The sequence below is a fragment of the Halomonas sp. CSM-2 genome (genome assembly GCF_002119345.1).
Lineage (GTDB): Bacteria > Pseudomonadota > Gammaproteobacteria > Pseudomonadales > Halomonadaceae > Vreelandella > Vreelandella janggokensis.
This window is the reverse complement of the sequence record NZ_NBYR01000001.1, coordinates 230041-286425: the sequence shown is the minus strand read 5'-3', so window position 1 is coordinate 286425 and position 56385 is coordinate 230041. Positions and strand designations below refer to the sequence as shown.

Sequence of the window (56385 nt, the reverse complement as noted above, 5' to 3'; positions counted from 1 at the left end):
ATCAATTACTTAACATTTAAAATGATATATTTTTCCAGTCTGATTAATCGCTGAGCGGTGGGTAAAAAATGACACATGAGACACTATGCAGCCGCTCAAGACGAGGCGTTGTGACACACCCAAAGCACTTATGTATAATAATTGGTAATCCTTTAGTACTTCATCCCCTATTTCTACTTATGGGTGAGGGTGTTCGCTGGCCTTATGGGTCATTTTTTGTGCCCAAACAGGCATCAACACCTAGCCCAGTTAACAAAAGGCATCGCCGATGGACGAGACACGAAACGTCAAAATTCAGGTGCGAGGCGTAAGCAAGGTCTTTGGTAAAAACCCAAAAAGCGCGCTTAAGCTTCGCGATCAGGGTTTAAAACGCCCTGAAATTCTTGAAAAGACAGGCCAAACACTGGGGCTTTCCGACATCTCTTTCGATGTTTATGAAGGCGAGCTACTGGTCATCATGGGGCTTTCAGGGTCGGGCAAATCCACCCTGATTCGCTGCCTTAACCGGCTCATCGACACCAGCGAAGGGGACATTGTCATCGACGATGAACACATCCCTACGCTGAGCGAGAAAGCGTTGCTTGAGTGCCGTCGTCGGCACTTTTCAATGGTGTTCCAGAATTTTGCCCTCTTTCCCCACAAAACGGTGTTGCAAAACGCTCAGTTTGGCTTGGAAATCCGCGGCATCGCGCCCGCTGAACGCGATCAAAAGGCGCGCGAGTCACTCACCCAGGTAGGCCTGGATGGTTGGGAAGATGCGTATCCCAACCAGCTATCCGGCGGTATGCAGCAGCGGGTTGGTCTTGCCCGGGCCCTGGCAAACGATGCCAGCGTCCTGTTGATGGACGAAGCCTTCTCGGCGTTGGACCCCTTGATTCGTAAGGATATGCAGCAGGAACTCCTGCAGTTGCAGTCCAGAATGCAAAAAACCACCGTCTTCATTACTCACGACCTGGACGAAGCGCTGAATATCGGCGACCGCATCGTGCTGCTGAAGGACGGTGAAGTTGTGCAGATCGGTACTCCTGAAGACATCCTGACCAAGCCGGCCGACGACTATGTGCGCCGCTTTATCGAAGGTGTAGACCGCTCGCGCATCCTGACGGCCGAGAGTGCCATGCGCCCGGTGCGCACGACCGCCCGGGAAAGCGATGGACCTCGCACCGCATTGCACCGCATGCGTGAAAACAGCGTCGACTCGATTTACGTGACCGACAGGGACCGTAAACTGCTCGGGCTTCTGGAAGCCGAGGAGGCAAGTCGCGCTATCGAGGCAGGTGCCGATACCATTACCGATTACTTGACCCAGGACTTTCGAAAAGTCACCACTGACGAACCGCTTCATAACCTGTTCGCCATGTTCAACGACAAGAGCTTCCCAATCGCCGTCATAGACGAACAGCAACGGCTGCTCGGCGTCGTGGTGAAAGGGGCAGTACTCGATGAACTCGCTCGGGCAGGAGAATAATCATGGATATTCCAAGCATTCCGTTAGGTTACTGGATTGAAAGCAGCCTGACCTGGCTGACCAGCGAATACTCGCTGATCACACGCGCCATTTCTCGCGTTACGCAAACCGGTATCGGCGGCCTCAATGATGGCCTTATGTGGCTCCCGCCATGGGCACTACTGGCCATTATCGCGCTGCTGTGCTGGAAAGCCGCATCACCTCGCCTCGCCATCGGCGCGGCCGCTGGGATGGCCTTGATATGGAACCTGGGTCTCTGGGATCCAATGATCGAAACCTTGACGCTGGTGGTGATTGCCACGCTGGTGGCCGTGGTCATGGCGATTCCGGTTGGCATTGCCGCTGCGCTATCCCAGCGCCTGTACCGCGTCATCATGCCAATTCTCGATTTCATGCAGACCATGCCGGCGTTTGTTTACTTGATTCCGGCCATCCCGTTTTTCGGGATCGGTTCGGTCTCGGCCATCTTTGCTACCGTGATTTTCTCGATGCCGCCAGCGATTCGCTTCACCACCCTCGGCATTCGCCAGGTGCCAGTGGAGCTGATTGAGGCCGCCGACGCCTACGGAGCGACTCGCAGCCAGAAGCTTTTCAAAGTACAGCTACCGTTGTCACTTCCAACCGTCATGGCCGGTATTAACCAAACGATCATGCTGGCGCTCTCCATGGTGGTCATTGCCGCCATGATCGGTGCGGACGGTTTGGGCAGCGAAGTATGGCGTGCCATCCAGCGCCTACGTCCGGGTGACGGCTTTGAAGCCGGTATTGCGGTTGTTATTCTCGCCATGGTGCTTGATCGCTTGACCCAATCGTTCAGTAAGTCGCGCCGTTAAAAGCCTCTACTGGCCTTTTACGGCACCGGCGTTCAAGCTGTTAGGACTTGCACAGCATGGGATACATGCCCATGCTGTGAGTGATACGAAGTAACCACGACTTTGTTTGAGGTGGCTAATGCTACCTCTCCATCTAAGGGAGCAAGTGAATGAAAACTCGTATGTTGAATCACCGTATCCGTCTCGCCTCTTTGGCACTCATCTCAGGCGCTAGCCTTGCCGCTGGTGGCATGGTTCAGGCTCAGGATAAAGGCACTATCAACCTGGCTTATGTCGAGTGGTCGTCTGAAGTCGCGTCAACCAACGTGGTACGCGCTGTACTTGAGCAAGAAGGCTACGACGTCGAGATGACATCTCTCTCGGCGGCTGCCATGTTCCAGGCACTGTCTACCGGGGATGCCGACGCTATTGTGGCTGCCTGGTTGCCTTCGACCCATGAGAACTATATGGAACGCGTTGGCGACAACGTTGAAGACCTCGGTCAAAACCTGGATGGCACCAAGCTGGGCCTGGTGGTTCCTGAGTATACCGATGTCGATTCCATCGCTGACCTGAACGACAACGCTGACGACTTTAACGGCGAGATTATCGGTATTGATCCTGGTGCGGGCCTGATGTCCCTCACCGAAGAGGTTGTGGATACCTATGATCTTGATCTTCAATTGCGCAGCGGCAGCGGCGCCACCATGACCGCCGCACTCTCAAGCGCTATTGAAAACGAGGAAGACATCGTCGTGACGGGCTGGACACCGCACTGGATGTTCGCCCGCTTTGACGTGAAATACCTGGAAGACCCGGAAAACGTCTACGGTGGCGCCGAGCAGATTCACACTGTCGTGCGCGATGGCCTGAAAGATGACATGCCGGAAGCCTATGCCATTCTCGATGCCTTCGAGTGGACACCTGAACAGATGGGCGAGGTCATGCTCATGAATCAGGAAGAAGACAGCAACCCATACGAAAATGCCAAACAGTGGGTTGAAGATAACCAGGACGTAGTAGAGGAATGGATTAACAACTAATTCCTTGCCTGGTAGATAGAAGAGATGAACTGGTGCGTACCTTGCGCACCAGTTCAGTTGTTTACATCTCGTCTAAACCATAGCGATGACCGGCATATATTTGACTAATGTTGATCATTACAAAAGTATAGTGAGGAGATTGCCGTGTTTAAGAACATTATGGTGCCCGTGGATCTTGCCCACCTGGAAACGCTGGAGCCCGCTTTAAGCGTTGTCGCGGACATGGCCAAACAGTACGACGCGAAAATTACCTACGTCGGCGTTACGGCCAACACCCCTACTAGCATCGCCCGCACCCCCCAGGAGTACGAACAAAAGCTGGACGCCTTCGCTCAGGACCGTCATAAGGTTCATGGGCAGCCCGTCAGCATCAAGGTCTATAGCTCGACCGACCCGGTTGCCAATGTTGACGACTTGTTGGTGAAAGCGATCGATGAAACGGGCGCGGATCTGGTCATGATGGCGACCCATTTGCCACGCCATCTGGATATTGTCATGCCCTCTCATGGCGGCAAGGTAGCCACACACACCGACGCCTCCGTCTTCCTGCTTCGCCCGAGCAAATAAAGCGACGTATTGTTGTAAATAAATAAGGGAGCAACTTTGTGGATAACAAATCGCAAGACCAATCGCCAGATGAGAACGCTCCTTCGGAAGGGATTCCTGCTCCGGAGGGGCCAGCCAACCTGATCGATACCGATTACGTTATCGGCCAGGACAACATCACGACCAAAACGATGGGGGTTAACCTTGACCTGCACGGCAAGGTTTTCACCATTTCTTCCATCGTCGTACTGCTTTTCGTCATACTCACGTTGGCCCTGCAAGACACCATCGCACCAATCTATGACTCAGTCTTCAGCTTCCTGACAGGCAATCTCGCCTGGTTCTTTATCCTGGCGGCCAACATATTCGTCATCCTGTGTATCGGCCTGATCATTTCCCCGTTAGGCAAAATCCGGATTGGCGGTGCCAATGCCAAACCTGATTTTACCTATATGGGCTGGTTCTCGATGCTGTTTGCCGCTGGCATGGGCATTGGTCTGATGTTCTACGGCGTCAATGAGCCATTGACCCACTTTGGCACGTCTTTTGACGGTGGCAGTTGGGCACCGCTGGGCGGTGCCGAAGGCGACGAAGCAGGCGCAGCCGCCTTGGGCATGGCAGCGACGATTTTCCACTGGGGCCTCCACCCATGGGCGATCTACGCCGTGGTAGCATTGTCCCTTGCGCTGTTTGCGTTCAATAAAGGGCTTCCGCTGTCCATGCGCTCGGTATTTTACCCCCTTCTGGGCGAACGCGTATGGGGCTGGCCGGGTCACCTTATCGATATTCTGGCCGTGTTTGCCACACTGTTTGGCCTGACTACCTCGCTAGGCCTGGGCGCCACGCAGGCCGCCGCCGGTTTGACCTACCTGTTTGGTGCACCTGAATCCGATATCACCATGATTCTGCTGATTATCGGCATCACGATCATCGCGATCGGCTCGATACTGGCCGGTGTAGATAAAGGTGTACAGCTGCTATCCAAGATCAACATCGCCATGGCCGCCGCCTTGCTGTTCTTCGTCATTGCGGTCGGACCGACGCTGCTGATTGCCACAGGCTTCTTTGAAAACCTGCTTAACTACGTGGTGCACCTGCCTGCGCTGTCTAATCCGTTTGGCCGCGAAGATGCCAACTTCAGCCAAGGCTGGACGGCCTTCTACTGGGCATGGTGGATTTCCTGGTCTCCGTACGTCGGCATGTTCATCGCCCGCGTATCGCGGGGCCGTACCGTGCGCGAATTCATGGTATCAGTTCTCCTCGTGCCTTCCATCGTGTCAGTCCTGTGGATGACCACCTTTGGCGGTACGGCGATCAACCAATACCTCAGCCAGGGCATTGACGCCGTTCGCGATGCAGGTATCGATCTGCAGCTGTTCGTCATGCTTGAGCAACTGCCGCTGTCGCAGATCACGTCGTTCGTGGCCATTGTGCTGGTCATCGTGTTCTTCGTGACCTCGTCGGATTCAGGCTCGCTGGTGATTGACTCAATTACCGCTGGCGGCAAGGTCGATGCTCCCAAACCGCAACGCGTGTTCTGGGCGATTATCGAAGGCGCCCTCGCCATTGCGCTGTTACTGGGTGGTGGCCTGACCGCGCTGCAGACCATGGCCGTCTCGACCGGCTTCCCGTTCACGATCATCCTGCTGGTGGCCTGCTATGCCATTATCAAAGGGTTGATGAGCGAGCCAAAAGCCGTCTAAAAGATCCTTGCATCAAACTTGAACGGGCAGCCTTGGGCTGCCCGTTTTTTTATGCTCAGAAAGATGTTGGTGACGCTTGGGGCATCAAGTCCAGAGCGCCCTTAAGGGTGTGCTGGGCTCATAGTGCGTTGCAATCTGTGCCTGCAACAGCTCCGCTGTCGCCATGGCATCAATCAGCGCATGATGACCTTGGTAACTCGGCAACCCGTAGCGACGGCGGCTGGCATCAAGGCGAATAGAAACCGGCGGGCGCCCTAACCAACGACGAAAACGCGCCCATAGCTTCTGGCGGTGAAGCCGCGCTTCAAGCGACATCGTATCAATCATCGGAAACATGACGCCCTCACCTCGCCGTGACTTGATCGCCGCATCCAAAAAGGGGCGTTCAATATGGCGAAAGTGCACCACCACGATCCGCCCTGCCAAGGCTTCCAGCAGGGGATCGATAATCGCATCCAGATCCGGGGCATTGGCTATCTCGGAGTGGGTGATGTGGTGGAAGGTAATCGAGGCTTCATTAAGCGGGCGAGGCGGTTTCACCACCCAGTAGCGACGCTCGGCAAGCTTGATGCGCCCTAACGTAAACGGCACCAGCCCGATACTCACAATGGCATGGCGACGCTCATCCAGTCCCGTCGTTTCCATGTCCAGCGCGACCATCGGCACCTCGGCAATGGGTGTATCGAGGCTCGGAGGTGGCGTCTCGAAAAAACGCCGAATGGCCGGATCCTGCGCCAGCGGTGCACGTTTTTGCGTATATAGCGCCCAGTCTGCCTGGGTGATTTTCCGGCGCGGGCGAATCAACGTCATGTTAGCGACCCGCCCGGTTTGATGGCACGGGATAGCGGAACTTCAGAAATTTTTGCGCATTGCTGAGCACCTGAAAGGCATCTTTCAAGTTGTGCCGTTCACTATCGGCCACGTTCTCCGGCTCGATATTATTGTCGGGTACGCGCTCTTCCTGCAGATCGATCACTTGATGGCGGATGCGCGACATGCACATGAACTCAAAGGCATAGCTCAACTTGTCGCTCATGCCGGTGGCCAGGAGTTGCGTATTGGCAATGTCGTCCAGCCGTTGGAAAGTGTTCTGGGCTTTTGAGCCGCAGGCCAATGCATGTACGCGAATCAGATCGACCATCGGTGCTGTTCCACGGCGCTTCAAGTTGATGGAGTTATTATGCTTGCCGTCTTTTTCCATCACAAAGGTCCGGAAAAAACCCAGCGGTGGCGTTCGATTCAGGGCGTTGCGCGCCATGGCGGCTAAGAAGAGCGGTGACTGGGGAGCTTTTTCAGCAATCAGATCCTGGAGCGCTTCTACAAAAACATCTTCGCCATAGAGGCTATCAAGATCGAAAAAGATTGAGCTGTGCAGCAGCCTTTCCGGGGTCGGGTTATTAATCCAGTCGGTAAAGTAGCTTTTCCAGACACTCAACGGCTGGCGCCACTGTGAATTGGTCGCCATCACGTCACCCTTGCAGTAGGTATAACCGCAGGCATCCAGGCCCTCACTCACAAAGTCCGCCAGCGCCTTGAAATAGTCGTCGTGCTCTTCGGGAACAAAGTCATCCGACAGAATCAGCGCATTATCCTGGTCGGTGACAATACTCTGCTCATTGCGTGCCATCGATCCGTTGACCATGAAACAGTAGGCCACCGGCGGCGGTCCCAGTTTTTCCTCGGCAAGCTCCAACAGACGGCGCGAAAAACTGCGTCCTATAGTCGAGAGTGCACTGCCCACCATGTGGGAATTGGCCCCCTCCTGCACCATCCGGACAAAGGAGGCACTCACGTCAGGTGCCAGACGCGCCAGTCCCTCAATGCTCGACTGGTGAAAAATATTACTCACCAGGTAAAGTCCGCTGTGGGTTTCATAGCGAATGATATCGGAGAGGTGCACCACCCCCATGGGTCGCTGACGATAAAGCACCGGCAGGTGATGAACGTTGTTACGCAGCATGGTAAGCATCGCTTCGTAGATCGAAACGTCCGACTGAACCGCGATAAGCCGTGAGGAGACCACCTCCCCTACTGCCGTTTGAGGCGAAAGCCCTTCAGCCACGACCCGGGTGCGAAAGTCGCTATCGGTCAAGATGCCGCATACCTGCCACGTTTGGCCTTCGCTGTCCTTGAAGCTGTAACGCGGATTGGTGCTGCCTTCTTTGAGCACCAGAACGGCTGAGGCTTGTGCATGGCTGACCTGTTGAGCCGCTTGCTGCACTGTGGTCGATGCTTCCACCATAACCGGGTAACGCGCCACCAGCTTGCGAATCCGCGTGACCATCATGTCGTTGGATTTCTTTTGCTGCTCTGCGGCGGTTTCCAGTCGCGGACGTTCCACTTCAACAAAGTCAGCGAAGTCCTCATCCTCTTCGCACAACTGCTGAAATACAGTTTTGGGGATAAAGTAAAGCAGCGTGTCTTCAATAGCTTTGGCAGGAAAGCGTACCTTTTGGTTACGCAATAAGCTGAAGTGGCCAAAGATATCGCCTTCCCCCAGCCGGTTATAGAGATCACCCTGCCTTCGATACACCTCGACCGCACCGCTACGGATATAGCACAGGTCAGACATCGTCTCGTTCAGCGCCAGAATATCGCTGCCAGTCTTGAAGTAACTGACCTCGACGCTGCTGGCGATTTCATCCAGCAAGCTGTCCGAAAGCCTATCGAAAGGGGGGTGCTGCCCCATGTGCTGACGTATTTCTAGTAGTTCGACGTCCATGCTCTCTCCCCAGACCGTATAGCCGGACTTCAACGTGACCTCGTATCCACGTTGATACGGGCATTTATACAAGTGTGGCGCGAAGCAAAAGACGCGTAAACCCTAACCATGAAAAAGCCCGGCGCTTTCGCGCCGGGCTTTGCAACCGCTACATAGCGATGTCATGGAATGACGTTACAAGCGGGTGCAACGCTCAAAGACTGCTTACGATTCCGCCATTTCCTGAACACGCTGCATCATTTCAGGATCTTGCTGGATTGTTTGACCAATGGCGTTGAACGTATCAACATCTAGGCCACTGTCTTCGACGACTTCGATCATGCGGTCATTGGCTTCGGTGCGGACTTCCTGCTGAGCGGCTTCGTCATCGGCTTCCTGCAGACGCTCAGTGTATTCCTGAGAAATGACCGCGATTTCTTGTGACGCATCGGCAAACTGTTGCAGCTGTTCATCAGAAAAATCTTGAGTCGGAGCTGCTTCTTGGGTGGCCATTGAGTCCTGTGTGGACTCTTGATCCTGCTGGGCATGAGCCGTTGCCGTCATCAGGCCAGTGGCGAGCAGTGCGGCAGAAAACAGGGCAGTCATACGTTGCATAAAAAACCTCGGTTAACACGTTATGAATGTGGTTTATGTGACGCGGACATAGCGTCGAGGTTCAACCTTTTAAGTAAAGTAATGTAACAAAAAGAATATCAAGTCACTCACCCCCAGCCAAATTAGACATTGAGAGCCTTATGAAAGGTGTTATATCGCTCGTACGCCAACGGGATGCCGCGTCACTCGGATTACTCGCCATGCCTGTACTGTTTGTGCTGCTTTGGAGCACTGGCTTTATAGGCGCCAAGTTTGGCCTTCCCTACGCAGAGCCCTTCACGTTCCTATTCATTCGCTTTGTGCTGACAGTGATGCTGCTGACGCCGCTGGTATGGATACTTAAAATTTCCTGGCCTTCATCACCCAGGTTATGGACGCACATCGCCATTTCAGGTCTCCTTGTTCACGGCACCTACTTAGGTGGCGTTTTCTATGGGATTTCGCTTGGCATGCCTGCCGGCCTGGCTTCGCTGTTGGTCGGCCTTCAACCCCTACTGACGGCGGCCTGTGCCGGCCCGCTGTTAGGCGAGCGCCTGGCAAAACAACAATGGCTGGGGCTGGGTTTGGGTTTGCTCGGCATCAGTGCCGTGTTGGGCAGCCAACTTGATCTGGGGCAATCGCTATTCAGCGGCTTTGGCCTGGGTGCCTTGTTGAGTGTGCTGGCCGCTTTAATGGGCATTTCGCTGGGTACGCTTTACCAGAAACGCTTTTGCACGCGTATGCCGCTGCTTTCTGGGGCCGTCATTCAATACCTGGCTGCGGGAGGGGTATTGGGCGTTGGGGCACTGTTATTCGAAACCCGGAACGTCACCTGGTCACTCACTTTTATCTTGACGCTGGGCTGGTTAGTACTGATTCTATCGATAGCCGCTATCCTGCTGTTGATGGCGTTAATCAAGCGCGGCGAGGCATCTCGGGTAGCAAGCCTGTTTTACCTGGTGCCACCCGTTACCGCACTACAAGCGTGGTGGCTATTCGATGAACGGCTTTCCTGGATAGGGCTTGGCGGGATGTTCATTGCCATTGTCGGCGTCGTACTGACGGTGCGCAAACCCGCTGCCAAAGTGTCACCAACATAACGATATAGAAATTCTCAGGGCTAGTATGAAGACGTCTGAATATCACCATTGCGCGCGAGTGGATGGCCGCTGTAACCGGTGCGATACCCCGGTGCCTTTTGCCTTCACCATGGCCTTTCAACCCATTGTCGATGTCGCTGCGCGGCAGGTGATTTATTACGAAGCGCTAGTTCGGGGACCCGATGGCGAGTCGGCGGGATCGATTCTGGGAAAGGTCACCGACGATTTGCTCTATCGGTTTGATCAAGCCTGTCGCATTAAAGCGATTGAATTAGCCAGCGCGCTAGGTATGCAGGCACGCTTATCGATCAACTTCTTGCCTAATGCTGTTTACGAGCCGGAGGCGTGTATCCAGGCGACCCTGGAAACCTCTCAGCGAGTGGGATGGCCTACCGAGCGACTGAACTTCGAGATCACCGAGACCGAGCGCGTTCAGGACCGGCAGCACATGCGTAACATTATCGAAAGCTACCGCGCGATGGGCTTTACCACCTCCCTTGATGACTTCGGCAACGGTTACGCAAACCTGGATCTGCTCACCGACCTGCGCCCGGACACTTTGAAAGTTGACCGTGAGATTGTCATGGACTGCAACAGCAACAAGCGCCGTCAGGCGATTCTGCGCAGTCTGGTGGCCCTGGCGGATACGCTGGGCACTCAATTAGTAGCGGAAGGCGTGGAAACCCGTGAGGAATCGCGCTGCTTAATGGCGTTGGGCATCCCGGTACAGCAAGGTTACTACTTTGCCCGCCCGCAACTGGAAGCGCTTGCGGTTATCGATGACACCCTTTACGACTGATTTAGCCGGGCGGTCCAGCCAGGCGGCGCTTTGCCGCCGCCTGTGCTGACCCCACAATGTCATCAATCGACGATGTGTCGTAAATAGTCGGCACCACCCAGGTTACGCATCTGTTGGCGCACCCATTGGCTTCGCTGCTCCACCTGAGGGCTTGGACGCGAGGCACTGCGTGTTCGCGGGCTAGGTAATATGGCTGCCAGCAGACTGGCCTGGCGATCTGTCAGCGCGTCGGCCGGGACACCAAAGTAGTGCTGCGCGGCTGCTTCCAACCCAAACACCCCGGCGTCCCACTCGGCGACATTAAGGTAGACTTCGAGAATTCGCTGTTTGCCCCAGATCAGCTCAATAAGCACGGTAAACCAGGCTTCGAGTCCTTTACGCGCCCAGCTTCTGCCCGTCCATAGAAAAACGTTCTTGGCGGTTTGCTGACTGATGGTACTGGCTCCCCTCAAGCGCCCACCCTCCATGCTGGCCCGCAAGGCGCGGCGTAGCTCAGTGATATCGAAACCGTAATGATGAGGAAACCGCTGGTCTTCTGCCGCCATGACCGCCACTTTTGCAGAATCGGCAAGTTGTGGCCAGCTCCGCCATTCCCGCTGCAGCTGTATCGGCTCGCTGTGAATCCAGCTCTGGATTTTACGCTCCACCATGACCATTGATCCCGGTGGGTGCACCACTCGAAACAACATCACCAGGCTCACTGACAGCACCACAAACAGAAATACGCCACGCCATACCCACCACCATAGCCAACTGAATGAGCGACATAGCGTACGTTTCAACATGAAAGCTTCCTCACCGTTTCAACAAGTGGTCGGCATGGTAGCGAAGATGGTCATCGATAAAGGTCGCAATAAAGAAGTAGCTATGGTCATAGCCAGGTTGCCGACGCAGAGTCAGAGGATGGTCGTGCGCTTCGCACACGGTCTCAAGGCGTTCGGGCTTGAGCTGCTCTTCAAGGAATTGATCGGCTTCTCCCTGGTCGATAAACAGCCGCTGCCGCGAAGCACCGTTAGCCACCAGTTCGCAGGCATCGTACTGGCGCCATTGTGCCAGATCGTCACCCAGGTAGTTGGAAAACGCCTTTTCTCCCCACGGACAATTCATCGGGTTAACGATCGGGGCAAATGCCGATACGGAACGAAAGCGCCCTGGATGGCGCAATGCCATGATGAGTGCGCCATGGCCGCCCATCGAATGCCCGCTGATGGATTCGCGACCGTTCACCGGAAAATGCTGACGAACGACCGATGGCAGCTCCTCAATCACATAATCGTACATACGGTATTGCGGCTTCCACGGTGCCTGGGTGGCATTGACGTAAAAGCCCGCGCCGGAACCCAGGTCATAGCTATCGTGTTCGCCGGGCAGGTCAGTACCACGCGGGCTGGTATCGGGACAGACGATCGCGATACCCAGTTCTGCCGCCAGGCGATGCGCACCCGCTTTTTGCATAAAGTTTTCGTCGGTGCAGGTTAGTCCCGAAAGCCACCATAACAGCGGCACCCGCTCTTCCTCCGCTTGAGGTGGCAAATAAACCGCGAACACCATGTCGCAGTCCAAGGCGCGAGAGTAATGCCGATAACGTTTATGCCAGCCACCGTGGCTGCGGTTGGCCGACACTAATTCCAGGGTTTCACTCATGCTCATGAGCAGGCTCCTTTAAAGCAGTAAGCGCGGCGGGTCTCCCCGCCGCGCCCCTTGTTGTAGGCACAATCATACTCAGTAATGCAGGACGGTACGAATACTCTGGCCTGCGTGCAGTAAATCGAAGGCCTCATTGATCTTCTCAAACGGCATATCATGAGTAATAAAGTCGTCGATATTGATCTCACCGTTCATATAACGCTCGACATAGCCCGGCAGTTCGGTACGGCCTTTCACACCACCAAAGGCGGAGCCTTTCCAGACCCGACCGGTCACCAGTTGGAAAGGCCGTGTGGAGATTTCCTCACCCGCACCGGCGACTCCAATGATAATCGATTCGCCCCACCCTTTGTGGCAGCACTCCAGCGCGGAACGCATGACATTGACGTTGCCGATGCACTCAAAGGAGTAATCCACCCCGCCATCGGTCATGTCCACCACGACCTGCTGAATCGGGTCGCTGTAATCTTTCGGGTTCACGAAGTCCGTAGCACCAAACTGCTTGGCCAATTCGAACTTGTCCGGATTGACATCGATAGCGATGATTTTCGACGCCTTGGCCATGGCTGCACCCTGAATGACCGCCAGGCCGATCGCGCCCAGGCCAAATACGGCAATCGTCGCGCCAGGTTCCACTTTGGCCGTGTTCATGACGGCCCCAATGCCGGTGGTCACGCCACAGCCCAACAGGCAGATTTTATCCATCGGCGCCTCTTTGGACACCGCTGCCAGGGATACTTCGGGCAGCACGGTATATTCGCTGAACGTGGACGTCCCCATGTAATGGTGAAGCATCTTGCCATCCAGGGAAAAGCGCGAGGTGCCATCGGGCATGACCCCCTTGCCCTGAGTGGCACGAACGCTACCGCACAGGTTCGTCTTGCCCGACAGACAGAATTTGCACTGTCCACACTCGGCCGTATAAAGCGGAATGACGTGATCACCGGGCTTGAGACTGGTGACACCCTCGCCAACCTCCTGCACCACACCGGCACCTTCGTGGCCCAGCACAGAAGGAAAATTCCCCTCTGGATCAGCGCCTGAAAGCGTATAGGCATCCGTGTGGCAAACGCTTGTCGCCGCCATCTTGACCAGCACTTCACCCGCTTTGGGCCCTTCTACATCAATCTCGACAAGCTCTAAAGGCTTGCCCGCTTCCAGTGCTACCGCCGCACGTGACTTCATTACTATTGCTCCTCTACAGCCTATCTGTTCACGCCACTCAGTCCGGGCGCATGGTTCACTCTTCGTCGGACGTGACCGGTTGATACTCAATGGGTAGCCACTGATAACCCTCTTCATCCTGAATAATATGGCCTATGCCAGGAAACGGCATATGCGCCCCGGCCACCCAGTGCTTGCCTTCGACCGCCTCTTCAAGCACGGCTTGGCGGGTTTTAATGGCCTGCTCGGGGTCAGAGTCAAATTCGATGGCGACCGTGGGATCATCAAACTGTACGCCGTAACTATGCACCACATCGCCCCACACCAGCATGGCATCATCGTCTCCACTCAGCATAAAGCTGGTGTGACCGGGGGTATGCCCATGGGTATCCTCGGCCACGATCCCCATCAGCATCTCATCACCCGGCTCAAACGGTGTGAACCGGTCATCCTCTATATAAGGCGCAACAGCGTCCTGAGCCATCTCGAAAAAGGCACGCTGGCCTTCATCGGCCGCTTCTGCACGCGACTCGCTCAACCAGAAATCGGCGTCCTGCTGGCTGGCCCGCAACTCGGCGTTGGGATAAACAGCTTCGCCGTCACGGGTCAACCCGCAAACATGGTCGGGGTGAAGATGGGTCATCAGGATAGTATCCACATCTTCTGGCTGGTAACCGGACGCACGCATGTTGTCTTCAACATGCCCAAGTGTCGGGCCAAAACACGCAGATGAACCCGCATCCACCAGAACAAGGTTCTCCCCAGTATTGATCAGAAAAGCATTAACAGCGGTTTGAACGCCATCTTCGGAGTCGATGAACAACGCATTCAGGTGCTCACGTATCTCCGCTTGCTCCATGCCTTTTAGCAGTTGTGTTTCAATCGCCGTATAGCCGTCGTACAGCGCCGTGACTTCATGGTCATCAACCATCATCCTGAACCAGCCTGATACCTGCTCCGGCCGTTGGTCAGGGGCCGCCACCGCGCTTAGCGAGGTTCCCATGGCCAGAAACAGCGATGCCTTGCCTACTCGTGGAATCCATACATGATGAGACACTCGTCATCTCCTTAGCCTACGAAAAAATCCGCCACGGCCGATAAACCTGCCCGCAGCGATTGCGCATTTACTTTACAACGCTGGTACGCAATGCCCTAACTAGTCACAGTGTAGGTCAGCTAGTCGGCAGGGATAAACCGGGATACACTCATAAGATTATTGCCACTGTGCAACAATCCATTTAACAGCAGGTAAGTTCCTTATGCAGCGCTGGGATCGAATTGAAGCTTTCATTGAGGTAGTCCGCCTGGAAAGCTTCTCGGCGGCAGCGCGCCACCTCAAGGTATCAACCTCTCACACCAGCCGCCTGGTCAGCCAGCTCGAAAATCAGTTGGGCGTTCAGTTGCTTTACCGCACTACCCGCCAGATCCGCTTGACCGATGCCGGCTCTATCTATGTGGAACACTGTCGGCACCTGTTCGACGGATTGCGTGATGCCGAACAGGTGTTGAGCGAACAACAGGGCAAACCTCACGGCGTGTTGAAACTCACCTCAGCGACGACGTTTGGAGAGCGCTATATCGCGCCGCTGGTCAACGACTTCCAGTGCCTGCACCCACAGTTGGACGTGCAGATGCACTTTACCAACCGTCCGGTCGAGCTGATTGACGAAGGCTTTGATATAGCGATTCGCATGGGGGTGCTCAAGGATTCGAGCATGATTGCGCGTCGCCTATGCAAACGCCGCGAATATATTGTCGGCTCGCAAGCCTACTTTCGCCAGGCGACCCGGCCGCATACGCTGGGCGAGCTGAGCCAGCACCGCTGCCTGGTGGGCTCGCGACCCAACTGGCTGTTTGAGGTCAATGGCCAGCGACGTGAAGTCAAGGTCAACGGTTGCTGGCAGGCCAACTCAGGACCAGCCCTGCTCGACGCTACACGGAAGGGCCTTGGCCTTGCGCAACTACCTGACTACTACGTCGCACCTTATCTTGCCAGTGGAGAGCTGGTCGCCGTGCTGGAACCCTTTCAGCACCATGATACCGGGGTATGGGCGGTTTACCCCCGCCATCGGCATCTTTCACCCAAGATACGCCAACTGGTGGATTATCTTGTCGAGCATATTGATCAGGTGCTACCTGACACTCAATGGCGTTAACCCCTCACCCAGGCAAGGTCGACATCCGAATCGCGACAACGGCATGCTAGTTCGACGTGCGGTCACAGAAAGATGACGATATAATGAACGTCCATCCAGGCATGTTTTTTCTTTCTGCTTAGCATAACTGCTTACCCACAAAGGACGTTGGTATGTCGCCTCCCTCTTCCTGGCCAATCGGCTTTCAAACCCTCTTTCTACGTGCCGTGCTGTACGTATTATTTATTGGCGCTATCGCTCAAGGTGCCTACTTAGAAGCGCTGTATCTTCCCGATATCCGCTTTTCAGAACTTGGTTTTACCGAATTTACGCAGACATTGGTGTTGGCTACATGCTGCGCGATGCTGATCTACATTCGGCAGGTACTGAAGGTGTGGCCCACCGTTACATTGCTGCTTCTTGGGTTCGTGGCCGCTTCTCTGGTGCGCGAACAAGATCACTTTTTGGATACTTATGTTGCTGACAATACCTGGAAAGTGCTTGTTGCACTGATCATCCTCCCGACCCTCGCTTGGGTGGTTAAACAGCGTCAATGTTTTCTAGAGGAATTCGCCCATTACAGCAATACCTTCGCCTTTGGCTTGTTCACGGCCGGTGTACTTACCACCTACATTTTCTCGCGGTTATATGGGCGACAGGAATTCTGGAAAGCGATTCTTGAAGATAGCTACTCAGGAACTTTCAAGAGCGTCGCTGAAGAAGTGGTTGAGCTGCTCGGTTACAGCTTGATTCTTATCGCTACTTTGGAGTTGTTATTGCTTGCTCGCCGCGTTTATCAAGCGCGCAAGTTGTCGTCGCTATAGAGCCACCGCACTCGCCATACGAAATCACCATGAAAAAAGCCCGCCGTTCGATGAACGGCGGGCTTTTTGATGCGGTATGAAACGCCTTGTTATTCGTCGAGGAACGAGCGCAGTGGCTCAGAACGACTCGGGTGACGCAGCTTGCGAAGCGCCTTGGCTTCAATCTGGCGAATTCGCTCACGGGTCACATCGAACTGCTTGCCCACCTCTTCAAGGGTATGGTCGGTGTTCATATCGATACCAAACCGCATGCGCAGCACTTTGGCTTCACGCGCCGTCAAGCCGCCCAACACATTACGCGTGGCTTCGACCAAACCTTCGCCGGTTGCCAAATCGATTGGCAGCAACATGGTGCCGTCTTCGATAAAGTCACCCAGATGCGAGTCGTCGTCATCGCCAATAGGCGTCTCCATGGAGATGGGCTCTTTGGCAATCTTGAGCACCTTGCGGACTTTATCCTCCGGCATTTCCAAGCGCTCACCCAGCTCTTCCGGGGTCGGCTCGCGGCCCATTTCCTGCAGCATCTGACGCGATACGCGGTTGAGCTTGTTGATCGTTTCGATCATGTGCACCGGAATACGGATAGTACGAGCCTGATCGGCAATCGACCGGGTAATCGCTTGGCGAATCCACCAGGTGGCATAGGTCGAAAACTTGTAGCCACGGCGATATTCGAATTTGTCGACCGCTTTCATCAGGCCAATATTGCCTTCCTGAATCAGATCCAGGAACTGCAAACCGCGATTGGTATACTTCTTGGCAATCGAGATCACCAGGCGCAAGTTGGCTTCCACCATCTCTTTCTTGGCACGGCGGGCTTTCGCTTCACCAATCGACAGCTTGCGGTTGACCTCTTTCAGGTCAGACACTTTCAGCTGCACCATGTCCTCTTCAAAGGCAATCTTGCGCTGAGAGCGGGCAATATCGGCGCGCAGTGGCTCCAGACGATCAGCGTACTTGGGCTGCTCGGACTGAAACGCATCCAGCCATTTCGGGTTTGACTCACTCCCCGGAAACGACTTGATAAAGGTTTTGCGCGGCACCTTGGCTTTCTTCACGCACATCTGCATGATAGCTTTTTCCTGAGCACGCACCTGCTCAATGCTAATGCGTACCTGCCCCACCAACCGCTCGAAATGCTTGGGCACCAGCTTGATCGGGGAGAACAGCACCGCCAGACGCGCCTGCTCCGTTTTCAGCTCGGCACTACCACGACCGTATTGGGCAAAAGCCGCTTCTACCGCTGCGTTCTGCTCACGAATCTGCTCGAAGCGCGCACGCGCCTCTTCGGGATCCGGGCCGCCTTCGCTCGCGGTGGAGTCATCATCTTCGTCGTCGCCTTCGACGTCTTCATCAACTTCTGTCACGGGCTCTGGCTCGGGCACTTCTGCTTCCGCCACGCCAGGGATACCTTCATCCGGGTCGATAAACCCAGAGAAGAGGTCGGATAACCGACCGGGAGCCTCTTCGTCCTGGGTCGCGTCGTAGGCGTCCAGAATAGAGGCCACGGCACCAGGCAAATAGGCCAGCGCCGACATGACTTCGCGTGTCCCCTCTTCAATCCGCTTGGCGATTTCGATCTCGCCTTCACGGGTCAAGAGTTCAACCGTGCCCATCTCACGCATGTACATGCGGACAGGGTCGGTGGTGCGACCGACGTCGCTTTCCACGGCGGCAAGGGCCGCAACGGCCTCTTCCGCAGCGGACTCGTCCGTGGAGTGATCCGACATCATCAAAGTGTCTTCATCTGGCGCTTCTTCAACGACACTAATACCCATGTCGTTGATCATGCCAATGATGTCTTCCACTTGATCCGGGTCGGCGATATCCTCGGGTAGATGGTCGTTGACCTCGGCATAGGTCAGGTAACCCTGTTCCTTGCCGCGCGCGATCAACTCCTTCAGACGCGACTGCTGCTGTGCATTTCCAGCCATAGAAACCCTATCTCGACGAAGAAGAATGAAGCACCTGAAGCGCTGACATAAAACCTAACAAGCCTAACATTATAGCGTGATTGGCTTGAGTTTTTCCAGTTTGTGTATTTGCGCTGTCATTCAGGTGTGTTAGGTTGATTAGTTAGCCACTTTTTAACCCGTGGCAATTGATTTGGAGGCGGTACAGTGATAATTCAACCCGCCTCTTTGCAAGTAGCGTCAATGTGGTCGCTGAGACAGCTCCATTACCAAGCTTGCCAGACGCTGGCGCTGTGTTTTATCGAGCTTTTGTCCATGACGCTCTTGCGCCAGCAATGCTTCATATTCCTCTCGCGGCGATTGTTGGCGCTGCAAATGTTTAAGATGTTCCACCAATCCCGTTAGCTCTGTTTCCCGCGTCGACCGGGGAATCAGCAGTTCACGCTTTGCGAATTCAGCCAGCCGCGAGCCCTCTACACTGCCTTGAAAATGCGCCAAAACCACCTGAGGACTGCGATAACGCCCAGCCCGCAAGAGCGCCAGCAACTCTCGGCATAGACGCACATCACTGCCTTCCGGCCCGTCACTATCCGGCAACCATGCATCATTCTCTGGCAGGCTCGTCACCAGGCCGGGCTCGTGAAGCAGGAGCTGCACAATACGCCCAACCGGCGACAGCGCTTGCTCCCGAACTGTCGGACGCGCTGGAGCGCTCTGCGGCCTGGAACTCTCAGCACTGGAGGATTCAACTGCCTCCCCGCGAGTCTGTTGCTGGCGCGCTGCCGCCTCGACACGCTTTTCCAGCAACTCTTTCAACTGCTCCTGAGTCAAACCACTACGCTTGGCAAGCGCCTCGAGCATCAATGATTTGAGCATGCCATCCGGCACTTTTTTCAATGCCTCAAGCACCCGACTGGCAAACCGCTCGCGCCCTTCCACGGTATTCAGGTCACGGTCCTGGGCTGCCTGCTCAAAGAGAAACTCAGACAGCGGCATCGCACAGGTGACACGGTCCTGGAAAGCCTCGGTTCCTTCGCGGCGCACCAGCGTATCCGGGTCATCGCCTTCCGGCAGAAACAAGAACCGCGCCTCTCGGCCGTCGATCATCATCGGCAGCGCGGTTTCGAGTGCCCGACTTGCCGCCTCGCGGCCAGCCCGGTCGCCGTCAAAGCAAAACACCACGCGCCCGACGAGACGGAAGAGGCGACTCAGGTGATCTTCCGTGGTGGCCGTACCAAGAGTGGCCACGGCATTATGAATGCCATATTGCGCCAGGGCGACAACGTCCATGTAGCCCTCGACCATCACCAGTTGCTCAAGCCTGCTGGAGGCTTGGCGGGCTTCATAAAGGCCATAGAGCTCCCGCCCTTTATGAAACACAGGCGTTTCCGGAGAGTTAAGGTACTTGGGCTGACCGTCACCCATTACCCGACCACCGAAAGCGATTGTACGACCGCGCAGATCACGGATCGGGAACATTACCCGGTCACGAAAGCGGTCGTAAGTACGCCCTGTGTCTTCACGGTGAATCAACAGACCATATTCAATCTGCACCGACTCACTGATACCCCGCTCGCTCAGGTGTTGCTTGAGCGCTTCCCAGCCCCCTGGTGCATAGCCAATGCCGTAGTCACTGATGACATCACTGGAAAGACCACGTTCGTGCAAATACTGCTTGGCGTCCTGCCCTTCCTGCATTTTCAGCCGCTCGCGGTAAAAGCTGGCGGCAAGCTCAAGCAGATTAACGCCTTCTTTACGCTTTTTTTCGCGTTGCTGGGCGCGCGGATCGTCAGCCCCCTCTCGAGGCACTTCAACCCCCAAGCGCCCGGCCAACTGCTCCACCGCCTCGGGAAACGGCAACTTGTCGTATTCCATCAAAAAACGCAGCGCATTGCCGTGCGCCCCACAGCCAAAGCAGTGATAGAACTGCTTGTCAGCGCTCACCGTAAACGAAGGGGTTTTTTCTTGATGGAAAGGACATAGGCCCGAGTAGTTGCGACCTGCTTTTTTTAGCTGTACACGCTCACCAACCACTTCCACCACATCAACGCGGCCGAGAAGATCGTCGATAAAACGCTGTGGAATTTGGCCAGCCATGGATGCAGGCATCCTCGCGCGGGGCGCTGATTCGCGAACCTAATGTCATCAGACACTATCGTCATGAGGGACGATGCCTGATCACCTTAGACACGCTTGGATAAACGCAAAACAAGCGGCCACCTAGATGGCGGCCGCTCGGCATCCCTCTAGAAACACACCATGCGTGACATAGCGTGTTTCGGTACGGATCAATAGAGCCGTTCGAAACGCTTTTGTTCACGCTGAACTTTCTTGGCGTGACGTTTTACGGCCGCAGCCGCTTTGCGCTTGCGCTCAGCAGTCGGCTTCTCATAGTGCTCGCGACGACGTACTTCAGAGAGAACGCCGGCTTTTTCGCAAGAACGCTTGAAGCGACGCAGGGCGACGTCAAACGGCTCGTTATCACGTACTTTTACAGAAGGCATTAAGCACTCACCTACCTTAAGGAGTCTTGAGTTCGGATAGTACGCACACCGTTACGCATGTATGCGAGCACAGTGCACGACTCAGTTTTACAGCGCACAATATTCTAATCCTGCTGGGCACGCTTTGCAAATGCTAACACCCACTCGCCATTAGGAATGCTAGAATAGGCCACCTACTTTTTCACAGAGTTGTTGTCCTATGCGCGTACTGGGCATTGAAACGTCCTGCGATGAAACAGGCGTCGCCATTTACGATACGTCGCTGACCGGCGGCCAAGGTCTGCTCGCCGATGCGCTTTACAGCCAAATTGCCATGCACACCGATTACGGTGGCGTTGTGCCAGAACTGGCCTCACGCGACCATACCCGCAAACTGCTACCACTTATTGAGCAAGTTCTTGCCGACGCCGGGCTCGAGCGCCACGACCTTGATGGTATCGCCTATACCGCTGGACCTGGACTGGTAGGCGCGTTAATGGTGGGCGCCAGCACCGCCCATGGCATGGCCCGCGGACTGGGCATTCCCGTGCTTGGTGTGCATCACATGGAAGGCCACTTACTGGCTCCCATGCTCGAGGACGACGCCCCCGACTTCCCGTTTGTGGCGCTGCTGGTGTCCGGCGGCCACACCCAACTGGTAAACGTGCAGGGGCTAGGCCACTACCAGCTTCTCGGCGAGTCGGTGGACGATGCCGCTGGCGAAGCCTTCGACAAAGCCGCCAAAATGCTCGGGCTGGCCTACCCGGGCGGCCCCCACGTGGCGGCGCTGGCCGAACAAGGGAACCCTGAGCGTTTTCGCTTTCCCCGCCCAATGACCGACCGCCCGGGACTGGACTTCAGCTTTTCCGGGCTGAAGACCCACACCCTCACCGCTATTCGCCAGCTGGAAACGGCAGACAAGCTGGACGACCAGGCCCGGGCTGACGTTGCCCGCGCCTTTGAAGAAGCAGTTGTCGACACCCTGGTCATCAAGTGCCGTCGGGCGCTGGATCAAACCGGCCTTAAGCGGCTGGTCGTGGCGGGCGGTGTAAGCGCCAATCATCGTCTCCGCGAACGGCTCGCCCAGGCCTGTGAAAAACGCCAGGCAAAGGCCTACTATCCGCGCGGACGTTTTTGTACTGATAACGGTGCCATGATCGCCTATGTGGGTGCCCAGCGACTCGTCGCCGGCGAGCAGGACGCAAGCGGCATCATGCAGGCCACACCGCGCTGGCCGCTCGCCGACCTGGCGGCACCGACCACGCCTTAGCCGCCGCCTCTCAGGAGCCTCCAAATGGCGGCTCCTCACCGCGCTTCAGCCGACGAATATTCAACGCATGACGGGTCAGCACCAGCAAGCTGAACCCGCCAACCACCAGCACATAAGATGGTGCCAGCCAGCTGCATACCAGCGGCGCCAGCATAGCGCTCCAAAGCGATGCCAGCGCGGCTGTTTTCAGCCGCCAGGCAAGCAGGGCCCAGACCAGGGCACTGATTAGCGCCACAGCGGGCACCAATACCAGTAGCACGCCGAACGCACTGGCGACTGCCTTGCCACCGCGAAACCCATGCCATAACGGGTAGCTGTGGCCCAGCAAGACGGCCAACCCCACCATCCCCTGAAGCCAGACGGGAAAGCCCAGCAGCTTGGCGGCGAGCACCGCCGGCATGCCTTTCAGCGCATCGAGCAGCAGCGTGGCTGCCGCCAGACGGGCGCCGTACAGGCGCAGCACGTTGGAAAAGCCTGGGTTGTGCGAGCCGTGCTGCCGGGGGTCAGGCACCCCTGCCCAGCGGCAGACGCTAAGTGCCGCCAGCCAGCTACCGCTCGCATATCCCACTAGTATCCATATCATGCCATTGTGCTCGCGTTGGCTACTGTTGCTGAGCGCTCTGCTCACGTACAATCGCTCGCTCGTTGTGTTGGGGAAGGCTCATGGACCGCATTTTCATCGAAGCGCTTGAGGTAGATACCATTATTGGCGTCTACGAATGGGAGCGCACCATTCATCAGTCACTGCGTCTGGATTTAACGCTGGCGACCGATATTCGCTCGGCGGCGGCCACCGATGACCTTCGGCTCACGCTGGATTACGCTGCCATTTGCCAGCGTATTCAACAGTTTGCTGATACTCATCAGTTTGCTCTGGTGGAAACCTTCGCCGAGCGCCTGGCCGCCTGCCTGCGCAATGATTTCCCGATCAGTTGGCTGCGACTTATCGTCCACAAACCCGGCGCCATCCCCAATGCACGCAGTGTCGGCCTGGAAATCACCCGCGGCACGCTCCCCGACGAAACCGGAGCAACCACCCAATGAGCTTAGTGACCGTGAGCCTGGGCAGCAATATCGAGCCCGCCAGACACATTCGCTTATGCCTTGATGCGCTGGCCGACACCTTCGGTTCGCTTGAGGTATCCCGGGTGTTCGAGAGCGAACCCGTTGGCTTCAGTGATCGGCGCAATTTTTTCAACCTGGTGGTGGCGTTTCATAGCGACTGGACACCCGGTGAGCTACAGGCCTGGGCCAAACAACTGGAGGCCAACCATGGCCGAACGCCCGACACGGCAAAATACAGCCCCCGCGCGCTTGATATCGACCTGCTGACGGTGGGTGACGCCTGCGGCATCGTTGACGGGATCACGCTTCCCCGCGCCGAAATCAACTACAATGCCTTTGTCTTGCAGCCCTTGGCCGAACTCCTGCCCACACACTGCCATCCCCACTGTCGCACCCCTTATGCAACGCTCTGGGCAGCCTTTGAACTGGGCGCTCAGCGCTTATGGGCAATTGATTTCGAATGGCAAGGCACATGGATTTCCCAGGCCGACACACCACTGCGTCAGGCGCTGGCCCGCTAAGCCCGGCCACACGTCAATTGAGCGTCTTGTCGATCGCCATGTGACGGCGCTCTTTTAGCGCAGCGCCCAGTTCGGCTCCCTGGAAACCTTCTGCCATCAACGACTGAGGACTTACCTGTTGCGCGGCCTGCCAAGCAGCGTTCAATGCGTCAACATGCTCCGGCGCCAACGCCGCCACCAGAGTCAACTGGGTATATACCTGAGAGGGCTTCCGCCAGGCATCGAGCCGCTCGAGCCAGTGAGACACCGCTGCGGCATCCAGCGTTCCTCCCACCAGGTGACGACTCAGGGCGGCATGCCGCGCTAGCTGCGCTACCGCATTCGGCAACCGTAAACGCCTGGCCAGCGACTCGCGCGCGGCATCGTCCAGCGGCGAAACCAACAACGCATAGCGCCATTCGGCACCGGCCAGCGCATCATCATTCACCCCCAGCGACATAGCGTTGAGACAATCACCCAAGCTGCCCCGCGTTAATTCAGGCCACCAGGTAGTCAGCGCACCACACTGGTCAAGTGTGGTGAAGTAGCTCGCCGGCCGCGCTTCGGCCAAGGCTTTTTCGGTTTCCAGCCATACCCGCTCAGCGGCCAAATAGGCCAGCTCACCGCTGCGGCTGACCTCCCCCATCAACGCCATCGTCTCCGGCGCAATCGCAAAGCCCAGCGTTCTATAGCGTGCTAGAAAGCGCGCCGTACGTAACACACGCAGCGGATCTTCGCGAAACGCTGGGGAGACATGCCGTAGCTGTCGCTGTTCAATGTCCTGCTGGCCGTCAAAAGGATCGATCAGCGTACCATCAGGTGCTTCCGCGATCGCATTGACGGTCAGATCGCGACGCAGCAAGTCGTCCTCAAGGCTGACGTCAGGGCTGGCGATCACTTTAAAACCTGCATAGCCGTGCCCCGCTTTTCGCTCAGTGCGTGCCAGAGCGTATTCTTCAGCGCTCTCAGGATGGAGAAACACCGGAAAGTCGCGCCCCACTGGCTTGAACCCTCGCTTGAGCATCTCATCGGGCGTAGTGCCCACGACCACCCAGTCGTTGTCATAGACCGGCCAGCCCAATAGCCTGTCGCGCACCGCCCCACCCACTCGGTAAACATCAAGTCCGGCGATACGCGGATCGCTGCCGCCCGTCATCGCGGCGAGCCCTGTAATTTATGGCTTGGCACACTGGTACGCGCGCCGGTCTCCAGGTCAAGAGCGGTCAGCTTCCCGCCCCAGGCGCAGCCGGTATCCAGGGCGTCAACTCGCACACGGGCACCAGGCGTTTCTCCACCGAGTGCCGCCCAGTGACCAAACAGCAATTGAGGATCGTCGTCGCGGGGGAATTGGAACCACGGCGCAAACCCTGCGGGTGCCGTTTCAAGCCCCTGATTGGCTTCGAAATCCAGGCATCCCTCTGCATTGATAAAGCGCATGCGGGTGAGCACATTGACAATGCAACGCAGACGATCCATGCCGTCAAGCGCGTTGTCCCAACGAGCCGGGTGGTTACCGTAGAGCTGGTTTAAAAAGCGCCCTGAGGTCTCGCTGACTAATGCAGCCTGCACCTCATCAGAAAGTGATGTCACCTGAGCAAGGTCCCATTGGGGCAACAGACCTGCATGGGTCATCAGCCGGCTCCCTTCACTCACCGCCAATGGCTGACCCTGAAGCCAATCGAGCAAACGCTCGCGGTCAGGCGCATTCAACACGGCCTCCAGACTGGCATTCTTCTTGACCTTGCCGCCGCCGCGCGCGGCTACCAGCAGGTGAAAGTCATGATTACCCAGTACACAGCGAACGCGACTGCCCAATCTTTCAGCTTCGCGCAGGCAGGCCAGAGAGTCAGGCCCCCGGTTGACCAGGTCGCCGACCAGCCAAAGGGTATCCTGCTCCGGGTTGAAACCGAGCGTGTCTAGCAAGGCCATCCATTCGCCATAACAGCCGTGCAGATCGCCAATCGCATAGGTGCTCATTGTTGAAGGCCTTTCAGGTCATGAGTCATTAGTGCAGTTGATAAGGTACCGCAAGTCGAAAGGTAGGAATCGACACTTCAAAGACCCGCTGGGTTGAGGTATCCAGCAAAGTGTAGACGCCTTCCATGACCCCTACGGGCGTCTGCAACATGGCACGGCTTGTATAACGAAACTGCTGGCCCGGGCCGATCAGCGGTTGCTGCCCCACCACGCCCTTGCCGCGCACTTCCTGGTGTTCGCCACTGCCATGCGTGATTTTCCAGTAGCGTGCCATCAGTTGAACACTGTGTGGACTGCCGTTGTGCACGCTGACGGTATAACTGAATACGAAGCGTGATTCTGCCTGGCTCGACTCTTCAGCGCGGTATTCGGGGGTCACCGTGACATCGATCGCCAAGCCGCTCATTGCGTGACACCCCCTTCATTCGCTGCCACACGGTTGGCAATCGTCACGAATTCAGCCACCGTCAGCGTTTGCGGGCGGCGCACCGGGTCGATGCCAAGCGATTCCAATAAATCGGCACCCACCCTTCCTTTCAGGTTATTGCGCAGGGTTTTGCGCCGCTGGCCGAAGGCAAGCTTGACCAGCTCAAACAGCAACTCGGGGTCATCAGCCGTATGGGGCAGCGTCGCGTGGGGGGTGAGGCGGACTATAGCTGAGTCGACACTTGGACGTGGCACAAAGGCCTCAGGCGGGACAATAAAAAGCTGCTCGACCTGACAGTAATACTGAGCCATGACCGATAAGCGCCCCCAGTCAGGGCCGCCAGGCTCAGCCGCCAGCCGCTCCACCACCTCTTTTTGCAGCATGAAATGCATATCGGCAATGGCACTGCCCATGGTCAGCAAATGCACAATCAACGGCGTCGAGATGTTGTAGGGCAGGTTGCCCACCACGCGTAGCCCGGGGCCATTGCCTTTGAGGGCGGCAAAATCGAATTTCAGCGCGTCGCCTTCATGGATGACAAAATCTGGATAGTTGAAAAACTGTACGCGCAGGCCTGGAATCAGGTCACGGTCGAGCTCGATAACCTCCAGCGCACCGGCGGCCTCTATCAGCGGCTCGGTGAGCGCGCCCTGACCCGGGCCAATTTCAATCAGTCGATCACCTTCGCGCGGGCCAATGGCACGCACGATGCGCGAAATGATCCCCAGGTCACGGAGAAAGTTCTGACCAAAACGTTTGCGGGCGCGGTGCTGCTGGGGCGCGTGAGACATCTAACACGATTCCTTGGGGGTCGGTCGTTAGCCAAAAAGCCTGGATAACTAGATTGTTGCGTCGCGCGGTACTAGCCCGACGAGACGGCGCGCTGGTCGGCGAGGCGGCGCGCCAACGATAGCGCCACTTGCAGGCTACCGGGATCGGCAATGCCCTTGCCTGCCAGCGTTAACGCCGTGCCATGATCAACAGAGGTACGCACCAGGGGCAAGCCCAGTGTGATATTGGCGGCCTGCCCAAAGCCTGCATATTTAAGCACCGCCAACCCCTGATCATGATACATGGCCAGGACAGCATCGACACCAGCCAGATGGCGCGGCGTAAACAGCGTATCGGCGGGGAAAGGGCCGGTAATCGCCATGCCTTCCTGACACAGCGCATCAAGGGCCGGAATGATAATATCCAATTCCTCGCGCCCCAGGTGACCACCTTCACCGGCATGGGGATTCAAGCCACATACCGCTATTCGCGGCGCGGCCAAGCCAAACTGCTGGCGCAGATCGGCTTCCAGCAAACGACTGATACGCACAATACGCTCAAAGGTAATGGCATCCGCCACCTCACGCAGCGGTAAGTGCGTGGTAGCGAGCGCCACGCGCATGTCACCGCTGCCCTGCCAACCAGGCGCTTGAGCGTGCAGGGCTCGATCGGTGGCTAACATCATGACCACCTCGTCAACGCCGCAGGCGTCGCGTAGCCACTCGGTGTGTCCGGTAAACCCCGAGAAACCTGCATCGATAATCACGCCCTTATGCAACGGCGCGGTGACCATCGCCGCCGCTTGCCCAGCCTGACAAGCCGTCACGGCAAGCGCCAATGTCTCAAGCACGTAGCGACTATTCGCGGTGTTGAGCTCGCCGGGCACCGCAGATTCGGCAAGTTCAACCGGCCAGACCGGCAGCGTTGTCGACCGCTGCGCTGGCAGCGTTTGCGACGGCGACACCTCAAAGATATCGACCTCAAGCGACAAGGCCGAGGCGCGTTGCCGTAGCATCTGCGGGTCACCTATCGCGACACTACCGGCGGGCAAAGCCCCCTGGGCTGCCAACATCAGCGTCAATTCAGGCCCGATACCGGCAGGTTCACCGGTGGTGATCGCCAATGGCGCTGGGCAACGAGCTTTCATCAAAGACGAATATCAACGAAGGCTTGCGAACGGATTTGCTGCTGCCAGGTTTCCAACTCCTGATTGGCGCGGCGCTGGAAGATGGCTTGGCGGACTTCTTCACGCTGGGCTTCCTGGGTCACATCTTGCTGGCGGCGATCCAGCACCTCAATAACGTGATAGCCGAACTGCGAGCGGACAGGCTCAGAGATCTGGTTAATCGACAGCCCGCTCATGGCTTCTTCAAACGCGGGTACTGTCTGCCCAGGGCGCAACCAGCCAAGGTTACCCCCATTAAGCGCACTGCCATCGTCATCGCTCATTTCACGGGCCACCGTGGCGAAATCTTCGCCCTGCGCAAGCCGCTCGCGCACTTCCTCGGCTTGTGCCCGCGCCTGATTCTCACCGCGGGTGGGGGTTAGCTCGATGAGCACATGACGAGCCCGGGTCTCCTGAATAACGGCTTCTTCGCCTACCTGTCCCATCTGCTGGCTCAAATAGCGGTCAACCTCGCTGTCGCTGACATTGACCCGGCTACCGACTTGCCTCTGCTGAACTCGACGTATCAACATCTCTCTACGCACGTCCTCACGGACACTGGCCAGCGTCATGCCATCGGCTTCCACCGCATCGGCAAACTCGTCAAGGCTCATGTTGTTGGATTCGGCGATGGCGCGAACTTGCCGGTTCAGCTCGGTATCATCGATGGTGATGTTGGCATCGCGGGCCATCTGCAACTGAATTTCCTCAACCACCATGCGTTCAAGCACCTGTGATTCCAGCTGTTGGCGAGAGGGAAGTGATTCCCCCCGGGACTGCGCCTGCCTCTCGACCTGCGCCAGTCGGTTATCCAGTTCGCTGCGCATGATAACGCCGTCGTTGACCACAGCGACCACGCTGTCCAACGGTTGACGCTCAGTGGGTGCCGACGTCTGGGCCTGAGCACTCAGTGAAACAGCGGCCGCCATGCAAAGAGCCAGCGCACCTCCCAGCGAAAGCAGGGTGGCGCGGGCGAATAAGGTCTTTCTCAATTTCATAACGTCAGTCTCTATCAGTCGCCATTTTGAAGGCTAATTTATAAAGGCGTCGGGCGATACCCCGGAATGGTTTGTTCAAAGAACCCATCGGCATTCTGGCCCACGCCGCCTAAGCCGCGGAACACGAAACGAAGGAAAATACCACGATCGTTAAAGTCATCATCGATACGCGCAGTATCGCTATCATCGACCCATTCACGCCACACCAGCTGCAGGCCATAGCAACAGTCGTTCCACTGAACGCCCGCCAGTTGCTCGAGCACACGATCATTGGTTTGATCGTGAAGGTAACGGCCGATCAGATCAATCTGTGGACTGGCCTTCCAGGCAAAGGACAGGTTCCATTCTTCGCGATCATAGTTGCGGAAGTTATCGTCGCTGGGTTCCACGCCCGGGTTAAAATCTTCGATTTCCCAGCGGTAGCCGAGGTTCACTACGTGGCCCTGAGGATGACGATAGCGTACATCGACGGTAGAGCTTTCTGTACGCTCACGCTTGTCGTCATAGAGCCACTCGTAGCCGGTGCTCCAGCGGTCGTTAATCTGCCAGTCAACCTGCGTCACCAGCGGCGAGCGATCACGGGTGGCTTTATAGCGGCTTTCCGTACCTATGGGCGGTAGCTCATCGGCGTCTCCCTCGATATCTATTCTTCGCTCATCGAAGTAAACACTTTGCCCCACACCAACGGATAGCTGTTCGCGGCCGGTTTCGTCTTCAAGCAGCCGTGATTCAACACCCAACGACAGCCTGTTCAGATCTCCCACCCGGTCGGCTCCCGAAAACCGCTGGGCCGACCATAGCTGATTCCAGGAAAAGGGCCGCTCGCGACTGTCAAAACTAGGTAGCTCGCTCTGGTCGGTACGCGGCACAAAGGCGTAGTTTAAACGGGGCTCCAGGGTTTGCCGGTAGTCGCGCCCCCCCAGTGCCAGTTCTCGCTCAAACACCAGGCCGCTGTCCACGGATGTCACCGCAATGCTACGGCTCGGCGATTCGCTGTTTTCGGTCACACGGTCACCATAGTCCAACTGATAATCGGTATGCCAAAGCTCTGTGCGGGGTTCGATATACCCCCACGGACGCTCGAACCGCCAACCCACGGCGGGGGTTAGATGCAAGCGACTACCCGTTGCCGCTTCGCGTTCAATGACGCGCTGTTCGTTCACATCACGCCAGAAATAGGTCGCATTGGAGCGCCACTGGCTATAAAAGCCGTTACCCAGTTGCCAACGGGCGTTGGCGGTTAAACTTGGCAGGCGATAAAAAGGCTTGTTGCGTTCGTTAAGCGGGTCATCCAGGCGCTGGAAGCCCTGCGCCCGAGCATCCAGCTGCCAGCGATCGCCTCGGTAATCGACCTGCGCCAAGCGCTCCATGCTGATGCGGTCACTACTGCCAAATTCGCCACCAAAATCATCGAAGTAACGCCCGTCGCTGGCAGCGCCATAATTTAAACGGTAGCGGCTACGCGGGTTGATACGCCCAGCATTTTGCGTCTCGAAGTACCAGCGATCCTCGCCCGCAAAGCGGTTTTCGGCACCGCCCGAACCACCGTTATCGCTGTTCAAGTAACCCGCTTCCACCGTTCCCCGAACATCGTCAAGCAAGTAGCGAAACTCACCGTTCAGCAGCAGGCCATGATCACTCATCCAGCGTGGCGTGATCGTCGCATCACGGTTGGGCGCGATGTTCCAGTAAAACGGCTGGGTATAGTCGATACCGTCGCCAGATACGCTAATCGCGGGGGTCAGCAGTCCGGTATGGCGACGGTCGTCGATCGGAAAGCGCACCCATGGAACGTACATAACAGGCACGTCCTTGATTTCCAGACGTGCATTACGCGCGGTACCAAACCCTTTGGCTTGGTCCAGACGGATATCACTGCTGACGAGGTGCCAGGTATTTTCACCGGGATCGCATGTCGTAAAGCGGGCATCCACCAGGCGGTACTGGTCTTCCTCCAGCTGTTCCAACTGAACGGCCTGACCGCGCAAGTGCTGGTCGTACAGCACGAACTGGCTATCGTCCAACTGAGTGCGATCTTCGTTAAGCATTATCTCAGCGGTATTGCCACGCACCAGGGAGGTGCCATCTCGCAGCGCAATATTGCCCTCGGCGTTCACCCGTTCACGGTCAGCGGGCATGCTGACACGCTCCGCTTCCACCTCCTGGTCGGCACGCCGCAATACCACGTCACCACGCAGAATTGTCTGACCGTCGATGTCGTAATCCGCTTCGGTGGCTTCGGCCGCCAGGGTTTCGGGGTTGTCCTGTTCCGCCAGGCGGTAGCCGGGCATCACGTAACGCCCACGGCATAGTTGGGTTGCGGCTTCTTCTCGTCCCCATGGCTGCCAGTCCAGCGCCTCCGCCGAGAGCGGCTCGCTCTGCGCGACAACGGAAAAAGAGGCGCTTGCCAACAAACTGCCCATCAATGTTTGCGCCACTGGCACCGCGCGCGAAAATCGCTTGCCCATGTTCGTTATCCTTGGCATCGAGAATCGGTATTATACAGTCCGCATCATGCCCGACCAGCCAGGAGCTTGCATGTCTTCATCGCGGATTAACGCCCTTATTTCATGGGCCGCGCAACAACACGGTCTTTCCATAGACACTATTTCCCTTGCCCCGGCCGGGGGTGACGCCAGTTTTCGGCGCTATTTCCGGCTCATGCTACCCGACGGTACGACCCGGGTGGTCATGGATGCCCCGCCCCGGCAGGAAGATAGTCAACCGTTCGTGACCATCGCCCGACGCTGGCGCAGCGCAGGATTACCTGTCCCTCGGATACACGCGGCCGACCTGGAGCAGGGTTTCTTACTGCTGGACGATCTGGGTAGCACACCCTTACAAGAGCTGTTTACTGATGATGCGCGTATTAGAGGCTATCATAATCAGGCCCTATCGCTGATTGCCGATTTGCAAAATCGTGTTTCCCCCGAGGCGTTGCCCGTTTATGACGCCGCGCTATTGGGCCGGGAACTCGACCTGTTTCCCGAGTGGTGTCTCAATGCATGGCTGGGCATCCCGACGCCCGAGAACTGGACGGCGTTGCGGGCCGAGCTAATTGAACAGTCCCTGGCCCAGCCCGTGGTCTGCGTGCACCGCGACTTCGACGCCATGAATTTGATGGTGTTGGATCAACGCCTCTACATGATCGACTTCCAGGACGCCGTCGCCGGTCCGATCAGCTACGATGCCATCTCGCTGCTGCGGGGACGCTACCAGCGTTTCAGCAAACAGCAATTTACGACGTTCATTCGCAACTTTCACTCACAGGCTCAACAGGATGGTCGCCTGTCGCAGCACCTTGATGCTGACACTTTTCTCGCCCAGAGCCAGGCAATCGCCGCCCAGCGCACCCTTAAAGTGCTTGGCATTTTCTGCCGTCTTACCCTGCGCGACCAAAAAGCAGGTTATCTAGCGCGCCTGCCACACTTCCTGGACCACCTGGACGACAGCCTGGCCGGGCTGCCTGCCCATGCCGAGTTCGCCCAATGGGCGTCCAACACCTTACGCCCCGCCATCACTGCACGTTTAAGCGAGGTAGGCCAATGAAGGCAATGATTCTGGCCGCCGGTCTCGGCAAGCGCATGCGTCCACTCACCGACCACTGCCCTAAACCCTTACTGACCGTCGCCGGTAAGCCGCTCATTGTGCACCACCTTGAACGGCTCAAACGCGTCGGCATTGACCAGGTCGTGATCAACGTCAGCTACCGCGGGGAGCAGATTATCGAGGCGTTGGGCGACGGCCACGCCCATGGGGTCCAGATTCAGTGGAGCCGAGAAGCCACGCCGCTTGAGACCGGCGGCGGTATTCGTCAGGCATTGCCTCTACTCGGCGAGAACCCGTTTTTACTCATCAATGGCGATGTCTGGTGCGATCACCTGCCCGATGCGAAGGCGCTAGCCAAGGAGGACCTGGCGCACCTGGTGCTGGTGGATAACCCCGGGCATCACCCCGACGGGGATTTTGCCTTGCGTGACGGTCGGGTGCATGAAGGCCCTCCCCCGTTCCTCACCTTCGCGGGTATCAGCCTGATCCGCCCGGCGCTGGTGGCGAATCACCCGGCAGGCGCCTTTGCTCTGGCGCCGCTGCTGAAAAACGCCATCGACAGCCAGCGCGTCAGCGGTGAACACACCTCTCAGCATTGGGTGGATGTGGGGACTCCCGAGCGATTAACCGCACTGGACACTCATCTGCAAGACCGACGAGGTGCGCAATGACCGCCAGATACCTGGAAGCCGCAGTGACCACTACATCCCTGGTAGCGGTATACGGTACGCTTAAGAAAGGCTTGAATAACGCTCACTGGCTGTCGACAGCGACTCGGCTGGGTGGGGATACCTGCACGGCGCTGACCCTCTACGATATAGGACCCTACCCCGGCGCAAAATGGCAGACATCGCGCGGCATTAGCCTTGAGATTTATCGCGTGACGGCCAGCCAGCTCGCCCGGCTCGACGAGCTGGAAGATCACCGCCACGGGGCGCCTGAACAGGGCGAGTATCAGCGCCAGCTGCTCACGACCCGTTTCGGCAAGGCCTGGGTATATATTTATAACCCTAGCGTGGATGGTTGCATAATGATTGCCGAAGGTGGCTGGCCGTCACAATGAGGCCACAATAAGACAGTGCAGTGCGAACCAGGTAAGAGATGTTATGCTGCGCGACTTACTTTTTGTCAGCCAGCCGCCTGAATAAGGAGAGCAACGTGAAAGCACGCGTAAAATGGACAAATGGCCGCCAGTTCGTCGCTGAATCGGGCAGCGGCCACAGCGTGGTGATTGACGGCCCGCCCGACCATGGCGGCCGCAATACCGGCCCGAGGCCCATGGAAATGCTGCTAATGGGCATGGGCAGTTGCACGGCGTTTGATATTCTGAATATTCTCGACAAGGCCCGCGCCGACGTCACCGACTGCGTGGCGGAGCTTGACGCTGAGCGGGCCGATAGCGTGCCTTCGGTGTTCACGCGCATTCATGTGCACTTCGTGGTCACCGGCCGCGCACTGAAAGAAAAACAGGTCCAGCGTGCCGTCGAGCTATCTGCGGAGAAATACTGCAGTGCATCGATCATGCTGACCAACGGCGGCGTCGAGATCACCCATTCCTACGAGATCGTCGACGCCTGAGCGCCTTTGCATTGAAAAGCGTTCAAGCTTCGGTAAGCAGGCCAAAAAACTTGCCCTGCTGGATGCATCCCGCGCCTGGGGCGGGCATAATACGCCCGCTTGTTGAGCGCCTGGGATTATCAGGTGTTGAATTGAGTGCTCATCATCATGCGTCGCTAACGCATGACCGGTTCCGGCGTTGGCTCGTCGGGGTGTTTTCATCTGCCAAAGGGAGGCTCGGACGTGTCAGACAATCTCCGACTCCACGGGTTTAACAACCTGACCAGCTCGCTAAGCTTCAACATTTACGACATCTGTTACGCCAAGACAGAAGAGCAGCGTGCGGCTTATATCGATTACATCGATGAGCTCTACAATGCCGAACGGCTGACACAGATTCTTAAAGACGTGACCAACATCATTGGCGCCCATGTGCTGAACATTTCACGCCAGGATTATGAGCCCCACGGCGCCAGCGTGACGATTCTGATTGCTGAACATGAGCTGGATGAGACGGATCCCGAGCAAACAGAACCCGGGCCGGGGCCGCTCCCCGAAACCGTGGTCGCTCACCTGGATAAAAGCCATGTCACGGTGCACAGCTACCCTGAGTCCCATCCGGATAACGGCATCAGCACTTTCCGCCTGGATATCGATGTCTCGACCTGTGGCCATATCAGTCCCCTCAAGGCGCTGAACTATCTGATCCACAGCTTTGACTCCGATATCGTGACGATGGATTACCGTGTTCGCGGCTTTACCCGTGACGTAGATGGCAAAAAGCTGTTTATCGACCACGACATCACCTCGATCCAGGATTACCTGGCCGAAGACACCAAGCACGCCTATCAAATGATCGACGTGAACGTGTATCAGGAAAACATGTTCCACACCAAGATGCTGCTCAAAGACTTCGAACTGGATAACTACCTGTTCGGCACCTCGAGCCGGGATATCACCTTTGAAGAAGCGCGCGATATAGAAGACCGTCTGCGCAAGGAAATGCTCGAGATCTTCTACTCGCGCAACCTCGACTGAGGGCGCTCTGCTAGTAAAGTCCCGGCTCACCCTCAGGCCGGGTCTTGAAGCGCCGATGCAACCACAGATACTGCTCGGGGTGCTGCCGAATCGCCTGCTCGATAAACGCATTGACCCGCGTGGCATCGACCACTTCATCGTTGCTGGGATATCCCTCGAGCGCGGGTAGCCACTCGTAGGTGTAGGTACGGTCATCCGGGTTGCGGTAGAAAATCAACGGCACGACTTGCGCCCCGGTCATCCGCGCAATTTTGGCGGTTAACCGCACCGTCGCAGCCTGCTGACCAAAAAACGGGGCAAATACGCTGGCATCACGACCAAAGTCCTGGTCGGGTGAATACCATACCGAATGCCCGGCTTTCAGCCGCCGTATGACGCTGCGCAGGTCATGACGATGAATCATCTGATCGAACACCCTCAGGCGAGCGCGGGTCATGAAGCGGTCGAAAAGCGGGTTATTATGCGGGCGGTAGACCGCGTCCGAATGAAAAAACAGCGAATGCAGCGCGCCCCCCAAGTCCAGCGGCGAAAAATGCACGCCAATAATCAGAACGCCCTTACCCTGCGCCTGGGCCCTGGCAAGATTTTCTTCGCCGATGCACGCGACTCGATGTCGAAAATCCTCGGGGCTGCGGCACCACGCAACGGCGGTTTCCATCAGCCCGATGCCATTGGCGATAAAGGTTTGCTTTACCAATCTACGCTGTTCGTCAGGGCTTTTTTCGGGAAAACATAGCGCTATGTTGACATCGGTAATATGACGACGGCGCTTGGCAAACCGCCAGGCCAAGCGCCCGATACCCGAACCGAGGGCAATGTTCAGCCGCCAGGGTAGCCATGCCGCAATGTGCATGCCAGCAATGGCCATCCAGGTGAACCAAAAGCGCGGGTGCGCGAAAGAACGGGGATAGGTTGATCGTGACATGCGCCTCGCCATTTAACCAAAAGCGCCATGATAACGGCGCGGTACACGGGGCAACACCCCAGTCAGCAGGGTATAGCTGATGGTATCGCAGTGACGGGCGACGTCATCGATCGACAGCACTGCGCCATTGCTTGCGCGCCCCCACAGTACCACTTCACTGCCAATGACGGCATCCGCCACCCCGCTGACATCCACCGTGAACATATCCATCGAGACCTTGCCGACCAGCGGACAATGCTGGCCATTGACCAGCACCGGTGTGCCATCCTGGGCATGGCGGTCATAGCCATCGCCATAGCCTCCGGCGACTACCGCGATGCGGGAGCGTCGCGGTGCCCGCCAGCGCCCGCCGTAGCCCACCGGCTCACCCGCCTCAACGTCACGCAGGGCAATGATTTCAGAGCGCAGCGTCATTACCGGACGCAACGAGTCCGTGGCAGGCGTAGCGGTTTCCAGCGGATTGCTGCCATACAGCATAATACCGGGGCGATTCCAGGCCCCGTGGGACACCGGCCAGGCAAGGGTCGCGGGGGAGTTCGCCAGACACAGCGGCGCATCGAGTGTCGTGGCAAGCGCTTGCAACCGCGTCATCTGCTGTTGAAAATAGCGACTGTCAGCGGCATCCGCCGTGGCAAAGTGGCTCATCAAGTGCAGCGACGATGCCTGCGGCGCCTCGCTCAACTGCGCCCAGACATTGCTGACGTCCTCCGGGGCAAACCCCAGCCGGTGCATGCCGGAGTCTACCTTGATCCAGACAGGAATCGGCTCACGCGGCGAAAAGGCTAGCAGCGCCTCAACCTGCCATGCACTGTGCACCGCCATCCATAGCCGGTGTTCATCCACCCACGCCAACTCGTCGGTGCTGAAGATACCTTCCAGCAGGATAATGGGTGTGGTGATCCCGCCTTCCCGCAGTGTCACTGCTTCTTCCAGGCACGCCACGGCGAACGCGGAAGCATCCGCGGCCAGGGCACGCGCGCACTCAAGCGCGCCGTGGCCATAGGCGTTTGCCTTGATGACGGCGACCGATCGGCTATGTGGCGCGCACTGACACGCCAGCTGATAGTTATGACGCAACGCGTCTAGATCAATATGGGCCACCAGCGGGCGCATTGGGCTTTCTCGCTTGTTGCTTCTAATCAGGGTTCATCATTATGACTAAATAAAGTCACCGGGCACATGGCCCGGTGTTGGGAAAATTAACGGGAGTTGAAGGAAGGCCGTTAACTTTCAAAAATCGACGACAGCGACAGCCCCTGTTTCTCCAGCGACCGACGTAATTTCTTCAGCGCCTCTACCTGAATCTGACGTACCCTTTCTCGGGTCAAGCCGATCTCGGCACCCACTTCCTCGAGAGTGGCCGCTTCATGGCCGCGCAAACCAAAACGCCGCACCACCACCTCGCGCTGTTTCTCATTGAGCTCGTCGAGCCAGTGGTCAACATGCTCCTTGACATCACCATCTACCAGGGAAGCCTCGGGGCCATGGTCTTCCTCATCAGAGAGCGTGTCGATGAGGGGTTTGTCGCTTTCGCCGCCCATGGGGTAATCAACCGACGAGACCCTTTCGTTAAGCCCCAGCATCTTTTTCACCGTGCCTACCGGCTTGTCGAGATGCTCGGCGATTTCTTCCGCCGTGGCTTCGTGGTCGAGCTTTTGCGTCAACTCACGGGCTGCCCGCAAGTAGATGTTAAGCTCCTTGACCACATGGATCGGCAAGCGAATGGTACGTGTCTGGTTCATCAGCGCCCGTTCGATGGTTTGCCGGATCCACCAGGTAGCGTAGGTCGAAAAGCGGAAGCCACGTTCGGGGTCGAATTTTTCGACGGCTCGAATCAGCCCCAGATTACCTTCCTCAATCAGGTCCAGCAGGGTCAAGCCACGATTAAGATAGCGACGGGCAATCTTCACCACTAGGCGAAGGTTCGACTCAATCATCCGCGAACGCCCCAGCGGATCGCCCTTGCGGGCCAGTCGCCCGTAATAGACTTCCTCTTCAGGCGTCAGCAGTGGCGAAAAGCCAATTTCATTGAGGTAAATTTGTGTGGCATCAAGACTTTGATGCTGACGGTCCTCGCGCCCTAACGCTTTTTCGAAGGCCTCCTCGGCGGCAACGACATCCTCACCGTCGTCAAGTGCTTCTTCCACAGCGTTCAGGTCTACTTCCTGTAGATCTTTTTCCAGCATACTCATGCGTCTTACCCCCGTTATATCGCCTATCCGCCCTTAAAAAACCAAATGGGTCGCTTGGGCTTCCCATCGTTATTGTTATACAAAGCGTTCACGCCGTTACCTGTCGAATGAGTCGTGGCAACGCACGTTGCAAATGGCTGATACCGGTTAGCGTGACGGTAGAAACTCCAGGGGATCTTGTGGTTGCCCTTCGCGGCGTACCTCGAAATGCAGTCTCACGTCTTCCGCGTCACTATCGCCCATAGTGGCAATGACCTCACCGGCTTCCACAACGTCGTTCTCGCTGACATTAAGGCTGTCGTTATGCGCATAAGCGCTGAGAAATTCATCGTTGTGTTTGAGCAGGATGAGATTACCGTAACCGCGCACACCGCTGCCTGCATATACCACAATGCCAGAACCGGCGGCTCTTACAGGTTGCCCCTTTTCACCAGCGATATCAATACCGGCGGTGATGCTATCGCCCTGGCCAAACTCGCCCACCACATTGCCATCGCTCGGCCACTGCCAATCAATGGTTTCGGCTGGTGTATAAGTGCGGTCGTCGCGGTCAGGTGTCGAATCCTCACGAGCGGCCGTCGCCTGCTCTGGGGCCGTTTCGGCTTCAGGTTCCGGCGCTGTTTGCGCTTCAGCCTGCTCGGGCTGAGTTTGCTCAGCCCGAGGTTGATCGGGGGCTGAATCAGAAGCCGCCTGAGTCTCAGATGCCTCAGCCGTAGTGACATTTTCCTCGGCGTCATCAGCATCACGCTCAGCCGTCAACCGCTGATTGCGCTCAATGGCTGACTCATCGGGTAGCAACCAGTCCATTTGCTGATCATCACTCGAAGCGGGGGTAGACGCCTCGGGCGAAAGACCTCTTGCCACCGCACCACTGGCGCTTTCATTCGCTCCCGCTGAGGCGTTCGCCGACGTTGAAGACGTGCCCTCACGCAGGGCAATGACCTGCCCGGGCTGGATACGGTAAGGGGGCTCGATGTTATTGAGTTCAGCCACTTCGCGATAATCGAGATTATGCTGCCAGGCGATGCCGTAAAGGGTATCGCCTTCTTTGACCCGATACTCGGGGGAGCGCTCGACCGCGTCGCGGGCATCGCTTATATCACGCACCTGCGGGCCGCCGCTCTGCTGGTTGGCACAGCCGGCAACGGCTAACGCCAGTGCGGACATCATTACTATCTTACGCATGCAAGGCCTACTCCTTTTCAGCAGCGGAGGCGGTTTGGGGAGACGTTGGCGGCGTGCGACCAAGGGCACGCCGATGCAACAGTACAACGACCAGTGCGCCAAACGTCATCAACGCTATTACACCAATGAGTTGCGCGGATTCGCCCGTTAGCTGTGCATAATCGCCGGGCATTAAATATCGATAATCCAACGGAATCATTTCACCATCACTACCCAGTTGGTATCGCACCAGTTCTCGCCACGGCCAGAGCACGGGCAGTGAACCCATAATGAAACCTAACAATAATTGAAGCGTTGAGCCACGATGGCGGCGCAGCAACCAGGAGAGCACCCGTGAGAAAAGCGCCAGACCAATGAGGCAGCCGCCCCCAAACAGCAGGATGGTCACCCAATCAAAGCCGCGCACAGCTTCCATCACCGTACCGTAAAGCCCCATGGTGAGCAGTAAAAAACTTCCTGATACGCCGGGCAACAACATGGCACTGATGGCAATACTCCCCGCCACTATCAATATCAGTGACTCATTACCCAATGTTGACACCAGGGGCATTAATCCGGGTAGCCATTGAGCCAGCAGCAGGCCAACCCCTAGCGGGAACAGGTAGCGCAACTTGAAACGCGTTCCTGAATCACTCACAACAAAGGCCGAAGCAGCCACCAAACCAAAGAAAAAACCATCCAGCAACAGTGGATGTGCTTCCATCAACCACAGCGCCAAGTGCGCCACACTGAAAACGCTGATGACAATACCGACGAGCAGCGGCACCAGGAACGTCAGGTTAAGGTGCTGACTCAGCCCTCCCAGCCCGCCACGACGCCATGCACCAATGGCGCTTGGGCCGAACTGTTTGATGGTTAAGATCAGTTCTTCATAAATGCCGCTGATAAACGCAATGGTCCCACCCGAAACCCCCGGCACTGCATCGGCAGCGCCCATCCCGGCTCCGGTTAATAACAATCGTACGGGTTGACGCTTCAATCGACCACTCCTTGCAATAATGGAACAAAACGAACCGGTTCCAGGCGGCGTTTTTCAAACGCATTACCGACGCGTTTGATCTGGGTAAGCCACTGGCTGCCGTCTGATGCCTCTAGAGGGGCAATCAAGACGCCATCAGGGCTTAACTGCTCAAGCAGTGGTTCTGGTAGCGTTTGGGCGCAAGCGGTCAACAGAATGACGTCAAATGGCGCGGCGGCGGGCCAGCCTTCACCGCCGTCAGCAACGGCCAGCGACGCCCGGGCACCCAGGCGGCTAAGCCGGAAGGCGGCGCGCCGGTGCAGAGCCTCGATACGCTCAAGGGAAAACAGCTTATCGACCAATCGGGCCAGAATAAGTGTTTGATAGCCAGAACCAGTGCCCAGTTCCAGAACGCGCTTGGGTTCAGCACGCAGCACCAGCTCGGTCATGCGCGCAACGATAAGCGGTTGAGACAACGTCTGGCCAAACCCGATGGGTAACGAGGTATCTTCGTAGGCGCGGTGGGCCAGCGCTTCATCCACAAAAAGATGGCGCGGCTCGCTGGCCATGACTTCAAGCACCCGTGCGTCACCAATTCCTTGGCGAATCAGGCGTTGGACCATGCGGTCACGGGTACGCTGCGAGGTCATTCCGGTACCGCGCAGCTCTTCCTGTGACAGTTTAGGCGAATGCATCCAGCCAGTCTCGAACGTCGTTGAGCGCCTGATGGCGCGTTAAATCCGTTTGCAAGGGGGTAATCGATACAAAGCCCGCCTCGACGGCGGCAAAATCAGTGTCGTCACCATCGTCGGCATTGGCAGCCACCGGGGCAATCCAGTAACGGGTGCGCCCACGCGGGTCTTTAACGGCCAGCGGCTGCTCCGCGGGGCCGCGATAGCCAAGTCGCGTCACTTTAACCCCCTTGACGTCCCCCCAGGGCACATCGGGCACGTTAACGTTCAGCAGTGTGCGCGGCGGCAGCGACAGCTGGTCCACGGCCCCCACCAGGCTCGCCGCCAGGTGGCCGGCCGTAGCAAAGTGGCGATGGCCGCAGAGCGACATGGCAATCGCCGACATGCCCAGATTACGTCCTTCCATGGCAGCGGCAACCGTACCCGAATACAGCACGTCGTCCCCCAGGTTGGCACCATGGTTAATGCCGGAAATCACCAGGTCGGGTTTTTCATCCCACACGCCGTTGACCCCCAGGTAGACACAGTCCGCCGGCGTGCCGTCGACACTGTAGAACCCGCTGTCCAGTGCGGTCATCGCCAGCGGTCGCGAGAGCGTCAGCGAGTTGCTCGCCCCGCTGCGGTCACGGTCCGGGGCAACGACACGCAGATTGGCGTGCTTGGTCAATGCATCGTAAAGCGCCTTGAGCCCCGGCGCATGAACTCCATCGTCGTTGGATAGCAGCAAACGCCGCATGGAAAACTCCTTAATTGGTTGCCCGAGTCCCGGCACACGCCCCTTCAGTCCGGTGACGCGATCAATTCGCTGACCACCGCGGTGGCGAAACTGCCGCGAGGCAGAGCGAATGAGAGTACCACGCTCTGGGCTTCGCGGTTTAGCTGTGGCTCGCTCAAACGAACGCGTAATGCCCGCTGGCCGCGCCTGACTCCGCTGCGCAGCAGGCCCTCGCACAGCGACGGATGACGATCCAACAGCGCAGCCTCGTAGTCACCCGCTGCCTGCTGACTGATATTGCCGACGCCCCACAAGGGACCTGTCGGATGCACATCCAATGCATCGGCACGCGCGCAAAGCGTGGTGTCTACCTGGTCAACATTGAACACGCTCTGGGTACCGTCAAGCATTAGCGTATCGCCGTTAACTGGTTGCTGCCACTGGTTTTTCTCAATTCTTTCGCTAAGCAACTCGTTGAACAGAAAGCTGCGGGCGGTGGACAGCAAAATACCGTGACGATCGTCACGCTTGCGCCATCCGCGCGCCAACAATGCTTCTGCGCGCTGTAGATTGCGCCCCGCTGGCCCGAAGCGTTGCGACCCAAAGTAGTTGGGCACGCCCTGCTCGCATAGCAACTGCCAACGCTGGCTAACGTCATCTGTCTCTATCGCTTCCCCGCTCAACCGCAGTTGAAATCGGTTATAACGATGCACGCCACGCTTCAGCTTGCGCGGGTGTCGGGCATGCTGCAAAACGCTGATGCCGCCATCGGCGAGGGCCTGCATCAACCCCTCAGGGGCTTCCTTGCCGGGTAAATGCACGCTCAACCATTGGCGAGTCACCGCGACACGGTCCTTCATCCCCGAATAGCCAACGTCACGGGGTGCAACGTCACAGCGCTGACTGAGTATTTTAACGACCTCCAGGGTCGTCAGGTTGCGCTTTTCAATGTTCAGCCAAAGATGTTCGCCGTGCCCCTCCGGGGCAAAATCCAGCACCTCGTCGACCAAAAAGTCATCCGGCGCCAGACCAAACCTGCCAGGTTTTGGCGGACCGAGTGCCGCTTCCAGGCTGCGCTGCCAGCGGGGTAATTCAGGCATGGGGCCTCTCATTCAGGCCGAGCAGCACCACCGCTTCGGCTGCGATGCCTTCACCGCGCCCGGTAAAGCCCAACCGCTCGGTAGTGGTGGCTTTAACATTCACCTGGCCCTGGCTCACACCCAGATCGGCCGCGATCACCTCGCGCATGGCGCCCACGAAGGGGGCCAGTTTTGGCGCCTGGGCCATCACCGTGGCATCGATATTGACGACGTTATACCCTTCAGCACGCACCAACGCGATAACCTGACGCAAGAGATCGCGGCTGTCCGCCCCTTTCCATGCCGGGTCGGTGTCCGGGAAATGATGACCAATGTCGCCCAGCGCACAGGCCCCCAGCAGGGCATCGCTCACCGCATGCAGCAGTACATCGCCGTCGGAGTGAGCAATAAACCCTTTATCAAACGCTACCTTTACCCCGCCCAACATCAGATGATCGCCGGGACCAAACCGGTGGACATCAAATCCATGACCAATGCGCATTAGTGGCTCCTCTCGGTGGTATCACGCTGTGACGTAAGAATCGCGGCCGCCAGTGCCAGATCATCGGGGTGTGTCACTTTAAGGTTATCCCGTCGCCCGGACACCAGTTGGGGAGCATCGCCCAGCGCTTCCACGGCGGAGGCTTCATCGGTCACCAGCGTATGCCGGTTTCGTGCATCGTTTATCGCTCGGTAAAGCTGGCCGTAACGGAAGCCCTGGGGCGTCAGCGCATGCCAGAGTGCGTCACGGGGCTCACTATGCAGGCTGGCACCGGCAGGACTGGCACGTTTCATGGTGTCAGCCACCGGCATCGCCAGGAGCGCACCCGCGGCATGGTGCTGCACGGCCTGGTAAAGCGCCAGCAGATCTTCACGGGTCACGCAGGGGCGGGCGACATCATGGACAAGCACCAGATCGTTATCCCCGGCGTCGATGGCCGTGAGCGCGTTGAACACACTGTCCATGCGCTCTTCGCCACCAGTGACACGCTGCCAATCGGCAAACGGCACCCACTTTTCGGCGAACCAGTGGTCGTCGTCGTCAAGGCAGAGTACCAGACGCGCATTTGGGAAAGCGCTGTACAAGCGTTCCAGGGTATGGGCAAGCAGCGGGCGGCCCAGCAATGTCAGGTACTGTTTGGGCCTGTCCGCCTCCATGCGGCGTCCTTGACCGGCAGCGGGCACCACCAACCACAAAGGATCACTCATCGGGCAACTCCGGCCTGATCACCGAGCGGGCGTTGATGCCGACCAACTCCTCCTCGATGGCAACGCCTGGCACCCAGAAAAACTGCTCGTCGGTACGCACCATGCCCATATCGCTGCGCGCTCGCTCTTCAATCGCGTCCAGGCCGTCCTTGAGATCGGTCACTTCGGCCGCCATTCTGGCATTGCGCTCGCGCAGGGGCACATTTTCTGCCTCCTGAGCGGCAACGCGCTGCTCGAGTTGCTGCAAGTCGCGCCAGCCGCCATCGCCAAGCCAAAGTTGGTATTGCAGCATGCCCAACACCAGCAGCAGCGCGATTAATAGCCATCTGCGCATGACCGCTCTCCTATAAATGCCGCTCAAATACGTTTTGCCTAAATTGGCGCGCCATTATGCCATCAAGCCGCCCGACCAGCGAGTTGCTTTCATTTATACGGTAGCGCGGCAAAGGCCGCATCACGGTAGGCAGCCACTTGTTGCCCTTCTTCACGGCAAAAGGTCGCGACAGCGTTCGCGAGGCCGGGATGGGCCAGGTAATGCAATGAGCGCACACGCTGCGGTGCAAAGCCGCGCAGTAGCTTGTGCTCGCCCTGCGTACCCGGATCAAACAGCGTCAGGCCCTGCTCGAGACAGAACTCGATGCCCTGGTAATAGCAGGCTTCAAAATGCAGGCAGTCGGCCACCACTTCACTGCCCCAGTAGCGCCCATAAAGCGTCTGAGCGCCTCTAAAGTAAAGCGCTGCCGCAACAGGTCTCCCGTCAAGGCGTGCCTGTACCAAGAGCAGCGACTCGGGCATGGCATTGTAAATACGGGTAAAAAAATCCTGGGCCAGATAAGGCGGCCGCCCGCGCTCCTGGTAAGTAATGGCGTAACACCGGTAAAAATGCGTCAGGTCAGCAGGCGTGATCTGTTCGCCGACCAAGCGCATCACCTCCAGCCCCTGATCGGCCACCAGACGGCGTTCACGCTTGATCATTTTACGCCGCTTGGACGTCAGCGCAGCGAGAAACCCGTCGAAGTCGCCGAAGTCTCGATCACGCCACTGAAACTGCACGCCCTCGCGGCTGATGAGCTCGGGGCACTGGGCCTGCCACACTTCCACTTCTGACGTGTCCGCAAACAGCAAATGCCAGCTTGAAAGGTCATGGCGCTGGCACTGCTCCCGCCAGCCCTGGGCAAGGGCCGCGTAGACGACGTCTGTATCAGCGTCTTGGGCTACCAAGGCACGCGCGCCGGGTACCGGAGTAAACGGTACGGCACTCAGCGCTTTAGGATAATAATGCCCCCCGGCGCGCTCAAAAGCATCAGCCCACCCCCAATCAAACACATATTCGCCGTAGGAATGGTGCTTCTCGTAAAGCGGCATTGCGCCCACCAGTTGCGCGCCTTTCCAAACGGTTAAATGGCAGGGCTGCCAGCCGGTCGCTGGGCCTACCGAACCGCTCGCCTCCAGCGCATGCAGGAAGGCGTGACGTAAAAACGGCTGATCGGCATCTACCAGAGCATCCCACTGACTGGCCGACACAGCCTCCATGGCAGATAACACCGCAACCGATAGCGACACTGGCATAGCCTCTCCCAGACCTAGGGTTGGTTTCAATTAAGCTACTCTACACTATGCGGGTTCATTACCCTTACGGTACAAGCTCGTGATTTAACGCAACGAATTGCCTCGCGCCTGACATCAGGATCCATCAAGGAGACGCCATGACCTGCCACCTCAACGCCTGCCTGGAGACTCAGCGTCTCGCCTGCCGCCAGTCGCCTTACCCCACCCGGGCGGAACGACGTGAGCTTTTGGCCCGGCTGGCGCTGATGACCAGGCGCCACCGACACGCCATCATCGAGGCCATCCAGACCGATTTCGGCCAGCGCAGCGAGGTCGAGATTCAGCTTGCCGACATTCAACCGGTACTTGATGCTGTGAGCCATGCGCGTCGTCATCTATGGCACTGGATGCGCCCCTGGCGAGTCAGCGTCCCCTGGCGGCTACTGCCTGCACGTGCGCGTATTGCGCCCCAACCTCTTGGCGTTGTAGGTATTATCGCCCCCTGGAACTACCCCTGGAGCCTTGCGTTGATGCCGGTCGTTGATGCACTCGCGGCGGGAAACCGCGTCATGCTCAAGCCCGGCGAGCTCACGCCACACACCAGCGCCCTGCTTGGCCGACTGGTAACGCAGTATTTCAGCCCCCGAACACTGTGCGTGATTGAGGGCGACGCCACCACCGGCCAGGCGTTCAGCGCTCTGCCATTCGACCATTTGCTGTTTACAGGCTCGCCCCAGGTCGGCCGGAAAGTTGCATTGGCCGCTGCCAACAACCTGACCCCAACGACGCTGGAATTGGGCGGCAAAAGCCCGGCGTTTGTAGCAGGGGATGCCGACTTTACGCGTGCTGCCGACGCGATTATTTTCGGCAAGGGCATGAATACCGGGCAAACCTGCATTGCCCCCGATTACGTGCTGGTTGAAAGCCGCCATATCGATGCTCTGACCAACGCTCTGAGCCGCGCGATTTTAAAACAGCGCCCCTCGGCACGGGAGGCCACCCAGCCAATAAACGAGGCTCAGCGTGCACGCAGTGAAGCGATGCTCGCCGAGGCGCGTAACCACGGATGCCGAATCATTGACCACGGCGCCCACGCGCCCGCGCTGGTGATAGATCCCCACCAGAGGCTTGCCGTGATGCGCGAGGAAATTTTCGGCCGCTGCCTGCCAGTTATCAGCGTCAAGGACAGCAATAAGGCGCTTGACTTTGTCGCTGCGCGACCACACCCGCTGGCGATTTATGTATTCACCCAGCAACGCGATCAACAACGCCATTGGCAACACGCCAGCCAGTCTGGCGCCCTGGTATTCAATACCACACTGTTGCATCACGCCGTGCCGGGGCTGCCGTTTGGCGGCGTCGGGGCCAGCGGCCACGGGGCCTATCACGGCCGTCACGGCTTTCACCGTTTCAGCCACCTGCGCGGGATGTTTTATCTGGCCAGCCGCTCTCCTGCCACGCAGCTATACCCACCTTACCGTCGCTGGCTACTAAAGTTACTTCGTCTCATTTAAGCCGGGGAGCAAACGGCCGATAATGTTAATATAAGGTTTTATTGACACCTTCCCACGGAGCAAGGATGCCAGCACCACCAACCCTCGATAACGAGCCTCAGCGCCTGGACGCGGTGCATGCGCTTCGTGTCCTCGACACCCCCAGTGACAGGGCGTTTGAACGCTTGACACAACTGACCCGCGACCTATTCGATGTGCCTGTTGCCTTGGTATCGCTCATCGATCAAGAACGGCAGTGGTTTAAATCGCACCAAGGAATTGAGATGTCTGAAACGGACCGGAGCATTTCTTTCTGCGACCACGCCATCGCCCAAGATGGACCGCTCATCATTGAAGACACCCTTGAAGACGAGCGCTTTGCCGGCAATCCATTGGTCACAAGCCCGCCGCATTTCCGCTTTTACGCAGGCTTCCCGATACGGCCCCTCAATGGCATGGCCGTTGGCACTTTATGCATTATCGACTACCAACCGCGCCCATTCAGCGAACGTGACTTGAAGCTACTGGGTCGTTTAGCGGGTCAGGTTGAAGAACTGTTTCGCCACCACAAGCTGCAGGTTGAACTCACCCAGACAGCCAACCGGATGCATAAAGAGCAGCAACTGCTCAAAGTTCTCCACCACGGCATCACCGACTATCAGGCGCTCATGTCCGGCGAGCAGCTGTGGACCTTTTTAACGGAAGCCCTGAGCGAGCTCACCGACAGCGAATACACCTTGATTGGCGAGGTACTACCCGGCGATATCAGCAATGCGCTGAAGCTTAATGCCATTAAAGGCCCTTTGTGGAGTTCCGAATCACGTCATCACATAGAGCAACTGCTCAGCGGCGACATGGTGCTCAAGAACCCCAACTCGCTGTTGGGTAGGGTCTTTGCCCGTGGTGAGGTGGTCATCGACAACGATGTTAATGAGCATACCCAGCGCAGCGAGTTCCCGCTGGGCCAGGTGCAGTTTGGAAACTACCTGGGCGTGCCTATTTTCAATAGCGGCCAACTCATCGGCATGTTTGCCATCGCCAACAGCCGTCAGCAGCTGGACCAGCATCTGCTGGACTGGCTTCAGCCCTTCACCGACACCTGCGTGCTACTGATCAACCTTTACCGCCAGATGGCTGAGCGCGAGCAGGTCATGCAGGATTTAGCCAATACCCGCGATCAAGCCGAGCGTGCCAACCAGGCCAAGAGCGAATTTTTATCATCGATGAGCCATGAACTGCGCACGCCGCTCAACGCGATTATCGGCTTTGCCCAAGTACTCGGCCACAACCCCCGCGCACCTCTGAATGACAAACAAAAACGCCAAGTCAACCAGATCGAAAAGAGCGGCCACCATCTGCTTAGTTTGATAAACGACGTACTGGACTTGGCCAAAGTCGAAGCGGGCCAACTGTCGCTTTCCATTGAAGCCATTTCGTTGAACAGCATCCTCGAGGATGCCTGTAGCACCCTCGAGGCTAACGCCGAGGCCGCTGGTATCACCTTGACCTGTTCATTACCTGATACCGACTTGAAGATCAGTGCCGACTACACACGTACCAAGCAAATACTTCTCAACCTGCTGTCCAACGCGATCAAGTACAACGTGGCCAACGGGCGTATCGATATCCTTGCGCAGCATCAGAAAGATGTCGCCAAGCTCAGCATCAGCGACACGGGCCCCGGCATCCAGACCGACCGGTTGAACGAGCTGTTCGAACCGTTTAACCGCCTTGATGCTGAAGAAAGCCATGTGGAAGGAACCGGTATAGGATTGTCCATTACCCGGAAGCTAGTGGAACGCATGCATGGAGAGATTGGCGTCGACAGCCAGCCAGGCCATGGGACGACGTTCTGGTTCACGTTGCCAGTGTCGGCCTCCCCCGCCACTGAGCGCCCCGAAGGCGCTGACCGACAACACCTGCCAGAGACTGCAAACCAGCAAACACTGCTGTACATCGAAGACAATCCTGCCAACCAACACCTGATGGAAGATATTGTCGACGCCATGGAGGGCGTGACGCTTCGCACCGCATCAAGTGCTGAGATCGGCCTGGAAATGATGCGTTACGACATTCCCGCTGTGGTGATAATGGACTTGCACCTACCCGGCATGAGTGGCTATGACGCGTTGACCAAGCTGCGTACGACTCCCCTCTATCGCGATGTGCGCGTCATTGCCCTTTCGGCCAATGCGCTGCCCAGCGACATAAAAAAGGGCCTCAGAGCAGGGTTTGATGCCTATCTAACCAAACCAATCGACATTAAACAGTTTACTGACACGCTTAACCCGTTGCTGGGAGCGCCCATCAGGCAGGAGCCATGACATTCTATTCCAAACACGTATTGGTCGTTGACGATAACACTGTCAACATTGAGCTAATGCTCGACTTGCTCGAAAACCAGGGTTTTCACAACACTCATGGCATCAGCGATTCCCGCCATGTGCTCGCCTATTGCCAGCGGTCACTACCTGATCTGTTATTGCTGGACATTCGCATGCCTTACCTGGATGGCTACGCGGTTATCGAGCAGCTCAACGCGCACCTTGGCGAGCAGACGCCGCCGATTGTCATCCTCACGGCCCAGATTGACGACGAAACCAGACAGCGCGCGCTGGCGCTTGGCGTGCGCGACTTTGTTACCAAGCCTTTCAAGCATGACGAGGTGCTGCAACGCATTCTCAACGTGCTGAACGTCGAGCATCGCTACCACGTCCGCGACCGACAGGCCGACACTCTGGAACGCATAGTCAATGAACGCACTCAGGCGCTTTACCTTCAATCATGCACCGACCCCATTACGCGTTTACCCAATCGGCGCGGCCTTACTCAAGCCCTCAGCGAAGCGGCAACGCACAACGATGCCACTGGGCTATTGTTTATTGCCTTAGACCGCTTTGATGATGTCATTCGATTGCATGGGTACCGGATTGCCGAAAGGCTAATGAGCCATATTGTACAGCGCCTGGGTGAGCGCCTGAGCAACTCCCACACACTCGGCTTATGGGGTGGCAGCGAGCTGTTGGTGATTAGCGCCACCGATGACAAGCGTAAGCTTCTGTCGCTGGCCCATCACCTGATGGAAACGTTCGAAACCGACCAGCAGGTTGACGATTTGCTGCTGCCACTAGGAGCAAGAGTCGGCATTAGCCAAGCCCGCGGTGCATTTGATATTGAGCGGTTAGTCCATATGGCGACCTTGGCGCTACCACAGAAGAACGGCAGAGCCGTTCAGTGCTATAGCGAAACGCTCGAGGCCCAGCAGCGCCATCGGCTACACGTTCTGCAAGCCTTGCGTGGCGCCACCGAACGCGGTGAAATGTCGCTTGTCTTCCAGCCCAAGCTGCGCCTGAGTGATCAGCGTATTGTCGGTGCCGAAGCGTTATTGCGTTGGCACCATCCCGACCTGGGACACATATCACCAGGCATGTTCATTCCTCTGGCTGAAGCCAGCGGAGATATCTTTTCGATTGGCGAGTGGGTTCTGGAAGAGGCCATGAGGACGATCGCCGACTGGCGACAGAAAAACGTGTTCAGCAATGACTTTCACATTGCGGTGAACGTAGCCGCCCGGCAGCTGGCGCGCAAGGATTTCGCCGAAAGCGTCTTGCGTCAGTTGGAAGACCACCAAATCCCCGCGCACTTCTTCGCCATTGAGGTCACTGAATCCGGTTTAATGAGCGATATGCAGAACGCACGGCAACAGCTTGAGCAGTTTACCCAGGCCAATATCGCCGTGGCCATCGATGATTTTGGCACCGGCCACTCTTCGTTGGCGTATATCAAGACGCTGCCTTTTTCAACGCTGAAGATTGACCGCGCCTTTGTTATGGACTTGGAGGAAAGCGACGTAGAACGCCAACTGGCGCGCACCATTGCCCAACTGGCGCATAGCGTGGGCAGTGATGTTGTCGCGGAAGGCATTGAAACCGCGTATCAGGCCATGTACTTACGGGGCATTGGCTGTGAAACTGCTCAAGGCTATTATTTCTCGCGGCCATTACCGGCCGGCGAGTTCCTCGCCTGGTGCGATAATTGGCAGCCGCACTTGCCACCAACCTCCACGGAGACCGTTTAATGGCTCACGACTTGCTCGACCGGATACGCCAACGCCTGGAAGATCTCAACCGCTCGGAGCGTAAGGTCGCCAACGTGATTATCGATGATCCTGCGGCCGCCACCAGCCTGAGCATTGCCAGCCTGGCACAGGCGGCAAGCGTCAGCGAGCCGACGGTGAACCGCTTCTGCCGCAACTTTGGCGCCAAGGGCTATCCCGATTTCAAGATCAAACTTGCCCAGAGCCTCGCGGGCGGCACCCCCTACGTGACCCGGGCAGTCGAGCCTGGCGATTCCGCCACCCAGTACACCCAGAAAATCTTTGGCGCCACCATTGCCGCACTGGATGAAGCCCAACGTGAAGTCGACATGGGCGCCGTGGAACGCATGGTGGATTACCTGACCCAGGCCAAGCAGATCCACTTTTTCGGCCTTGGGGCCTCCGGTGCGGTGGCGCAGGATGCCCAGCACAAGTTCTTCCGCTTCAACCTGCCGGTCATGGTGCACATCGATGTACTGATGCAACGCATGGTTGCCGCTGCCTGCCATACAGGCGATGTGGTAGTGATCATTTCCTATACCGGGCGCACCCGTGAACTGGTCGACATTGCTCGCGTCGCCCGCGAAGCGGGCGCTGTGGTGCTGGGCATCACAGCGCCGGATTCACCGCTTTCCCAGGAATGCACCGCCACCCTTGAAGTCGCGACGCCGGAAGACACTGACCATTACATGCCCATGACGTCACGCGTGATTCAACTGACGCTGATCGATGCGCTGGCCACCGGTGTGACGCTCAGGCGCGGCGAGGATTTCCTGCCGCACCTCAAAAAGATCAAGGACAGCCTACGGGAAACACGCTTCCCTGTTCCCAAAAACACCTAGGGCGTTTAATCGGTCACAGCAGCGCAAACGGTAATCTCGACCCTCAGCTCGTCGGCAGGCATCGGTGCACATACACAGGTGCGTGCCGGCGCATGGCCTTCCGGCACCCAGGCATCCCAAACGGCATTCATCGCCGCGAAATCGCTACCGTCCTTGAGGTAGATCGTGGCGGTCAGCAGCTGCTCTCGAGACGAGCCAATCTCGCTCAACAGGTCATCCACCCGCGCCAGCATGCTTTCGGTTTGTGCCGTGATATCGTCGTAACGCGCCTCTGGCCCGGCAACCTGGCCACACAGGTGGGCCACACCCTGATGGATGACCGCACGGCTCATACGGGCTTTGGTGTCGTGGCGTTCAATTGTCATGGGGTTCCTCGTTATCGTTGAATCCGTTGTCATTCGGCCTATTCGGCACAGCCGATGCACTTGAGCACCAGCGGGTCGCTTTCCAGACGCTTAATGTTAATCCACTCGCCGCATTTGATACATTCACCGAAGACACCCTGTTCGAGGCGCTGTAGTGCGCCCGCGATACGCGTCACGTTTTGCTGGCGACGCTGCTCTTCGGCCTTGGCCATGGCCTGCCCCTGAAGGGCGTCCATACGCGACAGCCGACCTACCGAGGTTTGATCCAGCGTCACCGTATCCCGAGCCCCGGCACTGCCAGCACTTTCGTCGATCAGCGTTTCGCGCAGGGTGATTAAACGGGCCTTCATGGCCTCCACGTCTACATCGGGATGGTTCATCGCCGCCTCCTTAGGATCTGCTGTTATACTTGGAGAATTAACCTTTTACGAGCGCCCCTTCGCCCGCTTGTTTCGCAAAGGATACTGCATCATGGGCTATCGTACCCTGCTGCGCGACCACCGTAGTGTGTTAAGCATCGCCTTTTTGGCAATGTTCAGTTCAAGCCTTGGGCAAAGTTTTTTTGTCGGGCTTTTTCAGGCACCGCTGGCTGACCATTGGCAGTTCAGCGCGGGCCAGTTCGGTACCGCCTACACCGTCGTGACGCTCGTTTCAGGGTTTGTAATGCTGTATTACGGTCCTTCCATCGACTGGATATCCCCACGCCGATTCGCGATTACCGTGCTGTTCGCCCTGGTGACGGGCGTTGCCCTGCTCACCCTTTCCCCCTGGTGGTGGCTTGGCGTTCTCGGCCTGGGCCTGGTGCGATTATGCGGGCAGGGCATGTTGACCCACCTGGGCAACACCCTCGCTGCCCGGGAGTTCACCACCCAGCGGGGCCGCGCAATGGGGCTTGCAAGCTTGGGCATTCCACTTGGCGAAGCGCTGCTTCCACCGCTCGTCGCGGCGACACTGCTATGGCTAAGCTGGCAGTCCTTCTGGTGGTTGCTTTGTGCCCTGCTGGCCCTGCCTTGGCTATGGCTGCTGCAGCGTGCCCCCTGGTCCAACGCCCCGGGCCAAAAACCCCAGAAACGTGACACCACCGGGCCGCGACCCTTTTACGAGCCTCGCTTCTGGGCGTTATTGCCGCTGCTCATGTCGCTGCCGATCACCATGACAGGGCTATTCATTTACCAGGCGCAGCTGACTGATGCCCTGGACAGCTCGCTGAGCGTCTATGCGCTGGCCCTTACCGGCATGGGGGTCGCCAAGCTTCCTGGCGCACTGTTGGGCGGCCGCTGGATCGACAAAATTGGCCCGGTGCGTCTAGCCCGCGTGTACTTGATTCCTTATGCGGCGGCGATGCTATTCGCCACACTGGCCGGAGGGAACGCAAGCGTTTGGGCGTTGATGGTGGGAGGCGGTTTGGCCATGGGCGCTCAAGAGCTGATTGCCTCGGGCCTGCTGATCAAGCTGTGGGGCATCGAGCACCTGGGACGCGTACGCTCCGCGCTCAGCGCCGCCATGGTATTTTCCACGGGTATCGCTCCCGCCGCCATCGGACTCGCGCTCAGCGCTGGCATGGCGTTTCCGGCCATCCTTGCCACGATGCTGGCGTTTATCGTCGCCGCCTGGTGTCTTGCCCAACGCGTTTTGCAAATAGCCAACCAAACGGCCAGCCCCTAGCGCAGAATCAGCACCGGCAATTGGGCCTTCCTCAGCATCGCGGTGGTAGTGCTGCCAACCAGCAAATGGCGAATGCGCGAATGGCCGTAGGCGCCCATGACCAGCATATCGATGCCATGTTCCTCTTTGTAGGCGCGCAGCGTCTCTTCGACATCACCCGCTCGAATCGCGCCTTCGGCCGTATGGCCCGCACTCGTCAGGCTCGTCAGCGCCCACTCCAGCTGTGAACGGTGCTCGGCGGTTTCCGCGCCGACGATGACAACGTGGCAGGTCGCACCGTTAAACAACGGGCTCTTGGCCAGCATTTCAACGCCTTTGCGCGCTGTGTTGCTGCCATCGAAGGCCATCATGACGTTTTCGGGATGGGTAAATGTTCTGGGCACCATCAGGATAGGGCGGTGCACTTCGCGCACCACGCGCTCCAGGTTTGAACCTATATGGCCGCTGGCCTGGTGAGCGGTTTCACCACGCTTACCCACCACCAGTAGGCGTACACTCTTTTCCTGCTCGACCAGGGTTTCCACCAAGGTACCGTTGCGCTGCATGGCATCTAGCGCTTCGACACCCGCTTTCAAGGCTCGCTGCCTGGCATCCTCCAGCACCAGCCTGCCTTGCTCACGCGCCAGCTTGGCACGCTGTTCTTCGACGTCGGATAGCTTTTCCAGTAGATGCTCGCGGGTGCCCAGCCCCAGATTGCCGGTCAGGTCAGGCTCGGAGATTTGTGGGTGGTTATCCACTACATGAATAAACGCGAGAGGCGCATCAAGCGCCTTGGCAGCCCAGGCAGCGTAGTCGCATACCCCTTCGGAAAACTGGGAACTGTCGATAGCCGCCAATACTCGATCAGACATTGATCAACCTCACTCAAGCAGGTGCAATAAACATTATTGTTGTGGCCTACCTTTTTACACGAACTTATTGACCGGCAACAGCGCCTGCCCCGACATCTCAACATGATAAGCTTGATGACCGCTGGGGCGAATTGGCAAGGGGACGTATCTTGGGTATTAGCTGGGGTAGCATTATGCTGGTGGCAGTTGGCGGGGCTTTCGGTGGCATGGCCCGCGTGGCCACCTCGAACCTGTTTGCCAAATGGCTGGGCATCGCATTTCCTTGGGGCACCCTGGCCGTTAACCTGCTGGGCGCTTTTGCCCTTGGCTGGGTGGCGAGCACCCTCAATCAGGGCAGCCCACCATTCGGTGATGCGTGGCTGTTTGTCGCCGTTGGGCTACTGGGCGGCTTCACGACGGTCTCATCCTTCAGCTTGCAGACCCTGGGCCTGTGGGAAAGCGGCATGGGAGGCAAGGCACTCGCCAATATCACCAGCACGCTGACACTCGGCGTTGCGGCGCTGGGGTTAGGTGCATGGTTAGCGGGAGGGGGCCTATGAAGACGCTTGCCACCTATGCCGCGGTTGGCATCGGCAGCGGGCTGGGCAGCGCGCTGCGTTACGTCATCTCGTTGTCGATGACAGGCACCCTGGGTAGCTCCTTTCCCTGGGGGACGCTTCTGGTCAATGTTGTCGGCTCAGGGCTGATCGGCTGGCTTGCCGGGCGCATTGCCCGGGCACCCGATGCACAACGCAAACGCTGGCAGCCCTTTTGGGTGGCGGGCTTTTGCGGCGGATTCACCACCTTTTCTCTATTCAGCTTGGAAGTCGTTTCACTTGCCCAGATCCAACCCATCCTGGCGTTGGCTTATATCGCTGTCAGCCTGCCTTTATGGTTGGCGGCAGTCTGGGCAGGACAACGCTGGGCCAATAGCGGTTAAGCCACCCACTCCTGAAACCTACCTAATATTCTCTCGTATCGGCCGGTGAGTGTTTTACCAGCCGCGGCACCCAGGCGAGATACGTCACCATGCCCAGCAATTCGACCAGTGACTGCAGGACAATGACCACCACCGATGCTGCCCAGATATCGGGCAGCGCAATCGCCAACGGAAGTACCACAAAGGAATTGCGGGTACCGAGGCTGAAAACCAGCGTCCGGCCAGAAGCCGTGGGAAGGCGAAAAAGCATGTGGAGCGTCTTGCCGACCAGGGCTGCAACCAGCAGATAGAGCACAAAAAGCACGGCGATTTGACCCAGCATCTCCTGCGACTCAATAATCAAGTGCACTTGCGAGGCCGCAATCAAGAACACCACTGCTGTCAGCAAAGGCACGGGTAGCC

At 57.5% G+C, this 56385-nt stretch carries 58 protein-coding genes (1 of these 58 only partly in view); 24 read left to right on the top strand and 34 right to left on the bottom strand.

What is annotated here, in order from left to right; translation table 11 throughout:
- Positions 1-268: 268 nt before the first annotated feature.
- The 5 genes from B7L15_RS01340 (at position 269) to B7L15_RS01320 (ending at position 5572) form a co-directional block, all read left to right on the top strand.
- Positions 269-1468: a quaternary amine ABC transporter ATP-binding protein gene (locus B7L15_RS01340; RefSeq protein ID WP_085917248.1), complete on the top strand. Its 1200-nt coding sequence runs from the start codon at positions 269-271 to the stop codon at positions 1466-1468.
- Positions 1469-1470: 2 nt separating this feature from the next.
- A complete protein-coding gene (locus B7L15_RS01335; RefSeq protein WP_085917247.1) occupies positions 1471-2301 on the top strand; it encodes an ABC transporter permease in 831 nt (276 codons plus the stop codon).
- Between the two features lie 149 nt (positions 2302-2450).
- Complete coding sequence (locus tag B7L15_RS01330; protein WP_085917246.1) at positions 2451-3323, top strand: glycine betaine ABC transporter substrate-binding protein; 873 nt, start codon at positions 2451-2453, stop codon at positions 3321-3323.
- A gap of 144 nt (positions 3324-3467) precedes the next feature.
- Positions 3468-3890, top strand: coding sequence for a universal stress protein (locus tag B7L15_RS01325; protein ID WP_085917245.1), 423 nt, complete (start codon positions 3468-3470; stop codon positions 3888-3890).
- Between the two features lie 38 nt (positions 3891-3928).
- On the top strand, positions 3929-5572 hold the full coding sequence (locus B7L15_RS01320; protein ID WP_085917244.1) for a BCCT family transporter: 1644 nt from the start codon (positions 3929-3931) through the stop codon (positions 5570-5572).
- 84 nt (positions 5573-5656) lie between these two features.
- Here B7L15_RS01320 and B7L15_RS01315 read toward each other — a convergent pair whose 3' ends face one another.
- The 3 genes from B7L15_RS01315 to B7L15_RS01305 form a co-directional block, all read right to left on the bottom strand.
- Positions 5657-6382: a 3'-5' exonuclease gene (locus B7L15_RS01315; protein ID WP_085917243.1), complete on the bottom strand. Its 726-nt coding sequence runs from the start codon at positions 6380-6382 to the stop codon at positions 5657-5659.
- 1 nt (position 6383) lies between these two features.
- The gene (locus B7L15_RS01310) at positions 6384-8294 is read right to left on the bottom strand and encodes a DUF294 nucleotidyltransferase-like domain-containing protein (protein WP_085917242.1); all 1911 of its coding nucleotides are present in this window, start codon (positions 8292-8294) and stop codon (positions 6384-6386) included.
- A 204-nt stretch (positions 8295-8498) separates the two neighbouring features.
- Positions 8499-8888: a DUF4168 domain-containing protein gene (locus B7L15_RS01305; RefSeq protein WP_085917241.1), complete on the bottom strand. Its 390-nt coding sequence runs from the start codon at positions 8886-8888 to the stop codon at positions 8499-8501.
- Between the two features lie 140 nt (positions 8889-9028).
- Here B7L15_RS01305 and B7L15_RS01300 point away from each other — a divergent pair, with 140 nt between their 5' ends.
- Together B7L15_RS01300 and B7L15_RS01295 are read left to right on the top strand one after the other, a co-directional pair.
- Positions 9029-9967: a DMT family transporter gene (locus B7L15_RS01300; RefSeq protein ID WP_085917240.1), complete on the top strand. Its 939-nt coding sequence runs from the start codon at positions 9029-9031 to the stop codon at positions 9965-9967.
- 25 nt (positions 9968-9992) lie between these two features.
- On the top strand, positions 9993-10766 hold the full coding sequence (locus B7L15_RS01295; RefSeq protein WP_441316940.1) for an EAL domain-containing protein: 774 nt from the start codon (positions 9993-9995) through the stop codon (positions 10764-10766).
- 62 nt (positions 10767-10828) lie between these two features.
- On the opposite strand, the gene mtgA is transcribed toward B7L15_RS01295, so the two are convergent.
- The 4 genes from mtgA to B7L15_RS01275 all read right to left on the bottom strand — a co-directional run bounded on the left by mtgA (position 10829) and on the right by B7L15_RS01275 (position 14634).
- The gene (gene mtgA / locus B7L15_RS01290) at positions 10829-11551 is read right to left on the bottom strand and encodes a monofunctional biosynthetic peptidoglycan transglycosylase (protein WP_085917239.1); all 723 of its coding nucleotides are present in this window, start codon (positions 11549-11551) and stop codon (positions 10829-10831) included.
- A gap of 10 nt (positions 11552-11561) precedes the next feature.
- Complete coding sequence (gene fghA / locus B7L15_RS01285; RefSeq protein WP_085917238.1) at positions 11562-12416, bottom strand: S-formylglutathione hydrolase; 855 nt, start codon at positions 12414-12416, stop codon at positions 11562-11564.
- A 72-nt stretch (positions 12417-12488) separates the two neighbouring features.
- Positions 12489-13598: an S-(hydroxymethyl)glutathione dehydrogenase/class III alcohol dehydrogenase gene (locus B7L15_RS01280; protein ID WP_085917237.1), complete on the bottom strand. Its 1110-nt coding sequence runs from the start codon at positions 13596-13598 to the stop codon at positions 12489-12491.
- A gap of 55 nt (positions 13599-13653) precedes the next feature.
- Positions 13654-14634, bottom strand: a complete 981-nt coding sequence (locus B7L15_RS01275; RefSeq protein ID WP_254902824.1) for an MBL fold metallo-hydrolase — start codon at positions 14632-14634, stop codon at positions 13654-13656.
- A 202-nt stretch (positions 14635-14836) separates the two neighbouring features.
- On the opposite strand from B7L15_RS01275, the gene B7L15_RS01270 reads away from it, so the two are divergent.
- Positions 14837-15733: a LysR family transcriptional regulator gene (locus B7L15_RS01270; protein WP_085917236.1), complete on the top strand. Its 897-nt coding sequence runs from the start codon at positions 14837-14839 to the stop codon at positions 15731-15733.
- Positions 15734-15885: 152 nt separating this feature from the next.
- A complete protein-coding gene (locus B7L15_RS01265) occupies positions 15886-16536 on the top strand; it encodes a hypothetical protein (protein WP_085917235.1) in 651 nt (216 codons plus the stop codon).
- Between the two features lie 89 nt (positions 16537-16625).
- Here the strand turns inward: B7L15_RS01265 and rpoD are convergent, their stop codons facing one another.
- The 3 genes from rpoD to rpsU all read right to left on the bottom strand — a co-directional run bounded on the left by rpoD (position 16626) and on the right by rpsU (position 20953).
- Positions 16626-18470, bottom strand: a complete 1845-nt coding sequence (gene rpoD / locus B7L15_RS01260) for an RNA polymerase sigma factor RpoD (RefSeq protein ID WP_085917234.1) — start codon at positions 18468-18470, stop codon at positions 16626-16628.
- Positions 18471-18689: 219 nt separating this feature from the next.
- Complete coding sequence (gene dnaG / locus B7L15_RS01255) at positions 18690-20546, bottom strand: DNA primase (RefSeq protein WP_085917233.1); 1857 nt, start codon at positions 20544-20546, stop codon at positions 18690-18692.
- A 191-nt stretch (positions 20547-20737) separates the two neighbouring features.
- Entirely contained in the window at positions 20738-20953 is a 216-nt protein-coding gene (rpsU, locus tag B7L15_RS01250) for a 30S ribosomal protein S21 (protein WP_008956349.1), read from the bottom strand.
- Positions 20954-21152: 199 nt separating this feature from the next.
- Between rpsU and tsaD the strand changes: the two genes are divergently transcribed.
- Positions 21153-22202 (top strand): tRNA (adenosine(37)-N6)-threonylcarbamoyltransferase complex transferase subunit TsaD, encoded by a 1050-nt coding sequence (gene tsaD / locus B7L15_RS01245; protein WP_085917232.1) that lies wholly within the window; start codon positions 21153-21155, stop codon positions 22200-22202.
- Between the two features lie 10 nt (positions 22203-22212).
- On the opposite strand, the gene plsY is transcribed toward tsaD, so the two are convergent.
- Positions 22213-22785, bottom strand: coding sequence for a glycerol-3-phosphate 1-O-acyltransferase PlsY (gene plsY / locus B7L15_RS01240; protein WP_085917289.1), 573 nt, complete (start codon positions 22783-22785; stop codon positions 22213-22215).
- A gap of 80 nt (positions 22786-22865) precedes the next feature.
- Here plsY and folB point away from each other — a divergent pair, with 80 nt between their 5' ends.
- Both folB and folK read left to right on the top strand, forming a co-directional pair.
- Complete coding sequence (gene folB / locus B7L15_RS01235; RefSeq protein ID WP_085917231.1) at positions 22866-23246, top strand: dihydroneopterin aldolase; 381 nt, start codon at positions 22866-22868, stop codon at positions 23244-23246.
- Positions 23243-23788, top strand: coding sequence for a 2-amino-4-hydroxy-6-hydroxymethyldihydropteridine diphosphokinase (gene folK / locus B7L15_RS01230; RefSeq protein WP_085917230.1), 546 nt, complete (start codon positions 23243-23245; stop codon positions 23786-23788). The genes folB and folK overlap by 4 nt, the downstream gene beginning before the upstream one ends.
- A 13-nt stretch (positions 23789-23801) precedes the next feature.
- Here folK and B7L15_RS01225 read toward each other — a convergent pair whose 3' ends face one another.
- From B7L15_RS01225 to B7L15_RS01195, 7 genes are all read right to left on the bottom strand, one after another.
- Positions 23802-24923, bottom strand: coding sequence for a polynucleotide adenylyltransferase (locus B7L15_RS01225; RefSeq protein ID WP_085917229.1), 1122 nt, complete (start codon positions 24921-24923; stop codon positions 23802-23804).
- Entirely contained in the window at positions 24920-25744 is an 825-nt protein-coding gene (locus tag B7L15_RS01220; protein WP_085917228.1) for a symmetrical bis(5'-nucleosyl)-tetraphosphatase, read from the bottom strand. Before B7L15_RS01220 ends, B7L15_RS01225 begins: the two co-directional genes overlap by 4 nt.
- 28 nt (positions 25745-25772) lie before the next feature.
- Positions 25773-26150 carry a Co2+/Mg2+ efflux protein ApaG gene (gene apaG, locus B7L15_RS01215; RefSeq protein WP_085917227.1) on the bottom strand — a complete coding sequence of 126 codons (378 nt, stop codon included), beginning with the start codon at positions 26148-26150 and terminating at the stop codon, positions 25773-25775.
- Positions 26147-26962, bottom strand: coding sequence for a 16S rRNA (adenine(1518)-N(6)/adenine(1519)-N(6))-dimethyltransferase RsmA (rsmA, locus tag B7L15_RS01210; protein ID WP_085917226.1), 816 nt, complete (start codon positions 26960-26962; stop codon positions 26147-26149). The genes apaG and rsmA overlap by 4 nt, the downstream gene beginning before the upstream one ends.
- A 71-nt stretch (positions 26963-27033) precedes the next feature.
- On the bottom strand, positions 27034-28089 hold the full coding sequence (gene pdxA, locus B7L15_RS01205) for a 4-hydroxythreonine-4-phosphate dehydrogenase PdxA (protein ID WP_085917225.1): 1056 nt from the start codon (positions 28087-28089) through the stop codon (positions 27034-27036).
- Positions 28089-29105 carry a peptidylprolyl isomerase gene (locus B7L15_RS01200; RefSeq protein WP_085917224.1) on the bottom strand — a complete coding sequence of 339 codons (1017 nt, stop codon included), beginning with the start codon at positions 29103-29105 and terminating at the stop codon, positions 28089-28091. Before B7L15_RS01200 ends, pdxA begins: the two co-directional genes overlap by 1 nt.
- 38 nt (positions 29106-29143) lie before the next feature.
- Positions 29144-31573 (bottom strand): LPS-assembly protein LptD, encoded by a 2430-nt coding sequence (locus B7L15_RS01195; RefSeq protein WP_085917223.1) that lies wholly within the window; start codon positions 31571-31573, stop codon positions 29144-29146.
- Between the two features lie 70 nt (positions 31574-31643).
- Here B7L15_RS01195 and B7L15_RS01190 point away from each other — a divergent pair, with 70 nt between their 5' ends.
- From B7L15_RS01190 to speD, 5 genes are all read left to right on the top strand, one after another.
- Positions 31644-32654 (top strand): aminoglycoside phosphotransferase family protein, encoded by a 1011-nt coding sequence (locus tag B7L15_RS01190; RefSeq protein ID WP_085917222.1) that lies wholly within the window; start codon positions 31644-31646, stop codon positions 32652-32654.
- Positions 32651-33325 carry an N-acetylmuramate alpha-1-phosphate uridylyltransferase MurU gene (murU, locus tag B7L15_RS01185; RefSeq protein WP_085917221.1) on the top strand — a complete coding sequence of 225 codons (675 nt, stop codon included), beginning with the start codon at positions 32651-32653 and terminating at the stop codon, positions 33323-33325. The genes B7L15_RS01190 and murU overlap by 4 nt, the downstream gene beginning before the upstream one ends.
- Positions 33322-33717 carry a gamma-glutamylcyclotransferase family protein gene (locus tag B7L15_RS01180; protein ID WP_085917220.1) on the top strand — a complete coding sequence of 132 codons (396 nt, stop codon included), beginning with the start codon at positions 33322-33324 and terminating at the stop codon, positions 33715-33717. The genes murU and B7L15_RS01180 overlap by 4 nt, the downstream gene beginning before the upstream one ends.
- Positions 33718-33812: 95 nt before the next feature.
- Positions 33813-34232, top strand: a complete 420-nt coding sequence (locus B7L15_RS01175; RefSeq protein WP_085917219.1) for an OsmC family protein — start codon at positions 33813-33815, stop codon at positions 34230-34232.
- Positions 34233-34454: 222 nt separating this feature from the next.
- Positions 34455-35249, top strand: coding sequence for an adenosylmethionine decarboxylase (speD, locus tag B7L15_RS01170; protein WP_085917218.1), 795 nt, complete (start codon positions 34455-34457; stop codon positions 35247-35249).
- Positions 35250-35259: 10 nt separating this feature from the next.
- Here the strand turns inward: speD and lpxL are convergent, their stop codons facing one another.
- The 12 genes from lpxL to B7L15_RS01110 all read right to left on the bottom strand — a co-directional run bounded on the left by lpxL (position 35260) and on the right by B7L15_RS01110 (position 45773).
- Positions 35260-36174, bottom strand: coding sequence for an LpxL/LpxP family Kdo(2)-lipid IV(A) lauroyl/palmitoleoyl acyltransferase (gene lpxL, locus B7L15_RS01165; RefSeq protein ID WP_085917217.1), 915 nt, complete (start codon positions 36172-36174; stop codon positions 35260-35262).
- A gap of 12 nt (positions 36175-36186) precedes the next feature.
- Positions 36187-37287 (bottom strand): alanine racemase, encoded by a 1101-nt coding sequence (gene alr / locus B7L15_RS01160; protein ID WP_085917216.1) that lies wholly within the window; start codon positions 37285-37287, stop codon positions 36187-36189.
- 110 nt (positions 37288-37397) lie between these two features.
- Entirely contained in the window at positions 37398-38366 is a 969-nt protein-coding gene (rpoS, locus tag B7L15_RS01155; protein ID WP_085917215.1) for an RNA polymerase sigma factor RpoS, read from the bottom strand.
- Positions 38367-38513: 147 nt separating this feature from the next.
- Positions 38514-39551: a peptidoglycan DD-metalloendopeptidase family protein gene (locus tag B7L15_RS01150; protein ID WP_085917214.1), complete on the bottom strand. Its 1038-nt coding sequence runs from the start codon at positions 39549-39551 to the stop codon at positions 38514-38516.
- Positions 39552-39558: 7 nt separating this feature from the next.
- A complete protein-coding gene (locus tag B7L15_RS01145) occupies positions 39559-40530 on the bottom strand; it encodes a DUF368 domain-containing protein (RefSeq protein WP_085917213.1) in 972 nt (323 codons plus the stop codon).
- Positions 40527-41204 (bottom strand): protein-L-isoaspartate(D-aspartate) O-methyltransferase, encoded by a 678-nt coding sequence (locus B7L15_RS01140; protein ID WP_085917212.1) that lies wholly within the window; start codon positions 41202-41204, stop codon positions 40527-40529. The genes B7L15_RS01145 and B7L15_RS01140 overlap by 4 nt, the downstream gene beginning before the upstream one ends.
- Positions 41191-41937 carry a 5'/3'-nucleotidase SurE gene (gene surE, locus B7L15_RS01135; protein WP_085917211.1) on the bottom strand — a complete coding sequence of 249 codons (747 nt, stop codon included), beginning with the start codon at positions 41935-41937 and terminating at the stop codon, positions 41191-41193. Before surE ends, B7L15_RS01140 begins: the two co-directional genes overlap by 14 nt.
- Before the next feature lie 44 nt (positions 41938-41981).
- On the bottom strand, positions 41982-43016 hold the full coding sequence (gene truD / locus B7L15_RS01130; protein ID WP_085917210.1) for a tRNA pseudouridine(13) synthase TruD: 1035 nt from the start codon (positions 43014-43016) through the stop codon (positions 41982-41984).
- Entirely contained in the window at positions 43009-43497 is a 489-nt protein-coding gene (gene ispF / locus B7L15_RS01125) for a 2-C-methyl-D-erythritol 2,4-cyclodiphosphate synthase (RefSeq protein WP_085917209.1), read from the bottom strand. The genes truD and ispF overlap by 8 nt, the downstream gene beginning before the upstream one ends.
- On the bottom strand, positions 43497-44204 hold the full coding sequence (gene ispD, locus B7L15_RS01120) for a 2-C-methyl-D-erythritol 4-phosphate cytidylyltransferase (protein WP_085917208.1): 708 nt from the start codon (positions 44202-44204) through the stop codon (positions 43497-43499). Before ispD ends, ispF begins: the two co-directional genes overlap by 1 nt.
- The gene (gene ftsB, locus B7L15_RS01115; protein ID WP_085917207.1) at positions 44197-44538 is read right to left on the bottom strand and encodes a cell division protein FtsB; all 342 of its coding nucleotides are present in this window, start codon (positions 44536-44538) and stop codon (positions 44197-44199) included. The genes ispD and ftsB overlap by 8 nt, the downstream gene beginning before the upstream one ends.
- Before the next feature lie 89 nt (positions 44539-44627).
- On the bottom strand, positions 44628-45773 hold the full coding sequence (locus tag B7L15_RS01110) for a GNAT family N-acetyltransferase (protein WP_085917206.1): 1146 nt from the start codon (positions 45771-45773) through the stop codon (positions 44628-44630).
- Between the two features lie 137 nt (positions 45774-45910).
- On the opposite strand from B7L15_RS01110, the gene B7L15_RS01105 reads away from it, so the two are divergent.
- From B7L15_RS01105 to B7L15_RS01090, 4 genes are all read left to right on the top strand, one after another.
- Entirely contained in the window at positions 45911-47266 is a 1356-nt protein-coding gene (locus B7L15_RS01105; protein ID WP_085917205.1) for an aldehyde dehydrogenase family protein, read from the top strand.
- Positions 47267-47331: 65 nt separating this feature from the next.
- A complete protein-coding gene (locus tag B7L15_RS01100; RefSeq protein ID WP_085917204.1) occupies positions 47332-49569 on the top strand; it encodes a hybrid sensor histidine kinase/response regulator in 2238 nt (745 codons plus the stop codon).
- Positions 49566-51323 (top strand): putative bifunctional diguanylate cyclase/phosphodiesterase, encoded by a 1758-nt coding sequence (locus B7L15_RS01095; protein WP_085917203.1) that lies wholly within the window; start codon positions 49566-49568, stop codon positions 51321-51323. The genes B7L15_RS01100 and B7L15_RS01095 overlap by 4 nt, the downstream gene beginning before the upstream one ends.
- Positions 51323-52183, top strand: a complete 861-nt coding sequence (locus B7L15_RS01090) for a MurR/RpiR family transcriptional regulator (protein WP_085917202.1) — start codon at positions 51323-51325, stop codon at positions 52181-52183. Before B7L15_RS01095 ends, B7L15_RS01090 begins: the two co-directional genes overlap by 1 nt.
- 5 nt (positions 52184-52188) lie before the next feature.
- Here B7L15_RS01090 and B7L15_RS01085 read toward each other — a convergent pair whose 3' ends face one another.
- Complete coding sequence (locus B7L15_RS01085) at positions 52189-52548, bottom strand: RidA family protein (RefSeq protein WP_085917201.1); 360 nt, start codon at positions 52546-52548, stop codon at positions 52189-52191.
- Positions 52549-52586: 38 nt separating this feature from the next.
- On the bottom strand, positions 52587-52928 hold the full coding sequence (locus B7L15_RS01080) for a TraR/DksA family transcriptional regulator (RefSeq protein ID WP_085917200.1): 342 nt from the start codon (positions 52926-52928) through the stop codon (positions 52587-52589).
- 91 nt (positions 52929-53019) lie between these two features.
- On the opposite strand from B7L15_RS01080, the gene B7L15_RS01075 reads away from it, so the two are divergent.
- Entirely contained in the window at positions 53020-54213 is a 1194-nt protein-coding gene (locus tag B7L15_RS01075) for an MFS transporter (protein WP_085917199.1), read from the top strand.
- Here B7L15_RS01075 and B7L15_RS01070 read toward each other — a convergent pair.
- A complete protein-coding gene (locus tag B7L15_RS01070; RefSeq protein ID WP_085917198.1) occupies positions 54210-55064 on the bottom strand; it encodes a universal stress protein in 855 nt (284 codons plus the stop codon). The two genes, B7L15_RS01075 and B7L15_RS01070, sit on opposite strands and share 4 nt — an antisense overlap.
- A 149-nt stretch (positions 55065-55213) precedes the next feature.
- On the opposite strand from B7L15_RS01070, the gene B7L15_RS01065 reads away from it, so the two are divergent.
- On the top strand, positions 55214-55603 hold the full coding sequence (locus tag B7L15_RS01065) for a fluoride efflux transporter FluC (RefSeq protein WP_233337267.1): 390 nt from the start codon (positions 55214-55216) through the stop codon (positions 55601-55603).
- The gene (locus B7L15_RS01060; protein ID WP_085917197.1) at positions 55600-55983 is read left to right on the top strand and encodes a fluoride efflux transporter FluC; all 384 of its coding nucleotides are present in this window, start codon (positions 55600-55602) and stop codon (positions 55981-55983) included. Before B7L15_RS01065 ends, B7L15_RS01060 begins: the two co-directional genes overlap by 4 nt.
- A 22-nt stretch (positions 55984-56005) precedes the next feature.
- Here the strand turns inward: B7L15_RS01060 and B7L15_RS01055 are convergent, their stop codons facing one another.
- A protein-coding gene (locus B7L15_RS01055; RefSeq protein ID WP_085917196.1) for an arsenic resistance protein crosses the window boundary here: on the bottom strand, positions 56006-56385 show its 3' end. Its footprint extends 592 nt past the window's final position; only the last 380 of its 972 coding nucleotides appear in the window; its start codon lies off the right edge, out of view; it ends in the stop codon at positions 56006-56008.

Bases quoted from the DNA above. Each gene is read 5' to 3' on its own strand.
- B7L15_RS01180 (WP_085917220.1), top strand. From the start codon at position 33,322: ATGACCGCCAGATACCTGGAAGCCGCAGTGACCACTACATCCCTGGTA.
- B7L15_RS01300 (WP_085917240.1), top strand. From the start codon at position 9,029: ATGAAAGGTGTTATATCGCTCGTACGCCAACGGGATGCCGCGTCACTC.
- B7L15_RS01090 (WP_085917202.1), top strand. From the start codon at position 51,323: ATGGCTCACGACTTGCTCGACCGGATACGCCAACGCCTGGAAGATCTC.
- alr (WP_085917216.1), bottom strand. From the start codon at position 37,287: ATGCGCCCGCTGGTGGCCCATATTGATCTAGACGCGTTGCGTCATAAC.
- B7L15_RS01225 (WP_085917229.1), bottom strand. From the start codon at position 24,923: ATGACGGGCGGCAGCGATCCGCGTATCGCCGGACTTGATGTTTACCGA.
- rsmA (WP_085917226.1), bottom strand. From the start codon at position 26,962: ATGTCTCACGCGCCCCAGCAGCACCGCGCCCGCAAACGTTTTGGTCAG.
- B7L15_RS01080 (WP_085917200.1), bottom strand. From the start codon at position 52,928: ATGAACCATCCCGATGTAGACGTGGAGGCCATGAAGGCCCGTTTAATC.
- fghA (WP_085917238.1), bottom strand. From the start codon at position 12,416: ATGAGCATGAGTGAAACCCTGGAATTAGTGTCGGCCAACCGCAGCCAC.
- B7L15_RS01190 (WP_085917222.1), top strand. From the start codon at position 31,644: ATGTCTTCATCGCGGATTAACGCCCTTATTTCATGGGCCGCGCAACAA.
- rpsU (WP_008956349.1), bottom strand. From the start codon at position 20,953: ATGCCTTCTGTAAAAGTACGTGATAACGAGCCGTTTGACGTCGCCCTG.
- rpoS (WP_085917215.1), bottom strand. From the start codon at position 38,366: ATGAGTATGCTGGAAAAAGATCTACAGGAAGTAGACCTGAACGCTGTG.
- B7L15_RS01295 (WP_441316940.1), top strand. From the start codon at position 9,993: ATGAAGACGTCTGAATATCACCATTGCGCGCGAGTGGATGGCCGCTGT.
- B7L15_RS01335 (WP_085917247.1), top strand. From the start codon at position 1,471: ATGGATATTCCAAGCATTCCGTTAGGTTACTGGATTGAAAGCAGCCTG.
- B7L15_RS01095 (WP_085917203.1), top strand. From the start codon at position 49,566: ATGACATTCTATTCCAAACACGTATTGGTCGTTGACGATAACACTGTC.
- rpoD (WP_085917234.1), bottom strand. From the start codon at position 18,470: ATGGCTGGAAATGCACAGCAGCAGTCGCGTCTGAAGGAGTTGATCGCG.
- dnaG (WP_085917233.1), bottom strand. From the start codon at position 20,546: ATGGCTGGCCAAATTCCACAGCGTTTTATCGACGATCTTCTCGGCCGC.
- B7L15_RS01150 (WP_085917214.1), bottom strand. From the start codon at position 39,551: ATGCGTAAGATAGTAATGATGTCCGCACTGGCGTTAGCCGTTGCCGGC.
- B7L15_RS01070 (WP_085917198.1), bottom strand. From the start codon at position 55,064: ATGTCTGATCGAGTATTGGCGGCTATCGACAGTTCCCAGTTTTCCGAA.
- B7L15_RS01085 (WP_085917201.1), bottom strand. From the start codon at position 52,548: ATGACAATTGAACGCCACGACACCAAAGCCCGTATGAGCCGTGCGGTC.
- ftsB (WP_085917207.1), bottom strand. From the start codon at position 44,538: ATGCGCAGATGGCTATTAATCGCGCTGCTGCTGGTGTTGGGCATGCTG.
- ispD (WP_085917208.1), bottom strand. From the start codon at position 44,204: ATGAGTGATCCTTTGTGGTTGGTGGTGCCCGCTGCCGGTCAAGGACGC.
- B7L15_RS01140 (WP_085917212.1), bottom strand. From the start codon at position 41,204: ATGCATTCGCCTAAACTGTCACAGGAAGAGCTGCGCGGTACCGGAATG.
- apaG (WP_085917227.1), bottom strand. From the start codon at position 26,150: ATGAGCGGCTTGGCGATCGATGTCACGGTGACCCCCGAATACCGCGCT.
- B7L15_RS01075 (WP_085917199.1), top strand. From the start codon at position 53,020: ATGGGCTATCGTACCCTGCTGCGCGACCACCGTAGTGTGTTAAGCATC.
- B7L15_RS01105 (WP_085917205.1), top strand. From the start codon at position 45,911: ATGACCTGCCACCTCAACGCCTGCCTGGAGACTCAGCGTCTCGCCTGC.
- B7L15_RS01305 (WP_085917241.1), bottom strand. From the start codon at position 8,888: ATGCAACGTATGACTGCCCTGTTTTCTGCCGCACTGCTCGCCACTGGC.
- lpxL (WP_085917217.1), bottom strand. From the start codon at position 36,174: ATGTCACGATCAACCTATCCCCGTTCTTTCGCGCACCCGCGCTTTTGG.
- B7L15_RS01330 (WP_085917246.1), top strand. From the start codon at position 2,451: ATGAAAACTCGTATGTTGAATCACCGTATCCGTCTCGCCTCTTTGGCA.
- B7L15_RS01110 (WP_085917206.1), bottom strand. From the start codon at position 45,773: ATGCCAGTGTCGCTATCGGTTGCGGTGTTATCTGCCATGGAGGCTGTG.
- B7L15_RS01280 (WP_085917237.1), bottom strand. From the start codon at position 13,598: ATGAAGTCACGTGCGGCGGTAGCACTGGAAGCGGGCAAGCCTTTAGAG.
- tsaD (WP_085917232.1), top strand. From the start codon at position 21,153: ATGCGCGTACTGGGCATTGAAACGTCCTGCGATGAAACAGGCGTCGCC.
- folK (WP_085917230.1), top strand. From the start codon at position 23,243: ATGAGCTTAGTGACCGTGAGCCTGGGCAGCAATATCGAGCCCGCCAGA.
- ispF (WP_085917209.1), bottom strand. From the start codon at position 43,497: ATGCGCATTGGTCATGGATTTGATGTCCACCGGTTTGGTCCCGGCGAT.
- B7L15_RS01200 (WP_085917224.1), bottom strand. From the start codon at position 29,105: ATGAAATTGAGAAAGACCTTATTCGCCCGCGCCACCCTGCTTTCGCTG.
- B7L15_RS01195 (WP_085917223.1), bottom strand. From the start codon at position 31,573: ATGGGCAAGCGATTTTCGCGCGCGGTGCCAGTGGCGCAAACATTGATG.
- pdxA (WP_085917225.1), bottom strand. From the start codon at position 28,089: ATGAAAGCTCGTTGCCCAGCGCCATTGGCGATCACCACCGGTGAACCT.
- B7L15_RS01340 (WP_085917248.1), top strand. From the start codon at position 269: ATGGACGAGACACGAAACGTCAAAATTCAGGTGCGAGGCGTAAGCAAG.
- B7L15_RS01310 (WP_085917242.1), bottom strand. From the start codon at position 8,294: ATGGACGTCGAACTACTAGAAATACGTCAGCACATGGGGCAGCACCCC.
- truD (WP_085917210.1), bottom strand. From the start codon at position 43,016: ATGCCTGAATTACCCCGCTGGCAGCGCAGCCTGGAAGCGGCACTCGGT.
- B7L15_RS01270 (WP_085917236.1), top strand. From the start codon at position 14,837: ATGCAGCGCTGGGATCGAATTGAAGCTTTCATTGAGGTAGTCCGCCTG.
- plsY (WP_085917289.1), bottom strand. From the start codon at position 22,785: ATGATATGGATACTAGTGGGATATGCGAGCGGTAGCTGGCTGGCGGCA.
- surE (WP_085917211.1), bottom strand. From the start codon at position 41,937: ATGCGGCGTTTGCTGCTATCCAACGACGATGGAGTTCATGCGCCGGGG.
- B7L15_RS01265 (WP_085917235.1), top strand. From the start codon at position 15,886: ATGTCGCCTCCCTCTTCCTGGCCAATCGGCTTTCAAACCCTCTTTCTA.
- murU (WP_085917221.1), top strand. From the start codon at position 32,651: ATGAAGGCAATGATTCTGGCCGCCGGTCTCGGCAAGCGCATGCGTCCA.
- folB (WP_085917231.1), top strand. From the start codon at position 22,866: ATGGACCGCATTTTCATCGAAGCGCTTGAGGTAGATACCATTATTGGC.
- B7L15_RS01100 (WP_085917204.1), top strand. From the start codon at position 47,332: ATGCCAGCACCACCAACCCTCGATAACGAGCCTCAGCGCCTGGACGCG.
- B7L15_RS01315 (WP_085917243.1), bottom strand. From the start codon at position 6,382: ATGACGTTGATTCGCCCGCGCCGGAAAATCACCCAGGCAGACTGGGCG.
- B7L15_RS01060 (WP_085917197.1), top strand. From the start codon at position 55,600: ATGAAGACGCTTGCCACCTATGCCGCGGTTGGCATCGGCAGCGGGCTG.
- B7L15_RS01220 (WP_085917228.1), bottom strand. From the start codon at position 25,744: ATGAGCACCTATGCGATTGGCGATCTGCACGGCTGTTATGGCGAATGG.
- mtgA (WP_085917239.1), bottom strand. From the start codon at position 11,551: ATGTTGAAACGTACGCTATGTCGCTCATTCAGTTGGCTATGGTGGTGG.